We start from the raw sequence: 52,094 nt of genomic DNA on the forward strand, positions 1-52,094 counted from the left end.
GCTGGGTCTCATCCCGTTGATCTGCCGGTGTGAAGTTGGCGTTGATCCAGTCTTCGGTCAGCAAGGGCAGGGGGCTTGCCAGATCACGGCGGATGATGCGGGCGGCGCCCAGATGTTTGACGATACGGTCGGACAGATCTCGGGTTGCAGACCCCGCGCGGCGGGCCGAGGCGTCGATATGCAGGATGGTATTGGGCATTTCACTTGGTCCTTGTAGATAGGGATTTCTCGTCTGGCCCCAATATGGATATTGCGTACATGAACAAAACTCGGATACATCAACAGTTGATGTTGGAAATTGCACAGTGGTGGTGATGCCGTGGACAATTGGGACGAAGTAAGAACCGCCTATCAGGTAGCCCGCATGGGTACCGTCAGCGGCGCGGCCGAGGTGCTGGGCGTGCACCATGCGACGGTGATCCGACATATTGATGCGATTGAGGCGCGGTTGGGCACCAAGCTGTTCCAGCGTCACGCGCGTGGCTACACCCCGACCGAGGCCGGAGAAGACCTGTTGCGCGTGGCACAGGCGACCGAAGACCAGTTCAACCAACTGGTCGGGCGGATGAAGGGGCGTGGCGATGACGTCTCGGGTGAATTGGTCGTGACATCTCTGTCGTCATTGGCGCCCCTCGTAGTGCCGGTGCTCAGCGAGTTCCAACGCCTGCATCCGGGTCTGATCGTGCGCTACCTGACCGGAGATCGCCTGTTCCGTCTGGAATACGGTGAAGCTCATGTGGCTATTCGCGCGGGTTCGGCCCCGGATCAACCGGACAATGTGGTGCAACCGTTCATCACGCAAGAGATCGGCCTGTTCGCCAGCAAGGATTATGTGGATCGCCATGGGACACCCTCGAGCGTCGAGGATTTCAGCAACCATCAATTCGTCAGTACCGACGACGAAAACAGCCGCGCGCCGTTTTCCCGGTGGTTGCGCGCGACAGTACCTGCAGAGAACATCACCTTTCGCTGTACCAACAACTTCTGCATCCGCGAGGCGGTTTTGTCCGGTGCCGGGATCGGCTTCATGGCCCGCTGGGAAGCGGCCCGTGACCCCAATCTGATCGAAGTGGTCGACCCGCTTTCGGAATGGTTCGGGAACCTGTGGCTGGTCACTCATGTGGACCTGCACCGCACAACCAAGGTTCAGAGTTTTCTGACATATTTGAAAGAGCAATCCAAAGGCTGGCTGGAGTGAGCCCTCAGGCACAGGGCCATCTGGCCATGCTTGTGTTTTCAACCTTGGTGGCGGGTAGCTTTTCACTGGGCGCGCTGATCGCCAATCAGATCGCACCCGAGGCGATCACGGCGGCGCGGTTTCTGATCGCCTCCGTCGTGATTGGTGTTGCGGCAATGATGACCACTGGCTTGCCGCGTAGTGCAGCACAGTCTCCGTGGCGCTATCTGGTGCTGGGCGGGTTGTTTGCCACTTACTTTGTCCTGATGTTCTACGGTCTAAAGACAGCGCCCCCGGTCAGTGCCGCAGCCGTGTTCACGCTGACCCCGGTGATGTCGGCCATGGCAGGGTGGGTGTTATTGCGGCAGGTCACGACGCCCCGGATGGCCTTGGCCCTTACGGTGGGCGCGATGGGTGCGCTTTGGGTTATTTTCCGGGCGGATTGGCAGGCTTTCACCGCATTCCAGATCGGAGGCGGCGAGATTATCTATTTCTGGGGTTGCGCGGCGCATGCGGTTTACACGCCGATGGTGCGCAAGTTGAACCGGGGCGAACCGGCGGTGGTGTTCACCTTTGGCACTCTCGTGGCGGGCTGCGTTTTGCTGACGCTCTATGGTTGGTCTGACATTCGGGCGACCGATTGGACCAACCTGCCGCTGATCGTCTGGCTTGGTCTGCTTTATGTCTCGATATTTGCCACCGCGGCCAGCTTTGTCCTGGTCCAGTTCGCTACATTGCGGCTGCCCTCGGCCAAAGTGATGGCTTATACTTATCTAACGCCCAGCTGGGTGATACTGTGGGAAATCGCGCTGGGTCAGCAGCCGCCTCCGCTGCTGGTTGTTGTTGGGGCAATCCTGACCATCGTCGCGCTTGTGCTGCTGCTGAAAACCGAAGAACAGCGCCGCATAGCGAACCCGGTGTCCGAATGAAGCTTGCTTTCCCGCAAAATTATGCCGGCGTCGGACACAGGTGGCACGCAGGCACAAGATGACGAAATCAGCATTTTTCTTGATCGCGGTGGCAGGATTGGCTGCCTGTACTCCGCCCGGACCCGGCACCAGGGATTCAGAGGCCGATCTGCGCGGCAGTTGCGAGGCGCTTGTCTCGGCTGAAACCGGGGTGAGACCCGAAGGCGTTTCTGCGGTTTCAACCCAGAACGATCCTACAGGCTCCGTAACGACGGTGTCCGTGGTCGGCGCCCAGGCACCGTGGCTCTGTCGGGCGGACCCGTTCGGAGTTATTACCGGCGTGGAATACAGTCAGGAAGGGTAGGCCGAATCAGGTGCTCCGCCCTGCCGTTGAGGCAGATCAAGGCCGATACATGCGAATATCCTTATGCTTTGGGCTGAGGAGGAATTCGCTATGTATACTCACATCATGTTCCCTGTTGACCTGCATCTTCCGCCAGAGGTCCGCAAAGCTGCCGATGTTGCAGCTGAGGTTGCCAAATGGCAGGGCGCCAAGATTACAGTTGTCAGCGTAACGGGAACTCAGCCTGGTGATCCGGTTCAGACGGACGCAAAGATCAACGAAGACCTGCGCGCTTTCGCTGACCAGCTTGCCAAGAACAGTGGAACGGAAGTCGCATGTCGAAATATCCATTCCGTCGATGTCGCGGCTGAGGTCGATGGTGATTTGGCTCGCGCTGCCGAGGAAATCGGTGCCGACCTGATTGTCGCGGGCACCCATGCGCCGCGGATCACGGACTATATCTTTTCAAGTCATGCCGGATATCTGGCCAATCACGCCAAGGTTTCAGTCTTTGTGGTGCGTTAGGTCCTGCTAGGGCTCTTCGACTGCGGGCAGCTCGGTTTCCAGAAACCGCTCGAATGCATCCAGATTGACCGGTTCGAACTGCCCGAACCCTTGCATCCAGACAGACGCCGCACGCAGGGCGTCGGGTTCCAGCTTGCACCATTTCACCCGTCCGCGCTTTTCCTGACTGATCAGCCCTGCCTTGGTCAGGATGACCAGATGTTTTGAGATCGCCGCAAGCGACATCTCGAACGGTTCAGCCACATCGGTGACGGCCATGTCATCCTCAAGCAGCATCGCCAGAATGGCGCGGCGCGTGGGGTCGGCAAGGGCCGCGAATACGGTGTCGAGATCTTTGGACATGCCTCCGCTGAACCACAGTGCCCGGGTTTGGTCAACCATTTGGTTGAATATGCGGATTCAATGCATTTGAACGGGACAGAAAGGGTCAGGCGGTTTTGACTTGCGCGGCGCCAGATGAAAAATCAATTTAAAACAATACGCTAAGCTGCGGCAATTGGGGCGCTCAACGTCGTTGACTCTGCGCCCTTCGCCCCTTAGCACCGTGCCCAAGACTGAGCGAGGAAAACGCCCGTGACCGACGACGACCAAAAGCAGCGTATGGCGCAGCTGGAGGCCAAGATCGAGGCGGCGAAAAAGGCGAAAGAGCCCAAACCTCGCGCGGACGCTGACGTCTCGGGCGGCGAGCTTGCCTGGCGGATGGTCATCGAAATGGTATCCGGTCTGGGGATCGGATTTGGCATCGGATACGGGCTGGACAGCCTGCTCGGGACAATCCCGATCTTTCTGGTGCTGTTCACATTGCTGGGCCTTGTCGCGGGCGTGAAGGTTATGCTCCGCAGCGCGAAAGAGGTCCAAGAGAAACAAACGGCTGCAAACGCGGCCGAGAAGGACGAGAGGGACTGAACGTGGCAAGCGAGACCACCGCAGCAGAAGGCAGCAGCCTGGTATTCCACCCGATGGACCAGTTCATCGTTAAGCCGCTGTTTGGCGACGGAGCGGTCGGCATGTTCACGGTCACCAACGTGACCCTGTGGCTGTTCTTGGCAGTATTGGCTGTCGCTGCTCTGCTGGTTCTGCCCACGTCCAAGCGCGCGATTGTGCCTAGCCGGATGCAGTCGATCGCGGAACTGACCTACGGCTTCATTTACAAGATGCTGGAAGACATCTGCGGCAAGGAAGGCGTCAAGTTCTTCCCCTATGTCATGACCCTGTTCATGTTCATCGTCAGCGCAAACTTCCTGGGCCTGATCCCGACCTCATTCACCACCACGTCGCACTTCGCGGTCACCATTCCGCTGGCGCTGGCTGTGTTCCTGACCGTGACCATTCTGGGTTTCGTCAAGAACGGTGCTGCATTCCTGGGCCTGTTCTGGGTCTCCAGCGCGCCGCTGGCGCTGCGCCCGATCCTGGCGATCATCGAGCTGATCTCGTACTTCGTACGTCCGGTCAGCCACTCCATTCGTCTTGCTGGTAACGTCATGGCTGGCCACGCGGTTATCAAGGTTTTCGCAGGCTTCGCCGCGGTCGCCGTGATCTCGCCCGTGTCCGTTCTGGCAATCACCGCAATGTATGGCCTCGAGGTCTTGGTGGCCTTTATCCAGGCCTACGTATTCACCATTCTGACCTGTGTATATCTGAAAGATGCGCTGCATCCTTCGCACTAAGGTCCGATACCCCAACATCGAAACTTCCAATTCGTAAGGAGATACATCATGGAAGGCGATCTCGCACACATCGGCGCAGGCCTGGCAGCAATCGGTTCCGGCGCAGCCGCAATCGGGGTGGGCAACGTTGCAGGCAACTTCCTGGCCGGCGCTCTGCGCAACCCTTCGGCGGCTGCTTCGCAGACCGCGACCCTGTTCATCGGTATCGCATTCGCAGAAGCCCTGGGGATCTTCGCATTCCTGGTCTCGCTGCTGCTGATGTTCGCCGTCTAATCTGCGGAACCTGATCCTTACGCGCAGGTGGGTCCAAGCCATAGCGGCCCACCTGTTGTAAAGACAACGTTCCGACGGAGGACATCATGGCGACTGAACCCATTAGCGAAGAAGTAGTAGGCGCGTGCGTCGACTCGCATGGCTCTGCCATCGGGATGCCGCAGCTCTGCTTCGATTGGTTCCCCAACCAGATTTTCTGGCTGGTCATCACGCTGGTCGTCATCTTTCTGGTCCTGTCCCGCGTGGCTCTGCCTCGCATCGCGGCAATCCTGGCTGAGCGTCAGGGGACCATTACAAATGACCTGGCTGCGGCCGAAGATCTGAAGGCCAAGGCGGTCGAGGCCGAAGAGGCCTATAACAAAGCGCTGGCCGATGCCCGTTCTGAGGCACAGCGTATCGCAGCGGAAGCCCGCGCCGAAATCCAGTCTGGTCTGGATGACGCGATTGCCAAAGCGGACGCGGAAATCGCTGCAAAGGCGGCTGAATCGGAAAAGGCAATTGCCGACATCCGTGCCGGTGCGCTGGAAAGCATTCAAGTGGTTGCCAAGGATACGGCGGCTGAACTGGTCACCGCACTGGGCGGCGAGGCGGATGCCAAAGCCATCAACAGTGCCGTAGACGCGCAGACGAAAGGATAAGTGACATGCGGAACACTCTTGCCCTTATCCTGACCGTTGGTGCCGCCAGCCCGGCATTTGCCGCAAGCGGCCCGTTCTTCTCGCTTGGCAACACTGACTTTGTGGTCCTTCTGGGCTTCATCGTTTTCATCGCGGTCCTGTTCTATTTCAAGGTACCGGGCCTGATCGGTGGTGCGCTGGACAACCGCGCCGCGGGCATCAAGTCCGAACTGGAGGAAGCTCGCGCCCTGCACGAAGAAGCGCGCAGCCTGCTGGCCTCGTACGAGCGCAAGCAGCGCGAAGTGCAGACGCAGGCGGATGCCATCGTGGCGGCTGCGAAAGACGACGCCGCTCTGGCTGCGGAACAGGCCAAGGCCGATCTGGAAAAATCCATCGCACGTCGTCTGGCCGCTGCGCAGGACCAGATCGCATCGGCGGAAGCGTCGGCTGTGAAGGAAGTCCGCGATCAGGCCATCACCGTTGCTGTTTCTGCAGCAAACGCGGTTCTGGCCAAGCAGATGACGGCAACACAGGCGAACAAGCTGATCGACGCGGCGATTGCCGATGTAGGCGAAAAGCTGCACTAAGCTTTGCCCAGTACGAACTTTGTGCGACCCGGTAGTTTTCTGCCGGGTTTGCCATTTTTGGAACAGCCTTCTGGTCCGGAGCGACACTCGGGTTGCGCCGCCATAGCAAAGCTGGCCTTAGTCTGCGCGCGCCGACCTGTCGCTGCCAGAGAAAAACACGACTACAGCCAGCACTGTTATCCCGATCTCAACCAAAAACGTCCAGTGGTTGAGAAATGAGAGAATCCAATGCGAGTGCGTGGCCTCAACAGTTACGATTGGGTGGGAGAAGTCCGAAAGCGGCCATAGCCAGGTGATTTCACCGACGATGGAATCCAGCGCCATATGGACCAGCCCACCGGCCCCAAAATAGGCCACGACACGCCCCGCCTGCGGCCGGCGCTATCCGGTGACAAACCCCAACAATACGACACCCGCCCACAAAACCGGGCGATGCGTGAGGTATGCGTGGTGGTGATGTGCCTGGTCGTCGACCAGATAGAACCATAGCATGTCCAGATCCGGTGCGATCGCGCCGAGCATCGCAGCGGTGAAGACCGTTTTCCCGACATTTGGCGTGGTCGCCCGAAAGACCAGATAGGCCCCTGGTAAATGCCCGATGAACATCAGGTCTGACCTGTCTCGTGTTGCAGCCGTTGCTGCGCGATGGCTTCGTTGCGCTGGGCTTTCTGGTGGTCGTCCATGCATCTCTGGACAAAGCTGAGATGCCTATGAACCGCATCGCGTGCGCCCTGAGGGTCTCGGGTTTGCAGGGCGGTGTTGATGGCTCGGTGCTGGTCCAGAATAGCCCCGCGCGTGGTTTGCTGTTGGAACATGATCTGGCGGTTGTAGAACACGCCCTGTTGCAGCAACTCGTACATCGATCGCATCATGTGCAGCATCACCACGTTATGGCTCGCTTCGATGATGGCCATGTGGAACTGGGCGTCCAACTGCGCCTCATCTTCGGAGGCGTTGCGCTCATGGGCGGCTTGCATCTTGTCAAAGATCGCCTGCACGACTTTCAGATCGCTGTCCGATCCCAGTCGCGCGGCGCGTTCGGCGGCGAGGCCCTCAAGATCCTTGCGGAACGAGAGGTAATCGAACACCGCCTCTTCATGGCTGCCGAACAACCGGACCAGCGCCGGGGAAAAGGCCGAGCCCAGAACCTCGGCCACGTAGATGCCAGAACCTGCCTTGGCGGTCAGCAGACCCTGATCCTGCAGGTCCGAGATTGCCTCGCGCAGCGAAGGCCGGGAAACGCCCAACCGGTCCGCCAGTTCACGTTCTGCCGGAAGCCGTTCACCCGGGCGCAGGATACCTCGCAGGATCAGCATCTCGATCTGTTTGACCACCGCGATGGACAGTTTTGCGGGCTGGATTTTCTGAAAAGGCATGGGCGTTCCGAAATTGGTCAAATCATATGACCACGTATTCCGATTGGGTTCAAGAACGCCCGTTTATTACAATAGGTCAGAACTATTGACATTAAGAGCGCGACGCCTAATCTGCCTGTCGTCAAAGCGGAGGAGATTGATGTCGACGAAAGACCTGTTTGCCACGCGGGCGTCGCGGATGAAGGCGTCCGAAATTCGCGAGTTGCTCAAGCTGCTGGACCAGCCGGGGATCATTTCCTTTGCCGGTGGTATTCCCGATCCAGCGCTGTTCCCTGCGGATGGCTTTGCCTTGGCATTCCAGAACGCGTTGGGATCCGAGAGCCAGGCGCAGGCGTTGCAATACTCCCTCAGTGAAGGGTATGTGCCGCTGCGCGAATGGCTGGTCGATCACATGCGTCAGATCGGTATCGATTGCGGACTGGACAACATCCTGATCACCTCGGGCTCGCAGCAGGCGCTGGACTATCTGGGCAAGCTCTACCTGTCGCCGGGTGATACCGCACTGGTCGGATGGCCCACCTATCTGGGGGCATTGGCGGCGTTCAACGCCTACGAGCCGCGTTTTGATCGGCTCAGCATCAACGGCAATCGCGGCGCTGCAGAATACAGGGCGGCAGCGGGTGAGGGAGTGGTGAAGTTCGCTTATCTCTCGCCGGACTTCGCCAACCCGACCGGAGAGACCGTGGATCTTCGTGGACGCGAAACCTTGCTGGACCTGGCCGAAGACCTGAACTGTGCCGTCATCGAAGACGGCGCTTATCAGGCCCTGCGCTATGACGGAGAGGCGATCCCGCCAGTTCTGGCGCTGGAACTGGCGCGCAAGGACTCTATTAAAAACTGTCGGACGGTCTATTGCGGTAGTTTCTCGAAGACCTTGTCTCCGGGATTGCGGGTCGGGTGGGTCGTGGCGGCCAAGCAAGTGATCTCGCAACTTGTGCTGATGAAACAGGCCGCCGATCTGCATTCAGCGACGATCAATCAGATGGCCATCAACGACGTGGCACGGGCCTGCTTTGACACCCATATCCCGATGCTGCGCCGCGTTTACGGTGCGCGTCGTGACGCAATGTTGGCTGCGTTGCGGGAACACATGCCGGACGGGGTTGAGTGGACCAAACCCGACGGCGGTATGTTCATCTGGGTGACGCTCCCTAAGGGCACGGTTGGATCCGAACTGCTGGCGCGGGCGCTGGAAACGGTCAAAGTGGCATTTGTCCCCGGTCAAGCGTTTTTTCCGGACGGGTCCGGTGCCAATACGATCCGGCTGAGTTTTTCGAACTCGGATGAGGAAACAGTCCGCGAGGGTGTTCGCCGCTTGGGCGAAGTGCTGCGCGCATGAACCGGGAAAGGTTCTGTTAACTGTATTGCGGCATAGCTGGTGGTATGATCCGGTATCTTCCCCTCCTCGTGCTGGCCGCTTGTTCGGCCGGCACGCCTTACTTTCGCGACGTGCCTGCCACCCGGATCGCGGTGAATGGCAGTATCTTCGATGTGCGTGTGCGCGGAGAGCTGGCCGAGGCAGTTCGGGTCAACACCCAATACGCGCCGCGTCTTGGGCCGATCCGTGACCGGGCCGGGTTGGCCATGGCGCAGGTCTCGGGCTGTCCGATTCTGGATGTATTGGGTGATGCGGCGGTGACCGTTGGCGTGCTGGGATGCGACCGTGAGGCAGGGGAACGGTTGCTGCTGACGGCTGTGTCGACCCCCAATTACGAATGCATCGATTACGGTATCTATGAAAACATCGGCAGCGGGAGCGGCTATCAAGTTTTTGAGTGCACGCCCTACTGAGATACGCGTATTTCTGCGTATTTTGGCAAGATATTGTGGATAAGTCGACCTGATATCCCACATCCTGCGCATCTCCGTTGACTCACCCCCAATCGGTTGCGCACACTTCCAGTTATAGGAATCACAGGACCCATTGCCTTTGCGCTTTAGCAAACTCAAACTCACCGGCTTTAAAAGCTTTGTAGATCCGACCGATCTGATTATCGCGGATGGGTTGACTGGTGTGGTGGGTCCGAACGGCTGCGGCAAGTCAAACCTTCTGGAAGCGTTGCGTTGGGTGATGGGCGAAAACCGCCCTAAGTCCATGCGCGGTGGCGCGATGGAGGATGTGATTTTCGCTGGGGCGGCGACGCGCCCCGCCCGAAACTTTGCCGAGGTTGTCCTGACCATGGACAACTCGGAACGGCTGGCGCCGTCTGGGTTCAACGACGCGGATCAGTTGGAAATCGTGCGTCGCATCACGCGGGATGTCGGCAGTGCCTATAAGACCAACGGCAAGGATGTACGGGCGCGCGATGTGCAGATGCTGTTTGCGGATGCTTCGACTGGTGCGCATTCGCCCGCGTTGGTGGGGCAGAACCGCATTGCCGAACTGATCAACGCCAAGCCCCGCGCCCGTCGCCGCATTCTGGAAGAGGCTGCCGGGATCTCGGGCCTGTATCAGCGCCGTCACGAGGCCGAGCTGAAGTTGAAGGGTACCGAGGCCAACCTGACCCGCGTGGATGACGTGCTGGAACAGCTGGGCACCCAACTGGCGCAACTCGCGCGTCAGGCTCGGCAGGCCGCGCGTTATCGCGAGATTGGCGAGCAGTTGCGCCAAGCTGAAGGCATGCTGCTCTATCGCCGTTGGAAAGAGGCTGACATGGCCCGCCAGCAGGCCGAGGAAAAACTACGCGATCGGATCACCGAGGCCTCGCGCGCCGAGGCCGAGGCCCGCGCTGCCGCCACAAATCGTGCCGAGATCGAAGAGACCCTGCCGCCGCTGCGCGAGGAAGAGGCCATTGCCGCTGCTGTTCTGCAACGCCAACAGGTGCAGCGCGATCAACTGTCGGATCAGGAAACCCGCGCCCGCCAGACGATTGAAACGCTGACCAACCGTATCCAGCAATTGGCCCATGATATCGAACGCGAGACCGGCCTGAACCGTGACGCAGGTCAGATGATCGAGCGTTTGGAGTGGGAAGCCCGTGAGCTGGCCAAGGCTGCGGAGGGACACGAAGACAAGGTCGCCGAGGCTGCCGAGATCGCCCACGAGGCGGCTGCGGTGTTGCAGAACCGGGAAGATCACCTGTCGCAGGAAACCGAGGACATGGCGCGGCTGGTTGCCCGCCACCAGTCGGCGCAGCGTTTGGTAGAAGACAGCCGCAAGACGCTGGCCCGGTCCGAGGGTGAAGAAGAAAAGGCGCGCGCGGCGGTGGAGGAAGCTCGTACCGCTCTGACCCGCGCCAGCGAAGCGTTCGAGTCGGCGCAAGAGGGTGAGGAAGAGGCCCGCGAAGCCGCCGAAGCCGCCGAAGAGGCGCTGGCTGCAGCCGACGAGTTGCGCAACGACACACAGGCGCGTGAGGCCGAAGCCCGCGCGCAACGTTCCGAGGCCGAGGGTGAACTGGGTGCGATCCGGGCCGAGACCACCGCTTTGGCCAAGTTGGTCGAACGCGACACGGCTGAGGGCGGGCAGGTGCTTGACCTGCTGCGTGTGGAACCTGGTTACGAGAAGGCTTTGGGCGCGGCATTGGCTGATGATTTGCGCGCGCCCCTGGTCGAAGGGGATGGTCCCTCCGGCTGGGTGCAGGTTGCGGGTTACGATGCTGACCAGACTTTGCCGGATGGGGTTGAACCGCTGGCGCTGCATGTTTCTGGCCCGGATCGGCTGAGCCGCCGGATCGCGCAGATCGGATTGGTTGATGCGGATCAGGGCGCGCGTTTGCAGACCTCGTTGAAACCGGGTCAGCGGTTGGTGTCGCGCTCGGGTGACCTGTGGCGCTGGGACGGGTTTCGCGCTTGGGCCGAGGATGCACCCAGTGCGGCGGCTCTGCGTTTGGAACAACTCAACAAGCTGGAAGCGCTGAAACAGGAACTTGCCAGGACCGAGGCGCAGGCCGATGGTGCTCGCGCCGCGCATGAGGCGTTGTCGCAGCGACTGGCGGACGTGACAGAAGCTGACCGTCGCGCACGAGAAGCCCGCCGCGCCGCCGATCAGCGCATGGCCGAAACCGCGCGTCAGCTCAGCCGGGCCGAAGCGGACCGCAATCTGGCTCAGGGCAAGCTGGAGACCCTGACCCTTGCCGTCGACCGCCACAAGGAAGACGCCATGTCCGCTCGCGCGCAATTGCGCGAGGCCGAGGGCGCGCTGGCCGGTCTGGGTAACCTCGACAGCGCCCGTGCTCAGGTTGAGGATATCAAACAGACGGTCGAGGCGGCGCGGATCACCATGCTGACCCATCGCTCATCCCATGACGAGCTGCGCCGCGAGGGCGAGGCCCGCACGCGCCGCACACAGGAAGTGACCAAGGACCTCAGCGGCTGGAAGCACCGTCTGGAGACGGCCGAAAAACGAATCTCAGAATTGGCGGAACGCAAGGAGGGCTCGGAAGAGGAGCTGTCCGATGCCATGGCCGCCCCCTCTGAGATCGCCGAGGCGCGGGAAGAACTGAACGAGTTGATCGAAGCCGCGGAAGCCCGTCGTGCCGAGGCCGGCGACAAGCTGGCCAAAGCCGAGACTCAGCAGCGTGAAGCCGTGATAGCGGAGCGAGATGCAGAACGTCTGGCTTCGGAAGCGCGTGAGTCCCGTGCTGCGGCTGAGGCGCGATGCGAAGCGGCCAAGGAAAGCGTGACGGCTGCTGCAGAACGGATTGCCGAGGATCAGCAACTGACGCCGAACCAGTTGCTGAACCAGCTGGATGCAAACCCCGACCAGATGCCCGCGGCCGATGCCTTGGAGGCCGAAGTTAACCGCCACAAGCGTCAGCGCGATGCGATGGGGGCTGTAAACCTGCGGGCCGAAGAGGACAGTAAGGAAGTTCAGGAAGAGTTTGACACGCTGAATACCGAAAAGGCGGACCTGGAAGAGGCGATCAAGGCCCTACGCAGCGGTATTTCCAGCCTTAACCGGGAAGGGCGCGAACGTCTGCTGACCGCGTTCGAACAGGTGAACTCGAACTTTGCCATGCTGTTCAAGCACCTGTTCGGCGGTGGTGAGGCCAATCTAGTAATGGTTGAAAGTGACGACCCGCTGGACGCGGGCCTTGAAATCATGTGCCAGCCGCCGGGCAAGAAACTCTCGACCCTCAGCCTGTTGTCGGGCGGGGAACAGACCCTGACCGCTACCGCGCTGATCTTTGGCGTCTTCCTTGCCAATCCCGCCCCGATTTGCGTTCTGGACGAGGTCGATGCGCCTTTGGACGATGCCAACGTGACCAGGTTCTGCGACCTGCTGGACGAGATGTGCCGCCAGACCGACACGCGGTTCCTGATCATCACCCACCACGCAGTGACGATGGCGCGGATGGACCGGCTGTTCGGCGTGACCATGCAGGAACAGGGCGTCAGCCAACTGGTCTCGGTCGACCTGAAGAAGGCCGAGCAGATGGTGGCCTGACAGTTCACTGCAACGTTATGACCATCTGGTGGCACCACAGGGTAAGCTGGCCGCATGACCCGATATCTGATCCTTGCCCTGCTGACAGCCAGCCCGACCATCGCCGCCGAGTGGCCCACCAAGCCCGGAGATGTGCCCCTGTCCCCCGAGGAACTAAGCGCCTTGGCGGGCCAGACGTTCACCTTCTACGATGACGGACAGGCCGCTTTTTCGGCCGGAGGCTCCTATTCCTATACCTACGCTAGCGGAGACGCGGCCTTTGGCACTTACTCCATCGCTGAGGACGGCAGCGTCTGTATCGCCTATCGCAACGGGTTTAGCCGGTGTGACCTGTATGTGCGCAGCGGCGAGCGGTTGATCCTGATCGATGAGAAAGGAGATCGCTACCCAGTACGTTCGGAGTGAGGCGGACGATCTCTGCAACCTGCTGTCCAACCTGCTCGGCCGGTCAGGTCAACCACTCCCCCGGCACTGCGATCTCTGGTCGTACGGCGTGATGCGCCACATCCAGAGGGTGCGGCAGCTTTGAAATCGGTCGTTTTTCTTTAATGCGATCATTGCGGATAAACGTGGCTTCGACGACGCGGGGGAATTCAACGCCTTCGATCGTCACCGATCCAGACGCATTGTTGGTATGCAGATGGGTGCAGGTGAATTTTGCCCCAATTGCCGTGTACAGCGGTTTCGCTTTTTCAAAAAAGTTCGGTTTGGTCAGGATGGATGGAATCCGGTGAAGCTCGATCACAATGATCCGGAACCGATCAATGCAAGCCTCGGGAACGCTTTCAAAGACCGGGTACTCGGCCGCTTCGATATCCATTTGAAGCATCAGATCCCCGGTTTCCGGAGCGTGCTGCACCATCCAGTCCGCAAGTGAAATCACATCGCCTTCAGTTTGTGCACCCAAATACTGCTTTGAGAAAATCGCACCGGGAATTTGTTCCGCAGGCCCATCCACCGAAGCGTCGGCCATGATCGACGGAATACCCCATTTGGCCAGATCAAGCTCAAAGCTCGACTGTTGCGAAACGCCGGGTGAAAAACACGCCTTGATACCAGCAAGATCATTGGGAACCAGATAGCCCCCGTCGCCGAAAGCCCCAATCCGGATCAAGGGATGCCCCACATCATAAGGGCGCAAAACATCAGCGAGCAATTTCCGGCGGTCATCAATTGTCATGAATAGGTCTCAGTGCTTCGCATGTGCTTGGATCATCCTAGAGAATTGTCGATTTCTCCGCAAACGATTGATGGCTCGAATGACCAAATCCCGAACTTACGGATCAACAGAGTCTCTGATGACCTCCGGAGAACACGGCTGGATCTCAAAGACGCCCAAGTAGGTCCGCTGTAGGCCAGGCATCCGCCGGAAGCCCTAACCGCGCCTGCTCCGCCTGAACGGCTGCCCGGGTGCCAGCCCCCAGAATGCCGTCGATCTTGCCAACATCATGGCCACGTGCCTGCAGTTTACTCTGCAACTGCTTCATCTGCGCACCAGACAGGCTTGGTGTCGCGTTGCCCGCGTCGTAGACTTGCGCACCCTCAAGCCGAGTACCGAAATAGGCAGCGGTCAGGACGTAGACAAAGCTCTGGTTCCATTCGAAATAGACGTCGAAATTGGGGTAGGCCAGAAAGGCGGGTCCGTTGTGCCCCTGCGGTAGGATCAGCGAGGCGGGCAGATTGGCCAGCGATCCGCTGCGCGCCTTGACCCCCATTGCCTGCCATTCAGAGATCGAGCGCGGTTTGCCGGGGCCGGACAGCGACCAGTCCATCTGCGCGGGCACCGTGACCTCTTGCAACCAGGGCTGACCCGGTTGCCAGCCCAGATGCGACAGCATCTTGGCGCCCGACATCAGGGCATCCGGGGCCGAGGTTTTCAGCGAGACCTTACCATCGCCATCCCCGTCCACACCGTTTTCGATAATGTCACGCGGCAGCATCTGTACCATGCCGATCTCTCCGGCCCAGGCGCCAGTGGTGCGGGCGGGGTCGAAATTGCCCTGTTGGTACAGCTCAATTGCGGCGAACACCTGGGGGCGGAACAATTCAGGACGGCGACAGTCATGGGCCAGCGTCACCAGCGCGTTGCGGGTGTTGAAATTGCCCTGAAACGCGCCGTAATCGGTCTCGAACGCCCAGAAGGCCAGAAGCACCCCGCGCGAGACGCCATATTCCGCCTCGATCCGGTCGAACACAGCGTCGTATTTGCGTGACATGGCCTGACCGCGTTCAATCCGGTTTTGCGAGATCAGGTGGCGGGAAAAGTCAATGAACGGTTTCTGGAACACGCCCTGCGCGCGATCGGCTTTCAATACCGCGCCGTCCTGCTGCACGCCTTTGAAAAATGCGTTGACGGTGGATTTGTTGAAACCTTGTTGAACGGCCTCGCCCTTCAAACCCTTGATGAAGGAATTGAAACCGCCACCGCATTCGGCCAGAGCAGGCGAGGCGAGCAGGGCGGCGGCAACAAGGCCAGTGAGAATGCGCATGGTGGCTCCGTCAGAAAATAAAGTTGAGCCCAACCCACACCGACATGAGGCCAAGCGCAAGCCCCCAGACCTTCCACAGCATGTTACATGCGCGGAAAACCTCCGGCGCGCCGATTTCGCGCGGAGCATTGCCGTTAACCCAGGCCAGATCGCGGACCTGCCCGTCATAGCTGCGCGGGCCGGCGAGGGCGACGTTCAGGGCGCGCGCCATCGCGGCCTCGGGCCAACCGGCATTGGGTGAGATGTGGCGGCGCGCATCCGTCACCATCTCGGGCCAGCGCGTCCGTTGGTCGGACAGCGCCACGATCATCAAGCAGGTCAAACGGGCAGGGATCAGGTTCAGCACGTCATCCAGACGGGCAGCGGCCCAGCCGAAGTCGCGGTATTTTTCGGTGCGGTAGCCAATCATGCTGTCGGCGGTATTGACCGCCTTGTAGATCAGCAGGCCCGGCAAACCGGCGACCAGAAACCAGAATGCGGGCGCAATGATCCCGTCACTGAGGTTTTCCGCAGCGCTTTCAATTGCTGACCGGGCCACCTGCGCCTCGGTCATGTCGCGCGTGTCGCGCGAAACGATCGTCGCGACCTTTGCGCGACCTTCGGAAAGCGACGTTTGCAGCCCGTCTCCCACGTCGCGCACATGGGTCACCAGCGATTTCTGGGCCAGCAGGATGGCGCAAATGACAATCTCGACTACCGGACCCAGCAGGGCCAGCAATTGCCCCAAGACCAGCGAGCCGCAAAGCAGCAAGGCCACCACGGCAACCCCTTTCAACCGCCGTTGTGCCCCGTGATTCAGGCGCTCGTCCAACCAGCCGATAATGTTTCCCATCATCACTGCCGGGTGTTTCACCCGTGACCACAACCACTCCGGCTCACCCAGGGCGGCGTCCATACACATGGCGCAGACCAGCAGGAAGGCCGTGCTCACAACGCGGCCTCCAATCTGCTCCAACCGTCCGCAGGGGGCAGGCCAAGCCGCAGGTAGGTTTTGGAATACGGAAAGACGCGGCTCCAGATATGGGAGAGGGCAAGGCGGTCCTGCCAGTCGGTGGCGCTGTCAACTTCATACAGACGGAACAGGGTGGTGCCGCCCACAAGGGCTGCACCTCTGGCGGTCATCAGATCGTCCAGCCGGGTGGTCTCGGTGGTCAACCGTTGGCGTGTGGCGTTGGCCCATTCAATGTCCTGCAAAGCGCGCGTTCCGATCCGCAGGGCGGGTCCAGAGACGGCCCACGGGCCGGTCAAATCGTTCAGCCGGGCGATCAGGTCGGGCTGGCCGATGGCGAAACCCAGCCGCAACCCGGCCAAGCCCCAGAATTTGCCGAAACTCTTCAGTACGACTACGCCGGGCCGCGTGGCCAGGTGGATCAACGATGCCTCGGGGCAGACATCGCAAAAGCTTTCGTCGATCACGGTCAAAGGGGCGCTTGCGTCCGCCTCGGTCCAGGCCCGCCCGTCAGGGTTGTTCGGATGCACGATGACGCGGGCCTGGGCCGGGCCGTCGGATCGCACAGACCATCCCTGCGCGGTGAAGGCGGCGGCGTGTTCGTTGTAGGTGGGTGTCGTGATCTGAACCCGGCCTTGTGGCGCCAGCGCAGGAATGCGTGCAATCACGGCCGAGGCACCGGGTGCAGGCAGAATCGCGGCACCCTCTGGGACGAACCAGAATTGGCGCGCGGCCTCTGTCAGACGTTCAAACGCGCCGTGATCGGGCAATTCGGCCCAGTCCGAGGGGGTCAGGCCTGAAACCTCGTATGGGTGAGGGTTTATTCCGGTGGACAAGTCCATCCAATCCGCGCGGGTTCCACCATAGTGGGCGATGGCCCCATCCAGCCCTCCGCCATGGTCACGCGCGGAGCGTGGGTTCAAATTATCGGTATCGCTTGCCATGGATTTCTCGCCGGAATCGCTAGTTTCGGCCTGCTTCAAGCGGATTTTTGCCATTTACACAAGCAAATCCGCCCTTTCAGTGCTGCCAACCGGCGTCGTTAACACTTTGTTAAGGAATAAGCGTGATCACGATTTACGGGGGACGGCACCAGACACTCTATCATGTGCCGAGGTTGTTGCGAATGAATGTTTTGATAGTTGAGAGTAATCCCGATCTTGGTCGGGTGTGGAAAAGGCATCTTGAACGGCACGGCGCCGAAGTAACGCTGGTGCCGGGGCAAGAGGCAGCGATTCTTGCGCTCTACGGTCAGAACTTCGATATCATTGTGCTGGACTTGGTGCTGGAAACCGGCAGTGCGTTGGCAGTGGCCGATTTCGCCAGCTACCGCCGACCCGAGGCGCGGGTGATCTTTGTCACCAACACCACTTTTTTCTCGGACGGGTCGATTTTTGCCCACAGCCCCAACGCTTGCGCCTATGTGCAAAGCGCGACGCCGCCAGAGGATCTGGCGGCGATGGTCGAACACTACGCGGCAGGTCGCTGATCCCGTCCATGAGGCTCCAGATAGTCCAGAACGGGGTTCACCGGGATGATCCGGTGCGGGTTAATCGTGTCGTGGCTGAAGTGGTAGTGGCGCACGATATGGGCCATGTTCACTGTGTCGGCGACGCCCGGCCACTGATACAGTTCGCGAGTATAGGCCCATAGATTCGGGTAATCAGCCAGCCGACGACGGTTGCATTTGAAATGCAGGTGGTAGACCGGGTCAAACCGGATCAGGGTGGTGAACAGGCGCCAGTCGGCCTCGGTCACGCGGTCACCCATCAGGTAGCGGTTCCGGGACAGGCGGTCGTCGAGCCAGTCCAGCGTGTCGAACAGCGGGGCTACGGCCGCGTCATAAGCCTGTTGGGTAGTGGCAAAGCCTGCCTTGTAGACGCCGTTATTGACGTCGGAATAGACGCGCGCGTTGATTTCTTCGATTTCATCCCGTATCGCTTCGGGCCAGTAGTCGTCAGTATTGCCAGTGATGCCGTCAAAGGCCGCATTGAACATTCGGATGATTTCCGAGCTTTCGTTGGAAACGATGGTCTCTTGCAGCTTGTCCCACAGGATTGGAACGGTGACACGACCCGTATAGCTGGGGTCGGCCTTGGTATAAATCTGGTGCGCGAAATCGAAATCATAGAGCGTATCGCCCGTCGCGCCGTGGTCATCTGTTTCGAATGTCCAGCCCTTGTCCAGCATGTCCGGATGCACAACTGAAACCGAGATCAGGTCGCTCAGCCCCTTCAACTCGCGGAATATCAACGTGCGGTGCGCCCAAGGGCAGGCGTGGCTGACATAGAGGTGATAGCGATCGGGTTCTGCCTTGAAACCACCTTTGCCGGATGGGCCTGCGCTGCCATCCGCAGTCAGCCAGTTGCGAAACTGCGCGGCGCTGCGTTTGAACGCGCCGCCGGTAGATTTGGTGTCATACCATGTGTCGTGCCATTTGCCGTCAACCAACAGGCCCATTGCGCATCCTCCGCTTTTCGATTTCAGCTAAGATAGGGCTTTGTGCGGGGCCATCCCACGTCAGAAGCCGCGCATTGGGTCTGCGTGGACGCACAACCCTGATTGAGATTTCCGCGCAACAGGTTGAATTTGTACCTCGCTATGTGACCGCCTTCACTGGATTTTTACAGTCAATGCCGCACAATGGAGTCCGTTTTCCGGGGGGAACTTATTATGACAACCTATGTTTCTAAGGAGATGAGTGCCGAATTGGATGCGGCGCGAATCGCAGGATTGAAGAAAACCAGCCGCCTTCGTGTGGAATTTGGCGACAATACCTTCAAAATTCTCAGATTGTGGAAAGATGGCTTCACGGTTGAGGCCGAAACCACGCCGCAATTGCGCGGGCTAGTCGATATTTACGATGGTGCGCGTCACCTGTACCAATGCCTGATCATCGCAGATGACGAGGAAGCGGGCGAGATGCGTTATGAATTCAAGCGCAGCACTGCCGCGGCCGACAAGGCTCCGCTGGATTTCTACCGCGCGCCGGACGCACCGATTGCGTTGTTGGGGTACGAGGACTAGGGGCGGATTTCCACAACGGTGCCGGTGGGCGTCATGCTCCAAAGCCGCGTCATTTCGGTATTCGACAGGGCGATGCAGCCCGCAGTCCAATCACCGGGCAGGGTCAGGCCAGTGACGCCGTTCGGCTGCCCGTGGATGAAAATGTCTCCGCCCGGATCAATGCCCTGGTTTTGCGCGCGGTCGATATCTTCTGGCAACGGATAGTTGATCCCGAGTGGTAGGTGGAAAGCGCTCTGCGGGTTGCGTCGGTCGATCCGAAAGATTCCAATCGGGGTCTTGCCGTCACCTTCTTGCTGTTTGTCGCCGTCGGGCTCAAACCCCAGTGCGATATCCGCCTGCATGACAATCGCACCGTTCAATGATGCGATCAGTTTGCGGTCGGATTTTTCGATCAGGATATAGTCGATTTGCGTGGCCTCGGGGGCCATTGGCGGCGTGGGTGGACGTGGCCCGAACCGATGCCAACCAATCCATACCGCGCCCATCAGGCAGATCAACAGGACGATACGCGCTACCCGCCGCATGACCTTATTGCAAATCGGCAAACGCGTTTTTCAGGCGGGCGCAGGCCTCTTCCACCCGCGCGCGCTGCGTGGCTAGGTTGAACCGTTCAAAGGTTTCCCCACCGGTACCGAAACCGGGGCCGGAGGAGGAGGCGATCCTGGCGTCTTCGCGCAGGCGGCGGACGAACTCGTCGTGATCCATGCCGGTGCCCGAGAAATCGACCCAGGCCAGATAGGTCGCCTGCAGGGGCATCGACCACAGGCCGGGGATGTCGGCGATGGTCGCGTCGAACAGTTTGCGGTTACTGTCCAGATGGGCGATCTGCTCATCGACCCAAGCCGCACCTTCTGGGGAATAGGCGGCGGTGATCATGGCGACACCCAGCGCACTGGGGGCATAGTCCAGCGTGTGCAGCCGATAGCGCATGGCCGCGCGCAGCTCGGGGTCGGGGATGATCATGTTGCCAGTGCGCTGACCCGCGATATTGAACGTTTTGGACGCCGCCGTCAGCGTCACCGTCCATGGTCTTGCATCGGGTGCGGCCACATCCATCGGCACAAATTTGTGGCCGGGGTAGACCAGATCGTGGTGAATCTCGTCCGAGACCAGGACCAACCCGTTCCGCTCGGCAAACGCGGCTACGGCGCGCAGTTCGTCCGACGCCCAGACGCGCCCCGAGGGGTTCTGCGGCGAGCACCACAGCAGCATCTTTTCCGACCCGTCCAGCCGCGACTGTGCGTCTTCCAGATCGACGCCATAGCTGTCGCCTTCACGGACCAGTGGACACTCCACCAAGCGGCGGCCGGATTTGTTCACCTTGTAGGCGAACTCGTGGTAGACAGGCGTGAAGATCACCACCCCGTCACCCGGTTTGGTCCAAACGTCCAGACACAGTGCAATTGCATTGCCCAGCCCCTGCGAAGTCAGCGCCCAGTCGGTGTCGATCTCCCAGTCGTGGCGGTTCTTCATCCACCACTGGACCGAGGCCAGATAGTCTGGATGTGTCCAGGAATAGCCAAAGATACCGTGATCGGCCGCTTCGCGAACCGCTTTGATCACACAGGGTGCGGTGGCATAGTCGGAATCGGCCGTCCACATGGCCAAGCCGTCCTGTAGCGGCACGCCGTACAGGTCTTCCATCTTGTCCCATTTGGAACTGTTCGTTCCCCGGCGGTCGATCAGGTCGTTGAAAGTCATGTCTGCTCCGTCTGTTGGGGGGAAAGCTAGCCACAATTCCAGCGGGCGCAAGGGGGGCGTTGCGGCGGGGGGCGGGATGGCCTACATCAACCCCATGAAACGCAATATCCTGATCCATCCCGACCCCCGTCTGAAAAAGGTCTGCGCCCCTGTTGCCGACCTGTCGGACGAGCTGCGTAAACTGGCCGACGACATGCTTGAGACTATGTATGACGCCCCCGGTATCGGGCTGGCGGCGCCGCAAGTTGGCGTGCTGGACCGTCTAATCGTGATGGACTGTATCAAGGAAGAAGGTGAGGCGCCGCGCCCGCTGATCATGTTCAACCCCGAGGTCATTGCGGCCTCGGAGGAAACCAACGTCTATGAGGAAGGCTGCCTGTCCATCCCCGAGCAATTCGCAGAAGTAACCCGGCCCAAAGTGGTCGACGTGACCTGGATGGATCGCGATGGCAATTTGCAGCAGGAAACCTTTGATGGGCTTTGGGCGACCTGCGTGCAGCATGAGATCGACCACCTGAACGGTAAGCTGTTCATTGACTATCTCAAGCCGTTGAAGCGCCAGATGATCACGCGCAAGATGCAGAAACTGAAACGCGAACAGGCTCGCGCATGACCGTGCGCACCTGCCTGCCGTGGCCGGACAATCGTCTGCGGACCAAGGCCGAGGAAGTGGCCGAGATCACCGATGAAATCCGCGCCATCTGGGATGACATGATCGACACGATGGAAGCGATGCCCGGTGTTGGCCTCGCAGGCCCGCAGATCGGGGTGATGCTGCGGCTGGCGGTTGTGGATGGTTCGACCGAGCGTGGCAAGGCGGTGCGATTGGCGAACCCCGAAATCCTGCACAGCTCGATTGAGTTGCGCGAGCATGAAGAGGCCAGCCCGAACCTGCCCGGCGTGTCGGCCACTGTGAAACGCCCCCGCGCGGTGACGGTTAAATTCCTGAACGAACAGGGCATGATCGACCGCCGCGATTTCGTGGGGATCGAGGCCACCAGCGTGCAGCATCAGATCGACCATTTGAACGGCCGGATGTATTTCGACCGGCTCAGCAAGGTCAAACGTGACATGCTGCTGCGTAAAGCCAGGAAACAGGGGTGAACATGCGCGTTGTCTTCATGGGAACACCCGAGTTTTCGGTTCCGGTGCTGGACGCGCTGTTTGAGGCCGGGCATGAGATCGCCGCCGTCTATTGCCAGCCTCCGCGCCCGGCGGGGCGGGGGAAGAAAGATCGCCCGACACCGGTTCACGCACGGGCCGAGGCGTTGGGTCTGACCGTACACCACCCTGTCTCGCTGAAATCCCCCGAAGAACAGGCAGCTTTTGCCGATCTGAACGCTGATGTGGCGGTGGTTGTGGCTTACGGGCTGTTGCTGCCGCAACCCATTCTGGATGCGCCCGCTCATGGCTGCCTGAATATCCATGCCAGCCTGTTGCCGCGCTGGCGCGGGGCCGCGCCGATCCATCGCGCAATCATGGCGGGCGACGCGCAAACCGGTATCTGCATCATGCAGATGGAGGCCGGGCTGGACACCGGCCCCGTTCTGCTGCGGCAGGCCACCGATATCGGGTCACAGGAAACCACGGCGCAACTGCATGACCGACTTGCGCCCATGGGGGCCCGTCTGATCGTCGAGGCTCTGGGCCGTCTACCCGAACTGACACCCGAGCCGCAGCCCGAGGACGGCGTGACCTATGCTGCGAAAATCGACAAGGCCGAGGCGCGGGTGGACTGGTCCCGCCCGGCGGTTGAAGTTGATCGCCAGATCCGCGGCCTGTCACCTTTTCCCGGTGCCTGGACCGAGATTGCGGACGACCGAGTCAAGCTGCTGGCCTCAACATTGGCCGACGGGCAGGGCGCGCCCGGAGAGGTTCTGAACGGCACGCTCCGCGTGGCGTGTGGCGAAGGGGCGATTGACCTGTTGCGCCTGCAAAGGGCAGGAAAGGGTGCACAGGATACGGAATCCTTCCTGCGGGGCTGGCCGGTCGCGGCCGGAACCCGCCTGAATTCGGAGTAAGCCAGATGTTCATGGTCCTGATGGGCACCGTCGTGATTGCCGGTATTGTGGGCTACTTGTCCGAAAAAACCGGGTTCACGCATAACGGTTATCTGCCCTCGATCATCATTTGCGTGGGCGGTGCCTTCCTGTTTTATTTCGTGCGCATCATGTTCGGGATCAGCTTTGGCCCGCCGGGCCTGAATGCTGTGATCTCATCAATCGGCGCGCTGATCATCGTGCCGACGCATTGGAGGAAATAACGTGCCTGTTATCGCCCTGATCGTTATCGGTGCTGCTGCCGGGTTTCTGGCCACCCGGTTGATGCGGATCGAGTCGGATATTCCCACGACCATGCTGATCGGCATCGTAGGTGCTTTGGTCGGCGGGTTCCTGTTGCGTGCGCTGATCACCGTGGCAGGCTGGCTGTCAGGCTTTGTTGGTGCCGTTCTGGGCGCGTTGCTGGTGATATGGATCTGGCAGACGTACTTGCGCCGCTAACTTCTTACCAACGGGCGGATTCCCGACCAGTTCGCCGAAACACCCGACCCGAAAGAAATGCCATGCCGTATGATCTGAACCCCGGTGACGTCGCCCTGATGGGCGTGCCACTGGATCTGCACTCATCTTTTCTGCAGGGGCCAGCCTTTGCGCCGGGCCGCATTCGCGAGGCGCTGCATTCCGGTGCGGCCAACCTGACCGCCGAGGATGGCACCGATCTTGGCTGGACCGACCGGTTCAAGGACACAGGCGATCTGGATGTGTTTGAAATGGCGGGGCAAGAACCGATCGACCGGATAGAATCGGGTGCGGCTGCCCGCATCACAACCGGCGCGCGGCTATTGTCGCTGGGCGGCGATCATTCGGTGGCCTATCCACTGATCAAGGCCCATGCCGAGCGGTACGAGGCGTTGAACATCCTGCATATCGACTCGCACCCGGACCTCTATGACAGTCAGCAGATCGGCCCGCTGGGCCATGGCTGCCCCTTCGCGCGAGTGATGGAGACCTGCCAGATCAACCGACTGGTTCAGGTTGGTATCCGCACGATGAACAAGCATCAGCAGGAGCAGGCGGACAAGTTCGGGGTCGAGGTGATCGATATGCAGAACTGGCGCCCCGATCTTGAGATTAGCTTTGATGGTCCGGTCTATCTGTCGCTGGATCTGGACGCTCTGGATCCCGCCTTTGCACCGGGCGTGTCGCATCACGAACCCGGCGGGCTCAGCACCCGAGAGGTGATCAACCTGATCCACCGGTTCAAAGGCCAATTGGTTGGTGCAGATATTGTCGAGTTGAACCCGCACCGCGATCCCTACGGGATGACGGCGATGGTGGCGGCGAAGTTTGTCAAGGAAATCGGAGCGCGGCTGCTGTCGCGCTGAGCTTAGCGTTCGTCGCAGATAGCGGGCGATCCAAGGCGCGGGGCTCTGCCCGTGGTCAGATCGTATCGATCAGCCTCGGCGGCGGTCATCCAGTGCATCCCATCGGCGGGCGCGGAGTCTAACGTGTACCAGTAGAACGCGTCGTCAACGCCGATATCCTCGTAATAGTCGAGATAACGGTCATGCTCAGGGTCATCTTCGGGGATTTCGGTGGCGACGATGTTCCAGCCGCCCCAGCTGTGGACGCCAACACAGGCCCCGGGTTCCAGAACGCGCCGGTTGCCCGCCAGAAACAGGTCTGTCCCGCCCGAGGCGATCATTCCGTCCGAGGGCACAACCGTATCAAAACCCAGTTCGCGCACAGCACGAGAGAAGACGACGTTGGCATCGTCATCCACTGACCCTTCGATGTATTGCAGGACAAGGGTTTTGATCTGCGGGTTCTGTCGAGTGACCTCCTCAAACGCGGAAAGTGTTGTGTGGTCGATTGTGCCGACAACCACAATCTCATTCCTTAGCGCCTCAAATCGGACCGGTTCGTATTGATCCGCACATGCGGTCAGAAGCACGAAACCTGTTGCGGTGAAAATCAACGGCTTTTTCATTCTCGGGATCGACCTTTCTCAGTTACGAGGCGGGCGGCTTTTGTAGACGGGTAGTTGCCAGCCAAACAGCAGTGACCCGGCCCGCAAAGCCCAGCAAATCAGCGCACAGGCGGCAAGGGTGACAAGCTCTTCAAACCCAAGACGGTTTGCCAACACGGCAGTCAGCGCCCCTGCAAATGCGCAGGAGACATACAGCTCGCCCTGTTTCAGAACCAGAGGCACCTCGTTACAGACCACGTCGCGCATCAACCCGCCCAGACAACCGGTGGAAATGCCCATCAACACGACAATCACGCCAGACTGGTCCAGCGCAAGCGCGGCACCGGTACCGGCGGCCACCGCGATGGACAGGGCGAAACTGTCCAGCCAGACCAGCCAGTTGTATCGGCTTTCGACCAGATGGGCAGTAAAGAACACCAGAACTGCGGCAGCGACGGCGATGAGGATATAGTCGGGTTGCCCGACCCAGAAAACCGGATGCCGGTTCAGCAGCAGGTCACGCACCGTGCCGCCGCCTACCGCCGTCAGGCAGGCAATGAAGGCAAACCCCACCAGATCCAGCTGCGCCCGGCTGGCCACCAGCGCACCAGTCAGGCCAAAAACCAGAACCGAGGCATAGTCCAGCAGGGCCAGCCCGCTCACGTCTGCGCCTTTTTCGGCTTGAACGGGGCCATGCCCGCGCGGGCCAGCTCATCCGCCTTTTCGTTTTCGGGGTGGCCTGCGTGGCCCTTGACCCATTCCCAGGTCACATCATGGCGGGTCTGCGCCTCATCCAACCGCTGCCAAAGATCGACATTCTTGACCGGTTTCTTGTTTGAAGTTTTCCAGCCGTTTCGTTTCCACCCGAAGATCCAGCCCGTGACGCCGTTTTTCACATAGGCGCTGTCAGTGACGACGGTGATTTTCGAGGCGCGCTCCAGCGTTTCCAGCGCGCTGATCGCGGCCAGCAATTCCATGCGGTTGTTGGTGGTCTCGGCCTCACCGCCCTTCAGTTCGCGCTCTTTCAGGACTTTGTCGCCATCGACCGCGCGCAGCAGCACGCCCCAGCCGCCGGGGCCGGGATTGCCGGAACAGGCGCCGTCGGTATAGGCAAACAGCTCAGGCATGGGCCAGCACCAGAATGAACCCGTCATAGGACCCGGCCAGACCCGTGCCCATGCCGGTGGTGATCCGGTCGATGGTAAAACCAGCCTGCTCCAGAGCTTCTTCGATCTCGGTCTGCGAGAAATAAGTGTAGTAGCGATCCAGATCGTCGCGATGTTCACCCGTGCCCAGTTTCAGGCCGAGAAAAAAGATACCCTGGGGTTTCAGTGCCCGGTGGATAGCCGCCAGATGGCGGGCAAAATCCGCGCGCGGGGCGTGCAGCAGGGAAAAGCTGGCATAGATGCCGTCATACTCGGCCTCTTCGGTCACATCGTCAAACGTGCCCAGATGCGCATCGACGCCGTTTTCGCGAGCGTGCTCGACAAAGGCTGGGGTCGCGTCCAGTGCCCGCACCGTCAGGCCCTCGCGCATGAAAAAACCGCTGTCCGCCCCGGGGCCTGCGCCGAGATCCAGAATGTAGCCAGAACCTACCGCCTCGGCAAAGGCCATGCGGGCTTCGATCTGTTCCGGGGGCAGCGGGATCTGAAGATAGTCGGCCACGCGGGTCGTATAGGCGTTGATCGTTCTTTCGTCGGTCACAGGTAAACTCCTACTGCAAGGCAGGCCAGTACGATGGCGGTCAGCGTCACGCGCAGTCGCAACCACCAGGTTGGGGTCAGGCGCCAATAGGCAAAGAGGGCGTCCAGAACCAGCACTCCGGCAAACCCGTAGATCAGGTTGGTGCCAGTGCTGACCGGGCCGCCGCCGGTTTTGAAGAATGCCCACAGCGCAGGCAAAACCGACAGCAGATAGCAGGTCGCCGCCTTGCTGCCCGAGGTCTTGGTGGCGAACCCCCACAGGACCCCCGACATGAAGCTGAGGATCACCGAACCGTAGAACAGCTGCACATACGGCCCCACAAAGCGCGATCCAAGCGTCTGTGTTCCCCAGGCGTGCAGATCATCGTTCAGATAGGTCAGTGCGCCCCAGATGAACGGGATCAGCCCAGCCAGCCCCAGAAATAGCGGGGCCCTTGGAATGCCCCTCATGCGGGTTGCCTCAGAACGCGAGGGACCTTGAACTCGACGTTCTCGACGGCGGTTTCGACCATTTCGACGGTCACGTCGAAATGATCCCGGAATGCGTCGATCACTTCATTGACCAGAACTTCGGGGGCCGATGCGCCCGCGGTGATGGCCACGGACGAGATACCCTGAAGCGCGCGCCAGTCGATATCGGTCGCGCGTTGCACCAGTTGCGTATAGGTGCACCCGGCGCGCGAGGCGACTTCGACCAAACGGCGTGAGTTCGACGAGTTTGGAGCGCCGACCACCAGCAGAGCATCCGATTTTGGGGCCACGGCTTTCACGGCCTCTTGCCGGTTGGTGGTGGCGTAGCAGATGTCTTCCTTGTGGGGGCCGACGATGGCCGGGAAACGCGTTTCGAGCGCGGCAACGATATCCTTGGTGTCGTCCACCGAAAGGGTGGTCTGGGTGACATAGGCCAGCTTGTCCGGATTGCGCACCTGTACGGTGGCCACATCTTCGACAGTTTCGACCAGCAGAACCTCACCATCTGGCAATTGCCCCATGGTGCCGACCGTTTCAGGGTGGCCCTTGTGGCCAATCATGATCATCTGCAAACCGGCATCGGCGTGGCGTTGGGCTTCGACATGCACTTTGGAGACCAGAGGGCAGGTAGCGTCGACATAGATCATCTCGCGTTGGGCGGCCGTGGCGGGTACGGATTTCGGTACGCCATGGGCGGAAAAGATCACAGGCCGGTCATCGGGGCATTCGTCCAGCTCCTCGACAAACACGGCACCCTGCGCGCGCAGCCCGTCAACGACGAATTTGTTGTGCACGATCTCGTGGCGCACATAGACAGGAGCGCCCCATTTCTGCAGCGCCATTTCGACGATCTTGATGGCCCGGTCCACACCGGCGCAAAAGCCGCGCGGGGCGGCAAGGTAAAGGGTCAGAGGGGGCTTGGTCATGTAGCGGTCTCCATAGGCCACAGGTAAGTCTTTTCCCGGCCCTGGTCCAGACGCCAACTTGTCATTTGCCTGACATGAATCGGTGCTAGCCATAAGGCGTTTTCAGCACCTGTTCTTAGTTAAAAAGGCACGGTCAGGTTTTCATACCCTGACCGCGCCTGTTTCTTTAACCCCGGTTTGGTGAGTGGCCGGGGTTTTACTGCCCACCGGCAGCCGCAACGCTGCGCGGCTCCATCGGCATTTCACGGGGAGGCCGCCCGATCACGTCGCGCAGGTCTTCCAGTTCGATGAAGTTGTCAGCCTGACGGCGCAGCTCGTCCGAGATCATCGGCGGCTGGCTGCGAATGGTCGAGACGACCGACACACGCACGCCTTGACGTTGCAGGCTGGCAATCAGCGGGCGGAAATCCCCATCGCCCGAGAACAGCACGATATGATCGACGCGTGGCGCCAGTTCCATGGCATCGACAGTCAGTTCGATGTCCATGTTTCCCTTGACTTTCCGACGCCCCATGCTGTCGGTGTATTCTTTTGCCGGTTTTGTCACCATGGTGAAGCCGTTGTAATGCAGCCAGTCAACCAGAGGACGGATCGGCGAATACTCGTCGTTTTCGAGCAGCGCAGTGTAATAGAAAGCACGAAGCATCTTGCCGCGGCGCATGAACTCTTGGCGCAGCAACTTGTAGTCGATGTCAAACCCCAGTGCTTTTGCGGCCGCATAAAGATTCGAGCCGTCGATGAACAGCGCTAGCCGTTCGTCTTTATAAAACATAAATAGTTCCTTCCGGTACAAACCAGCGACACCGAGTGTTAGGTGAGTGAGCTAGAATAAATGCGGCACGCTGATACACCTATAATTAGGGCATTTGATGTGTATCGCAAGCACGCAATTCGCCGGATATAGGGAGTCTTATGAGCAATTTTTCAACTGAAGCGGTGATTGCACTGGGTGGAAATCTCAGTTTGAGAGAATTAGAACCCAACGTGACACTTAAAAAGGGAATTGACGCGATCTCGCGTCATGGTGTGGTGATTCGCACTGTCAGCCGCTTTTTTGAGACCCCGTGTTTTCCGCCTGGCGCTGGGCCGGATTACGTGAACGCCGCCGCCCTGATCGAGACCGACAAGACCCCGAGCGAACTGTTGCAGGTGCTGCATGAGGTCGAACATGAATTCGGCCGCGAGCGGGTGCAGCGTTGGGGGATGCGCACGCTGGATTTGGATCTGGTCTGCTACGGCGATTTGATTCTGCCGGATCGCACCGTGTTTGACCGGTGGCATGCGCTGCCGCCCGAGGCGCAGACGCAGCAAACTCCGGATCAGCTAATCCTGCCGCATCCGCGCTTGCAGGATCGCGCCTTCGTGTTGGTTCCTATGGCGGATGTGGCCCCTGACTGGCGTCACCCGGTACTGGGGCTGACCGTCACCGAGATGCTGGCAGAGCTGCCTGCCGAGGATATTGCGGCGGTGACGCCCCTTTGAATGATGCATTTGCGGCATTTCTTGCTTGTCAAGGCAGGGATTCGCGCTTAGATAAACGTCTTCCTGACATGGATTCAGTAACGGAGAGCGCCCCATGGCCCGCGTGACGGTTGAAGATTGCGTAGACAAGGTTCCGAACCGGTTTGAACTGGTGATGCTTGCCGCCCATCGTGCGCGCGAGATTTCCGCCGGTGCGTCGATCACCGTCGACCGTGACAACGACAAGAACCCTGTCGTGTCGCTGCGCGAGATCGCCGATGAAACCCAGAGCGCCGATGAGCTTCGCGAGCGCCTGATCGAGGCGAACCAGACTCAGATCGAGGTGGACGAGCCCGAAGAAGATCAGATGGCTCTGCTGATGGGTGCGGAAACGGACAAACCGGCCGATGACGACATGTCGGAGGAGAAGCTGCTGCGCGCTCTGATGGAGGCTCAAGGCCAGGGGTAATTCCCAAACACGAAGGTGCGGACCGGATGATTTCTGCTGACGACCTGATTGCGCTGGTCCGCAACTACAACCCCAAGACAAATGCTGACCGCATCGCCCGAGCCTATGCGTTCGGGCAGCAAATGCACGAGGGCCAGTTTCGCCATTCCGGCGAGCCCTATTTTTCGCACCCCGTTGCCGTTGCCGCCATCCTGACCGAACAGCGTTTGGATGATGCGACCATAATTACGGCGCTGCTGCACGACACAATCGAGGACACCAAGGCCAATTACAGCAAGGTGTCCGAGTTGTTCGGCGATGAGGTCGCCAAACTGGTCGATGGCGTCACCAAGCTGACCAATCTGCAGCTCTCCAGCCGCGAAACCAAGCAGGCCGAGAACTTCCGAAAGCTGTTCATGGCCATGTCCAAGGACTTGCGGGTCATTTTGGTCAAACTGGCTGACCGTCTGCACAACATGCGTACGATCAAGGCGATGCGCCCCGAAAAGCAGATCGTCAAAGCGCGCGAGACGATGGATATCTACGCGCCGCTTGCGGGCCGGATGGGGATGCAGTGGATGCGTGAGGAGTTGGAAGACCTCGCCTTTCGTGTTCTGAACCCCGAAGGTCGCCAATCGATAATCCGTCGCTTTATCACTCTGCAGCGCGAAACGGGCGACGTGATCCACCGGATCACCGGTGACATGCGCCACGAATTGGAAAAAGCGGGTATCGATGCCGAAGTGTTTGGCCGCGCCAAGAAACCCTATTCGATCTGGCGCAAGATGCAGGAAAAGGATCAGGGCTTCTCGCGCCTGTCCGATATCTACGGTTTCCGTATCATTACCCAGACCGAGGAAGACTGCTATCGCACCCTTGGCGCGATCCACCAGCGCTGGCGCGCGGTGCCGGGGCGGTTCAAGGATTACATCAGTCAGCCAAAATCCAACGGGTATCGCTCGATCCACACAACGGTTTCTGGCCGTGACGGTAAACGGGTCGAGGTCCAAATCCGCACCCGCCAGATGCATGACGTGGCGGAAACCGGGGTTGCGGCGCATTGGTCCTATCGCGATGGCGTGCGCTCAGAAAACCCTTTTGCGGTAGATCCGGCGAAGTGGATCGCCAATCTGACCGAACAGTTCGACAGCGAAGAGGATCACGAGGATTTCCTCGAAGCCGTCAAGCTCGAGATGTATTCAGACCAGGTGTTCTGCTTTACACCCAAAGGCGATGTGGTGAAGCTGCCACGTGGTGCGACACCGATTGATTTTGCCTATGCCATCCACACCCGGATCGGTCACGCCTGCGTGGGCGCCAAGGTCGATGGCATCCGCGTACCGCTCTGGACCCGGATCAAGAATGGGCAATCTGTGGACATCATCACCGCAGATGGCCAGACCCCTCAAGTCACGTGGCTTGAGATCGCGGTCACAGGCAAGGCTCGCACATCCATTCGCCGCGCCTTGCGCGAGGTCGACCGCGAACGGTTCATCAAGCTGGGCAAGGAACTGGCGCGTTCGGGTTTTGACCACGTGGGTCGCAAGGCCACGGACAAGGCGCTGGACACCGCCGCCAAACACCTGCGCCTGAAAGACCGGCACGAGCTGCTGGCCCGTCTCGGCAGTGCCGAGCTAACGGCACATGATGTGGTCAGCGCGGTCTATCCGGAACTGACGCAGGACGAGGGCGACGCAATCTCGCCGCGCCGCGCGGTAATTGGTCTGGAGCCGGGGCAAAAATTCGAACGTGCGCCGTGCTGTCAGCCTCTGCCGGGTGAACGCATCGTCGGTATCACCTATCGCGGCAGGGGCGTGGTCGTGCATGCCATCGATTGCGACCGCCTGTCCGAATTCGAAGGCGAACCTGACCGTTGGGTCGACCTGCACTGGCATTCGGGTACGCACCCGGCCGTCTATGGTGTGGCGCTGGATCTGACCATCGGCAACGACGCAGGGGTCTTGGGACGCATTTGCACATTGATCGGCGAGAAAAAGGCCAATATCTCGAACCTGGAATTCGTTGATCGCAAACCGGATTTTTATCGCCTGCTGATCAGTGTCGAACTGCGCGACCTTGAGCAACTGCACTCGCTGATGCTGATGCTTGAGGCTGAAAGCGATGTCGCCTCGGTCGAACGGCATCGTGATCGGGAAAAAACCGCGGTTGCGGCTGGTTGAGAAGGGGTGATCAGGAGTGGTTTTCAAGCGCCGAGACCGACGCTCGCCCATTCAGATCGCCTCGGAATTCGTCTATCCGCGCGGCGGGTGGACCCGGGCCTTTCACTACGTCAAACACCGCATAAGGCGCCTGCCGGATTCGCCTGAACGCATCGCGCGCGGTGTCGGTGCGGGCGTGTTCACCGCGTTCACGCCGTTTTATGGGTTCCACTTCGTTATCGCGGCTCTGATCAGTCGCCTGATCAACGGCAACCTTCTGGCTTCGCTCAGTGGTACATTCTTCGGCAACCCTCTGACCTATGTGCCCATCGGGGTCGTTTGTCTGCAGACCGGAAACTACCTGCTGGGCGACGATTTTGACGAAGGCGAAACCCACGGCCTGATGGATAGCTTTTTCAAGGCGCTGAGCGACCTTAAGAACAACTTCATGGCGATGTTCACGGACCGTGTTGCCGACTGGCGCGGTCTTGCCGTGTTTTATGACGAAGTGTTCTTTCCCTATCTGATCGGGGGTATCTTGCCAGGGCTTCTGGCAGGGTTCATCTGTTATTACCTCAGCCTGCCGGTGGTTCGGACCTACCAGCAGCGCCGCCGCGCCCGGATCAAGGCGAAATTCGATGAAATCAAACGGCTGGCCGAAACTGAGCTGGCTGCGCCGATTGCAACTCCTGTAGGCTCGGACCGGAGCACGGAAAAGGATACAAGCGATGACTGAAAACAACCTGCGCCTGGGTGTGAATATCGACCACGTGGCCACAGTGCGCAACGCCCGAGGCGGTGCTTATCCCGACCCGCTGCGCGCCGCCAAACTGGCCGAAGAAGCTGGAGCGGACGGAATTACCGCCCATCTGCGTGAGGACCGCCGTCATATCTCGGACGCTGATATTGATGGGCTGATGGAGGTTCTGTCGGTACCGCTGAACTTTGAAATGGCCGCTACGCCCGAGATGCAACAGATCGCCCTGCGTCATAAACCGCACGCCGTCTGCATTGTTCCCGAAAAGCGCGAGGAACGCACGACTGAAGGCGGGCTTGAGGTCGCACGCGAGGAAAACAAGTTGGCACACTATATCGCACCTCTGCGCAAGGCGGGGTGTCGTGTGTCCATTTTCATCGCCGCTGACCAGCGCCAGATTGAAGCCGCCAACCGTATCGGCGCTGAGGTGATCGAATTGCACACCGGTGCCTATTGCGATGCCCATGCCGAGGGTCGGATGGACGAGGCCGCCCGCGAGCTTGAAAGCCTGCGGGAAATGTCTGCCTTTGCCCACTCGCTGGGGCTTGAGGTCCACGCGGGCCACGGCCTGACTTATGACACGGTAAAGCCCGTTGCAGCCTTCCCCGAAGTGCGTGAGCTGAATATCGGTCACTTTCTAATCGGCGAGGCGATATTTCGCGGCCTCACTCCGGCAATAGCCGAGATGCGCCGCTTGATGGATGAGGCGCGGGCATAATGGCTCGAGAGATTCCGGCTCCCACGACAGAAACCACTGTAAGGCTTGACCACGTTACTTACGTGGGCCTCGTCTTTGCTGTTTTGGTGGCCTTTTCCATCGTCAGGCGCGTGTTGGAATTTGATTTGCCGTTCCCGCTCATGCCAATGAGCTTCGCACTCGTGGCGGCCGCGTTCTTATATGGGGTGTGGTCCGGTCGGAGTGGTAAGCACTGCGACCCGTCCTTCAAAAGCTGGGTCATTGCCAGAAAAATGGTTCTGACCGGCCTGTGCATCGTTCTGGGGCTTTTCCTGTTTCAGGTTTTAGCGTTGGGTCTTTGGACGCTGATGGCGGACGGAACAGGGCTGATACGATATGCCGTCCAGATCGTTGTTGTCGGTTTTGTCTCATTCGTTCTGTGCCGATTTGCCTTCATGCTCGGCGTCAAAAAGGGTTTTGCGAAGTATCTGAAGAAGAAACAAAGCACATGATTCTGGGTATCGGCACCGACCTTGCGAATATTGACCGCATTCAAGGCACACTCGACCGGTTTGGCGACCGATTTCGCAATCGCGTTTTCACCGACACCGAACAGGGCAAGGCCGAGCGTCGCGCCGACACGGCAGGGACCTATGCCAAACGCTGGGCCGCGAAAGAGGCTTGTTCCAAGGCGCTGGGCACCGGCCTGCGCATGGGCATCGCGTGGAAGGATATGGCTGTCACAAACCTGCGTACAGGCCAGCCGGTCATGCACGTCACCGGCTGGGCCGCCGAACGTCTGAAAGAGATGACACCCGAAGGGCATGAAGCGATCATCCACGTTACCTTGACTGATGATCATCCCTGGGCGCAGGCCTTCGTGGTGATCGAAGCGCGGCCGCTTCAAGATCAGGGCGCGCAGCCTTGACTTGCCCCCTTTGGCCCCGCATGTAGCACCCAACAACGCAAGAACCGGAGAGCAGTATGGCCGAGGACGTCAAAACCGGAAATCCCGTATGGGAGACGATTAAAACCATCGTCTACGCCCTGCTAATTGCAGGCGTTTTCCGCACTCTGTTCTTTCAGCCGTTCTGGATCCCCTCGGGGTCAATGAAACAGACCCTGCTGATCGGGGATTTCCTGTTCGTCAATAAGATGGCCTATGGGTATTCCTACGCGTCCTGCCCCAGTCTGATCATCCCCCGAATCGGCCTGAATATCGACGCCGAGGATATCTGTGGTTGGATGCAAGGCGACGAGAATTCCCGCTTTCTGGGCGGAGAGCCCGAGCGTGGTGATGTCATCGTTTTTCGCCACCCTGCTACCGGGCGCGACTATATCAAACGCCTGATTGGCTTGCCGGGTGACCGTATCCAGATCCGCGACGGCCAGATCATCCTGAACGGCACGCCGGTTCCGCAAAAACCCGATGGTGTTTTCACCGAAACCGCAGCGCCGCAAGGTCCGCAACGCCTGCGCCCGCGCTGTGAAAACGGACCGGTGGGCGTTGGCGGCGCTTGCGAAAAATCCAGGTCGATTGAAACCCTCCCTAACGGCGTCACTTATGATGTGCTGAACATCGGTAATCAGGCGTCCGACAATACCGGCATCTACACCGTGCCCGAAAGTCACTATTTCTTCATGGGGGACAATCGCGACAATTCCAGCGACAGTCGCCTGCCGCTTTCCGCTGGCGGAGTGGGTTATGTGCCCTATGAAAACTTGATCGGTCGGGCCGACCGGATCATGTTCTCGTCCGCAGGCCGGTCGATGCTGTTCTTCTGGACATGGCGCGGCGACCGGTTCTTCAAGGCGGTCAATTGAAGCTTTCAGCCGAAATAAAAGCGTTTCAGCAGCGTTTGGGGTATGAATTCGCCAATACCGAATTGCTTGTGCGCGCATTGACGCATGGATCCGTCTCCTCGGCCACCCGGCCCGACAACCAGCGGCTGGAGTTCCTGGGTGACCGGGTTCTGGGCCTGGTCATGGCCACCGCGCTGCTTGAGGCAGACAAGAAAGCGTCTGAAGGCCAGCTCGCCCCCCGTTTCAACGCTCTGGTCCGTAAAGAAGCCTGCGCCGACGTCGCCCGTCAAATTGATCTGGGCGCCGTATTGAAACTCGGTCGGTCCGAGATGCTGTCTGGCGGCCGTCGCAAACAGGCCCTGTTGGGTGACGCGATGGAGGCCGTCATCGCTGCCATCTACCGTGACGCTGGGTTTGAGGCCGCGCGGGATGTGATCCTTGCGCTCTGGGGCGATCGCATTCACATGGTCGAGGCGGACGCCCGCGATGCCAAGACCTCGCTTCAGGAATGGGCGCAGGCGCGGGGGCAGAAACCGCCAAGCTATGTCGAGATAAAACGCAGCGGGCCGGACCACGCACCCGTATTTACCATCGCCGCCCGCTTGCAGGACGGGACCGAGGCACAGGCAACCGCGGGATCAAAACGTCAGGCCGAACAGGCCGCGGCCAAGACCTTGCTTGAAAGCCTGTCGAAGTAACCGCCCCTGTTTGCCACGGGGTCTTTCTTCATCTGGCTACACATGCCTCGGGGGTGAGGTCGGGCGAAAACAGAGCTAGCGGGCCGGCCCCCTGCCGGTCGAATTGGCGCAGCCAATTCGAGACTCAGACCACCCGAATGAACCCGGTTAGCCCGGTTTTCTGATGCTCGATCACATGACAATGGAACGCCCAGTCCCCGGGATTATCTGCAACCAGAGCGATGTCCACGATTTCATCCTTCAGCAGCAACATTGTGTCTGTCGTCAGTGGCGGCAAGCTGCGCAGGTTTGACTTGATGGGCATAAACACCAGCCCGTGCAAATGGATCGGGTGTAGGTTCGGCGACTCGTTACGCAGACGCAGGACATAGCTTTTACCCATCTCAAGCGTCGCCAGCGGGCCAACCCCCTGCGCCGCGTCACCGGGCCATGGTTTCCGGTTGATCGACCAGAAGTTATAGCCTAGCGAGCCACAGAACCCGTTGGTTGGTTCACCACCCTCGGGCGTCCAGCCGAAGACGAATTCGTGCAGCTCAGCCTTGTTCAGATCGGGTTTGGCCACCGGGTTTACCGGCAAGGGGCGCAACTCGTTCAGATCGCGTGCCGCGGACGTGCCAATCGCGCGCAAACGGGTCATCGCCTGATGCTGTTGGCCTGGGAGTTTTACTATCAGGTCAACGGTCTGTCCCTCACCCGTTGGCATCTGAACCGCAAAGTCCACTCTTTGCCCGGGCCCAACCAGCAGAGGGGCTTCTGCGTTGGGCATCTGCACCGCAACTTCGACCGGGTGGCCGTCCCAGGCGAGGATCCGGGCCTCGGCGCCGTCCAGACGCATCTTGTAGATACGGGTCGTGTCCGTGTTGACCACCCGCAGCCGCACCAGACTGCCTGCCGCGTGATCATAGACCGGGCCGCTCAGCCAATTCACCGTTTGGACGTTGCCGAATGTACCGGCCCGCGCTGCTCCACGCGCTGTGTAGACCGGCAGGAAAGAGCCGTCATCATCCAGACGGAAATCGCGAAGGTTGACTACCTGCTCGCTGTCAAACCCAGGGTAATCGGCCTCGGCAATCACCATCACGCCGGTAAGACCATGGGCCATTTGCTCCATCGTCATGCAATGGGGGTGGTACCAATAGGTGCCCGCGTCCGGAGGCGTGAATTCATAGTTGAACACTTCACCCGGCCCGATCGGCATCTGGGTCAGATAGGGCACCCCGTCCATGCTGTTGGGAATGCGTAACCCGTGCCAGTGCATCGCCGTGTAATCGGGCAGGGAATTACGCACCGGCAAGCGCATCGCCTCACCCTGTTTGCCATAGAGAACCGGAGGTGGCGCGTCCGGCGACAGGCTGATCATGCCGGTGGTCACGTGATAACGCAGAACAAAGCTGGCGGGTTGCACAACCAGCTCCTGCGCGTCGGCTGCCAGTCCGAAGCCACCCAAGCCCAACGCACCGGTAGCGGCTCCGCTGCCGAAAAGAAACTCACGACGTTTCATTGTCGCCTCATAGAAGAAGGAATGCCTGGCTGGATCTGGCACGGCGTGATGTGGTCCTGTCACCATAACTGCATGACCGCAATGCGACAAATCCCTCTGGTCCAAAGGACCTTTCTGCTATAGGGGTGCGCACTTGCAAACAGGATCGCATAACACATGACCACACGCGCCGGATTTATCGCTCTGATCGGAGAGCCCAACGCAGGCAAATCCACCCTTCTGAACCGCATGGTCGGGGCCAAGGTCTCGATCGTGACGCACAAGGTGCAGACCACCCGCGCCCGCATTCGCGGCGTGGCGATGGAGGGCGATGCGCAGCTGGTCTTCGTGGACACCCCCGGCCTGTTCAAACCGCGCCGCCGACTGGACCGCGCCATGGTTGCCGCCGCCTGGGGTGGCGCCGCGGATGCCGATATCGTTGTGTTGATGGTCGAAGCGCATCGTGGCATCACCGAAGGGGTGGAACGCATCCTCGAAGGTCTGGACGAGATCGGACAGGGCCGCACCATCGCTTTGGCGATCAACAAGATCGACAAGATACCCTCCGAGAAGCTGCTCGCGCTGACCAGCGACCTGAACGGGCGCTATCCCTTTTCTGAAACCTTCATGATTTCCGCTGAAAAGGGTCATGGCGTTGACGATCTGCGCAAATGGCTCGCTTCGGAACTGCCCGAAGGTCCCTGGCTCTACCCCGAAGACCAGATCGCCGATCTCCCCCTGCGCATGATCGCGGCCGAGATGACGCGCGAGAAACTGACCCTGCGCCTGCATCAGGAACTGCCCTACCAACTGACCGTCGAGACCGAGAGCTGGGAAGAGCGCAAGGATGGCTCGGCCAAGATCGATCAGGTCATCTATGTCATGCGCGACGGCCACAAGGGCATCGTTCTGGGCAAACGCGGTGAGACGATCAAGGCCGTCAGCCAAGCGGCGCGGGCCGAGCTGGAAGAGTTCCTCGACCGCAAGATCCATCTGTTCCTGCAGGTCAAGGTCCGGCCCAACTGGCTGGAGGAATCCGAGCGCTATTCGGAAATGGGTCTGGATTTCAAAGACGGCAACGCATGAGCCGCCTGACGGCCGAATTCTGGGTCCATGCCTATCTGGCTCGGCTCCGCTTTCAGGAGATACCGGCCTTTGTCGTTACCCATGGCGACGACACGGCGGGTGCAGTAATGGTCAAGCTGAACACGCTGGACGGTCAGGCGGTAGCCTTCCAGCGCAGCTTTGACCTGATGAGCGGCGAGCGCAAATGGGTCGAACTGTCCTCCGGCCCCGAGGCCGATGTGGACACCGCCATCCAACGCCAGCGCAGCTTTGACCCCGACCTCTGGGTGATCGAGGTCGAGGACAGTCAAGGGCGGCATTTGCTTGGCGAAGAAGGGTTGGATTGACACTTCAAGAGGAGTCAAAACCCATTCAGTTTACTGGGCGCAAATGCGATCAACTCGCGTCAGCAAAATAGACAAAGCTCATCTTGTTGCCATCCAGATCGCGGGCATATGCGCCAAAAAAATCCGGGCCATACTGCGGGCGCGGGCCGGGATCGCCTTCGTTGACGCCGCCGTTGGCCAGCGCCGCCGCATGGACATCGCGCACCTCTTCTTCGCTCTGGCATAACAAACCGACCATGTTGCCGTTTCCGGGTGTTGCCGTTTTTTGATCGTGTGGCACAGAAACCCATACGCGCCCGCCGCCGCGTAGTTCATAGCAGACGGCGTATGGCATGTATTCAGCAATGACTTTGCCGCCAATTCCGGCCATGACCGCGTCGTAGAAGGTGCGGGCATTAGCGACATCGTTTGAACCGAGCATAACATAGTTCAGTGACATTTTTAGAATCCTGACATCTGGAACATAAGGAGAACATTAATGTGTGTCTTAGTCGCATGCAATGTGTTTCTGCCGTGTTGCATGAACGACCTTCAACCGCAAATGTGGTTGGCGTTCGGCAGATTGCCGTTAGTGTTTATGCACCTGAGCCAGTTTGTACCTTGCACGCGCAACTGCCTTAAGATTTTCTGCACACTGATCCACGGACTTAACGGAGCCAATTTTGGACTGGCGCGATCATGGCATACTTCTGACCTCCCGCCGCCACGGTGAAACGGCGGCGATTATCGAGGTCTTCACCGAAGGTCATGGGCGCCATGCCGGTGTTGTGCGCGGCGGAACCAGCCGCAAGATTGCGCCAATCCTGCAGCCCGGCGCGCAGCTGGATGTGTCGTGGCGCGCGCGGCTTGAAGAGCATATCGGGACGTTTCAGGTGGAACCCTTGCGGTCTCGGGCAGCAGCGGCGTTTTCGGGGCGGTTGGCGCTGGCCGGGCTAAATGCAGTGGTGTCGTTGTTGTCGTTCTGCTTGCCGGAACGGGAACCGCACCCGGCAATTTACAAGCAGACCGAGCAACTGATGGATCTGCTAGGTCAGGACGATATTTGGCCGCTGGCCTACCTGCGCTGGGAACTGGCGCTGCTTGAGGAGTTGGGCTTTGGTCTGGACCTGTCTGCCTGTGCGGTGACAGGGGCGACCGAGGATTTGGTCTATGTCTCACCCAAGACCGGCCGGGCCGTCAGCGTTCAAGGTGCGGGGGAGTGGGCGGAAAAGCTGTTGCCGCTACCGCCCTGCTTGCGTGGCGAAGGGGCCGCGCCGGACGCCGAAATTGCCGATGCCCTAAAGACAACCGGGTATTTTCTGGAACACAGGGTCGCGCCGTCGCTGGGCCACCATCCGCTGCCCGAAGCGCGGGCGCGGTTTGTGGATCAGTTCACTCGACGGCTGTGAACACCATCTCGTGCCCGTCCTCGTTGCTCAGGATCAGCACATCACCTGATACCTCGGATTGAGTCATGGCCATGAGGGCGGCGAAGTAGAATCCCTCGTCCTCAAGTCCGGAACAGGCGGCGCGGGTGGCGGCCAAATCCGCGATCTCGAACCAGGGATAGGGCGCGTTCAGTGTGCCGCTGTAGCTATTGCAGGGCGCGTTGCCTTCGATCCTGCCTTTCTCGGGAAAGCGCAGCAGGGCGCTGGCTTCGAATGGTTGACCGTCGATCTCTTGCAGCGCCCATGTCCGCTGCGCTGCGCCGTAGGCGGCAACCGTCTCATCCTTGTCGCATTGAAACAGGGCGAGCAGGGGCAGGGTCAGGATCAGGCGTGTCATAGGTCGGTCTTAGCGCAGCAGGGCGGTCGACGGAACCGCTAGTAGGGGAGTTCGCCGCTGATCAACTCCTCCCGTACGTCCAGACGAGGACGCCAGTTGTACCGGGTGTCCTCTCGCACCGGTGCCCATGTCAGCGCGCCACTTGCACGCCAAGGATCAAGGATGATCCCTTCATACATCGACTCCCCCTTGGCGCTAATCAGACCCGAGTGGTGGATGATCCGAAATTCTGTCGGCGGAGATGTGGCCCAGTGCACGTCCAGTGTACGGAAATTTGCTTGCCGCAGGCGCGTGGTCATGGCTTGCGCCCAGTCATTGCACAGACCCTTTTCGCGAAAGCCGTTGATGACTTTGGCGTTGTGAATGATGGCCGGGTCGGTGACGTTCCATTCGTGCTTCAACTGTTGCGAGTAGGTATAGGCGATTGTGGCGGCCTGTTGCGCCTCGGTCGGGTCGACTTTCGGGTCGAGGGATCGAATGGCCTGTGCAAGATCGTCGATATCGTTTTGTGTGGCGGTCGGCTGTGTCTTGGCGCAGCCGCCCAGAGCGAGGGCTGCAAGGACCGCCCAAAGTGCGAAAAGTCGTCTGGTCATTCCGGATGCCGTTCTTTTGAAGCGCAAGGTGCTGTAACCGGGTTGCCGTCAGAGATCAAAGGGGAAGTTCACGGGTCGGCGGATCACAACCGGCGCCTAACTGAAAAAGACCCGGCACAAAGGCCGGGCCAGTCGGGGAAACAGGAATGCCGAGAAAGGTCAGCCCAGCAAACGCCGCGCGATGACCTGTGCCTGAATTTCGGCAGCCCCTTCGAAAATGTTCAGAATGCGCGCATCGCACAGGACTCGGCTGATCTTGTATTCCAGCGCAAAACCGTTGCCGCCATGGATCTGCAGACCGTTATCCGCAGCCGCCCATGCCACCCGTGCGCCAAGCAATTTGGCCATTCCGGCCTCAAGGTCGCAACGCTGGCCATGATCCTTTTCCCAGGCCGAGAAATAGGTCAGCTGGCGCGCAATCATGATCTCAACCGCCATCATAGCCAGCTTGCCGGACACGCGAGGGAAGTTAATCAGCGATTTGCCAAACTGCTTACGATCCTGCGCGTACTGCATGGCGATATCCAGTGCGCTTTGCGCCACGCCGATAGCACGGGCTGCGGTCTGAATGCGGGCGCTCTCGAAGGTTTCCATAAGCTGTTTGAAGCCTTTGCCTTCTTCACCACCCAACAGGTTCTCGCCCTTGACCTTGAAACCGTCAAAGCCAAGCTCGTATTCCTTCATGCCGCGATAGCCCAGAACCTCGATCTCACCGCCGGTCATGCCCGGGGTGGGGAAGGGGTTCTCATCCGTGCCCGGTGTTTTTTCAGCGAGGAACATGGACAGGCCGCGGTGGTCGGTGCTGTCGGGGTTGGTGCGCGCGAGCAGGGTCATCACATGGGTGCGTGCCGCATGGGTAATCCATGTCTTGTTGCCAGTAATCTCATAATCCCCGTCCGCGTTCTTGACCGCGCGTGTGCGCAGGCTGCCAAGGTCTGAACCGGTGTTGGGTTCGGTGAACACGGCGGTCGGCAGAATTTCCGCGCTGGCCAGTTTCGGCAGCCAGTTGGCTTTCTGCTCGTCAGTACCGCCCGCGATGATCAGCTCAGCCGCAATCTCGGACCGGGTGCCCAGCGAGCCGACGCCGATATAACCGCGTGACAGCTCTTCTGAGACCACACACATCGAGGCTTTGGACAGGCCAAAGCCGCCGAATTCCTCAGGGATGGTCAGGCCGAATACACCCATCTCGGCCAGTTCCTCGATGATTTCGATCGGGATCAGTTCGTCCTTGAGGTGCCAGTCATGCGCGTTGGGCTCGACCTTTTCCTGCGCGTAACGGCGGAACTGGTCGCGGATCATTTCCAGTTCTTCATCCAGACCCGAGGCTCCGAACATGGTCGCGCCGGCCTGATCTTCCATCAGCGCGACCAGACGCGTACGGGCGGCCTGGGAGTTCGCCTGTGTCATCAGCGTCTGCACTTCGGTGCATTGGAAGCCGGACAGCGCGTCCCAGCCAAGGCCCATATCCTGCAGGCGCACAACCTCGCCCTGGTTCATCGGGATGCCGCCTGCGACCTGATGCAGGTATTCACCAAAGGCGATCTGGTGCAGCAGTTGCTCCATCTCACCCAACTTGCCGTCCGCCTGCAGCGCATCGGCCCAACGTTGCATCTGTTGCAGAGACTGGTTGTATGTCTCCAGCCAGGCCAGGCCATGCGCGGCGGTCTGGTTTGCCTCGATCAGCGCGCCAGAAACACGGCCATCTTGTGTGACCATCTCACGAACCGTTTCGCGGGCGCGCTCGAACACGGTTTCGACCGCGGGTAGGGCGGCACGGGTCAGCGTCAGAAGCTCGGGCAAAATCGCGGATGTTGGTATCTGGGTCATATCCTGTCCGTCATGGGCCATGAATCAGGTCCTTCTCTGGTGTCGTCCGGTCATATCATGCTGCACGTGCAGCGCAACAAAAATACGTGAAGTGCGGCTAAAAAGTTCGAAAATTGCTTTGACGATTTTGCAGTGCAGCACACGCCAAGAGTGATATCACGGGCGTATGACCCTGTTTTCGTTACTCACTCCGCAAGATCTGATGCTGGCTCTGGTCGTCGCCTTTGTGGCGGGGTGGGTCAAGGGCATAGTCGGTTTTGCGATGCCGATGGTTCTGGTGTCCGGACTTAGCATGTTCCTGCCGCCCGATCTGGCGATTGCCGGACTGATCCTGCCGACGCTGGTGACCAACAGCGTTCAGGCCCTGCGCGAGGGCGTGCCTGCCGCTGTCTCGGCAATCAAACAATTCCGGATATTTCTGATGGTCGGGCTTGTGTTCCTGCTGCTCGGCGCACAGTTGGTCAGCGCCGTGCCCGCCCGAACCTTTTTGCTTATGATCGGCATTCCGGTCACGTTCTTCGCGTTGATTCAGGTGCTGGGGGTAAAACTGTCCCTGGGTAAGCCGTCTGCACGGATTGAGGTTGGGATCGGCGCGGTTGCAGGGTTTGTCGGCGGGATGTCGGGCATCTGGGGGCCGCCGACTGTTGCCTATCTGACTGCGCTGAACACACCCAAAGCAATGCAGATGCGCGTGCAGGGCGTGATATACGGTTTAGGGGCGGTGGCGCTGATGCTGGCGCATCTGGGCTCAGGCATCCTGCGGGCCGAGACGGTGCCGTTTTCGGCAGTGCTGATCCTCCCGGCGTTAACTGGGATGTGGATCGGGTTGGGGTTGCAGTCACGCATCGATCAGGCGGTGTTTCGCAAGGTGACGCTGCTGGTTCTGCTGGTTGCAGGCATGAACCTTCTGCGGCGCGGACTGATCGGCTAGTTGTGGCGGTCGGCAAACCGAAAGGTGAAGTATAGACCCAGCATCAGGAAAAACAGGCCCGAGATATCGCCTATCAGAAAGGCGACGTATTCCACGCGCGCGCTGCCAAAGGCCAGGTTGGTCAAGCCTGAGACAAGGAAGGACGTTACGATCCCGACCCCCATGACGCAGGACCAGCAGGGATTGCGGTCTGGTCGGGGAAACAGATCCCACCCGACCCATTTGAACAGATAAAACACCGCTGGCACCGTTGTGACGGCAATGACGATTGCCATCAACCGGCTTGGTAGAAACACGTCACTGCCGCCGAGAAAGGCAAAGACCAGAAAGACGCCGGGCAGAAGGGCAAAGATCGCCCGCCATCCCAATAGCCACGCCGACAGAACCCGCACCCCGTGTGGAAGGAAAAGCAAACTGGCCCGACTTGGGTATTCCGGAAAGAACACATTCTGAAGCGGCATCAGAACCTGGAATGTAAGGTACGAAGCCACGATATATGCCAGCGAGGCACAGAATGTGTCCATCGCCCACCTGCGCACGTCGATCATCAGCTACCTGTGCGCAGGTTCAAGGCATCACTTGGGGGCATGAACGATATACCGGCCCCGGTTGGCGCTGCCGCTTTGCGACAGGTAACCTTTCTGCACCAAGGATTTCAACGCACGAAAGAACGTCGGGCGCGAGACGCTTTGAACAAGAGTGTGCTCGATCAGTCCGAAGGTACGCACCTCTTCGTCGGATTTGGAAAGCTCTTCGGCGGCGTAGTAAATATCGCGCTCAACCGGAGACAGTTGCTCCAGCCCCAGTGTCCGCTCCATGCTTTGCATCAGCTTGCGCAATTCGGTCAGTTTCGAGATTTCAGTCATATTCTACCCATCGTTTTAAGCGCCATTAGCCGCAGTTCCGCGACACCGTTTGACAAGCTGAGTTGAGTGATTTCAGCGCGTCTCACCTTGACACTTTTCCCCTTTGTAATACAGTACGTATTTGATTAGGTTGCTCAAATTGCTGATGTGATCGTCTGCTCGAGCCACCCCAAGGTTTTTTCAAGTTAGGTCCGGTGCAGAATTGCGCCGGGCTTTTTCGTCATAATGACGTCATCAATTACCCCATGAAACGTTCTCGGGCAACGCATTTGCAACCGTGTTGTGCATAATGCAACCTGGGGGAGATTTCTTCGTGACAGGGTATCAAAAGTAAAGGGGGCGAAACCGCCCCCCTTTTCTTGTTAGCCGATTGCGACGGCTTTGATATCTTCGTCGATGAAGGGCAGATACTGTTCGAAGTTCTCGGCGAACATCTGCACCAGCTTCTCCGCCTGTTTGTCGAACGCGGCCTGATCGTCCCAGGTGCGGCGCGGGTCCAGCAGAACCTCGGCCACGCCGGGCACCGATACAGGCACGTCAAAGCCGAAATTGGCGTCCTTGCGGAATTCGGCGTCGCGCAGCGACCCGTCCAGCGCTGCGGTCAGCAGGGCGCGGGTTGCCTTAATCGGCATCCGCGAGCCAACGCCATAGGCGCCACCGGTCCATCCGGTGTTCACCAGCCAGCATGTCGCGCCGTGCTGGGCGATTTTGTCGCGTAACAGGTTGCCATACGCCTCGGGCCGACGCGGCATGAACGGCGCGCCGAAACAGGTCGAAAAGGTGGGCTGTGGCTCGGTGATGCCACGCTCGGTTCCGGCGACCTTCGAAGTGAAGCCCGACAGGAAGTGGTACATCGCCTGTGCCGGTGTCAGCCGTGCGATCGGAGGCAGAACACCAAATGCATCACAGGTCAGCATGATGATGTTCTTGGGGTGACCTCCAAGAGCGCTGCTTGAGGCGTTTGAGATGTACTCCAGCGGATAGGCGCAGCGCATGTTCGCGGTCAGGGAGTCATCGTCGAAATCCAATTCCTTGGTTTCGGGATCGAAAACCATGTTCTCGATCACTGTGCCGAACTTGCTGGTGGTCGCGTAGATTTCCGGCTCAGCCTCGGCGTTCAGGTTGATCGTCTTGGCGTAGCAGCCGCCTTCGAAGTTGAAGGTACCGCGATCCGACCAGCCATGTTCGTCGTCGCCGATCAGGATGCGCGAGGGATCGGCCGACAAGGTGGTCTTACCGGTGCCCGAAAGACCAAAGAACACCGCGGTGTCGACCGGGTTGCCAACGGCGTGGTTGGCCGAGCAGTGCATCGGCATCACGCCTTTTTCCGGCAGCATGTAGTTCAGCAGGGTAAAGACCGACTTCTTGTTTTCGCCAGCATACTCGGTGCCGCCGATCAGGATCATTTTGCGGTCGAAGTTCAGCGCAATCACAGTCTCACTGCGGCAGTTGTGCTTGGCCGGGTCGGCTTTGAAGCTGGGGCAGTTGATGATGGTGAAGTCTGCGGTAAACTCGTTCAGATCTTCACGATCCGGACGGCGCAGCAGGTGGCGGATGAACAGGTTGTGCCAGGCCAGTTCGGTGACCATACGCACGTTGATAGAATAAGCCGGATCGGCGCCGCCGACGAGGTCTTGCACAAAATAGTCGCGGCCTTTCATGTGTGCCAGCATATCTTCGTACAACGCGTCGAAGCCCCCGGGGCTCATCGCGGCGTTGTTTTCCCACCAGATAGTGTCGGCAACGCTGTCGGTTTTGACGACGTGTTTGTCCTTGGGAGAGCGGCCGGTGAACTTGCCGGTGGTGACCAGAAAGGCACCGCCATTGCCAAGTGTGCCTTCGCCGCGCTTCAGCGCCTCTTCGATCAGCGCCGGTTCCATGAAGTTGTAATAGACATTTCCCAGACCCTCGATGCCCTGATCTTCGAGGCGGAATTGCGGGTTAACCCGTCCAGATGTCATGTGTGTCTTCTCCTGTGGCGGCGCTGCGGCGGTTGGGCCACGTGCGCTCTTGGGGCAGTGTGCCGGGAAAGTCCGGCGGCTGGGCGCCTCTTATCACGGTCATTTGGGGCATGAACAGGTAGGTTTGGCGTAGTTAGCGCAACCAAGCAAAGGTTTAGCGCCATCACGATTCTTATGTCTAAAGACAAGGCGCTTTTCTGCGCGGATAAACGGCTTTTTTGCCGCAACTGTGTGACAAGAAACGAGCGATTCGCAGATACGGATTGATTCGCGGCCACAAAATCGACAAAGATGCCCTACTAATAAGCGAAATATTGCGTGAGTGAGCAGGAATAGGGGTAATCCCGATGTCAAAGATTGCACTAGTGGACGACGACAGAAATATCCTGACGTCTGTGTCCATGACACTTGAAGCCGAAGGATTCGAGGTCGAAACCTATAATGATGGGCAAGCGGCCCTGGATGCATTCAATAAAAAACTGCCCGATATGGCCGTGCTGGATATAAAGATGCCAAGGATGGACGGCATGGACCTGCTGCAACGGCTGCGGCAGAAAACCCAGATGCCAGTTATTTTTCTGACCTCGAAAGATGATGAGATCGACGAGGTGTTGGGTCTGCGCATGGGCGCAGATGACTATGTGAAAAAGCCGTTCTCGCAGCGTTTGCTGGTCGAACGCATTCGCGCGCTGCTGCGTCGACAAGAGGCGAATTCGGGCGATGTCACCAATTCCAATACTGGCGACACCAAGGTGATGGAGCGGGGCGATCTGCGAATGGACCCGTTGCGCCATGCGGTCAGCTGGAAGGGTGCGGAAGTCTCTCTGACTGTGACCGAGTTCCTGCTGCTTCAGGCGCTGGCGCAGCGCCCGGGTTTCGTGAAAAGTCGCGATCAGTTGATGGACGTTGCCTATGACGATCAGGTTTATGTGGATGACCGGACCATTGACAGCCATATCAAACGGCTGCGTAAAAAGATGCGGGCAGCAGATCCCGAGTTTTCGGCCATCGAAACGCTGTATGGCATCGGATACAGGTATAACGAAGAATAAGCGTAGCCGCTGAAAAAGGGTAACCGGATCTGGTGCGCGATACGGAACAAGCCATCGAAGTACGGGACGGTGATGTCGTTCTGGGGGATGATTGGGTCATCCCGCAGGATCCGGAGTCGGCCGAGCTGCGCGCCTCGCGTCGTCGGCGCAACCTGTTTTCGTTGCGCGGCTCTCCGCTGGCACGGAAGATTATCACTTTGAACCTGATCGCGCTGGTGATCCTTGTCACCGGGTTGCTGTATCTTGACGATTCCCGTGAGGAACAGGTTCAGCAGACCGCGCGCAACCTGATTGGGGATGCGCAACTGGTCAGCAACGTGTTCGAGGCCCAGCTGCGTCAGAATCAGGCCGCGGGTTCTTCGGAAACGGCGGCGCTGAACGTGAAAGACACGCTTGCGGGCCTCAGCCTTCCTGACGGAGGTGAGGTCTTTGTCTATGATAGTGGTGGCACTCTGATTGGCTGGACCCGGGGGGCATCGACCTTATCGCAAATGCCGGTTCTTCTCAGGGCTGAATCCGAGGTTCAGACCGGCAGCACACTGATCAGCGACGCGCTGAACGCAGTCTGGACCGGTTTGTCCCGGGTTTTTGCGGGCGGGGTCGACACTGATGCACCGACCCTTGCGCAAAGGGTGCAGGAAATCATTCCACAAGCGCTGCAGGGTCAGATGCAGGTGCAGGCCGTGCAGGACGACATGGGTAAAACCGTCATCGTTGGCGCGGCACCAATCCTGCTGGAGGCAGAGCCGGTTGGAGCAGTGGCCATGGCTGGCCCCGCCGGTGAGATTGACGCGCTGGCCCGGCGAGAACAGGAGCGCATTCTTCAGATGTTTATTGTAGCGCTGCTGGTGTCTATCGGGCTTAGCCTTGTACTGGCCTCGACCATCGCCAACCCTCTGGCCGATCTTGCAGCCGCTGCTGAAATGGGCAAGGACCGGGGCGCCGGGGTCAATCCGGGCCGTATTCGAATCCCCGACCTCAGCGCACGTCCGGACGAAATCGGACGCCTCAGCCGTGCGCTGCGCGGGATGGTGACGGCGCTTTACAATCGTATTGATGCAAACGAACAGTTCGCGGCCGATGTGGCACACGAGATCAAGAATCCGCTGGCTAGTCTGCAATCGGCGGTGGGTACTCTGCGCATGGTCAAGCGCGACGATCAGCGCGACAAGCTGCTGGGCGTAATCGAACATGACGTGCGGCGGCTGGACCGTCTGGTCAGTGATATCTCGAACGCGTCCCGTCTGGATGCCGAACTTGTCAAGGAAGAGGAACAGCCTTTCGATCTGCTCAAACTGTTGGGCAATATCAGCCAGTTTCTGGGTGAGGACGCCCGCGCCAAAGGTATCGACTATATCACCGACCTGCCGTCCAAGCCGATCACAATCAACGGGCTTGAAGCGCGCCTTGCGCAGGTTTTTGTCAACCTGATCACCAACGCAATTTCCTTCTGCGAAGAAAGCGACGCAATCCGGGTGTGGGTGCGGCGGCGTGAAAATCGCGTTCTGATCGTAGTCGAGGATACTGGTCCTGGCATTCCGGAACAGGCGTTGACCAAAATTTTCAAGCGGTTCTATTCGCAGCGCCCGGCCGAGCACTTCGGCAACAACTCGGGTCTTGGGCTGGCAATCTCGAAGCAGATTGTCGAGGCGCATGGCGGCGTGATCTGGGCCGAGAACATCCGCCCGACCGAAGCGGACATCACGTCGGATCCGCAAGGCGCGCGTTTCGTCGTGGGTCTGCCTGTGTAAGCGTATGCGCAGTCAGATCCTCGAGGGTATCCAGCATCAGGACACCGCCATACTCCACGCCACATGTGTTGCCGTCGAAGGGCGGGGCGCACTGATCTTGGGGCGATCGGGGGTGGGGAAATCAACCTTGGCACTGCAAATGCTGGGATTTGGGGCGTCGTTGGTTGGCGACGACCGGATAGACCTGCGTATGGTTGGTGAGGGGGTCATGGCTGATGCCGCCCCGAATCTGCGAGGGATGATTGAGGCGCGCGGCATTGGCTTGCTTCGCGCACAGGCTGCAGGGGCGGTGCCGGTCAGCTATGTAGTGGACCTTGATCAGAGCGAACCGGCACGTCTGCCGGAACCGGTAAAAATCGTGGTGCTGAGGCAAACTGTTCCCTTGCTTCGGGCGGCAGGCGTGCCCAATTTGGCCGCGGCACTTATGCAATTATTGAAGATGGGGCGCGTGGACCCGGAATGGCCCAGCACATGACAACGCAACGGCGCATCGTCCTGGTGACCGGCCCCTCGGGCGCGGGCCGCTCGACAGCAATACGTGTTCTTGAAGATCTGGGTTTTGAGGCCATCGACAACTTGCCGATGGGTCTTTTGATGCGCCTGCTGGAAGGCCCGCAAAGCGACCGTCCGATGGCGCTGGGCATCGACGCCCGCAACCGTGATTTCTCGACCACGGGTTTTATCGAACTGGCCGTCAAGTTGCGGCGAATGGAGCAGGTTGATCTGACGACGCTGTACCTGGATTGCAGCGACGACGTGCTGCTGCGGCGATTCTCGGAAACCCGCCGCCGCCACCCGGTTGCGTCAGATGCCAGCCCGGCAACCGGTGTGCGGCAGGAAAAAGAACTGCTGGCCCCGATCCGCGAAATCGCCGATATCCTGATCGACACCAGCCCGTTGAACGTCCATCAACTGCGCGAAGAGGTCGAGCGCTGGTTCGCCCCACAGGGCGGGCGGCATCTGGCGGTGGCTATCGAGTCTTTCTCGTACAAGCGCGGCCTGCCGCGGGGTTTGGACATGGTGTTCGACTGTCGGTTTCTGGCCAATCCCTACTGGCGACCTGAGTTGCGAGCAGAAGATGGTCGAAACCCGGATGTGGCGCGCTATGTTCAGTCGGATACAAACTACGCACCGTTTTTTGACCGGGTGGTTGACCTACTTAAACTCTTGTTGCCGACCTTCCGGGCCGAAGGCAAAGCGCACCTGTCCGTGGCCTTTGGATGTACCGGAGGGCAACACAGATCGGTGGCCATGGCCGAAGCAGTTGCAAAGGCACTTGCAGAGGAGGGGCAGCAAGTGGCAATTAGGCACCGCGAAATGGAACGTCGCTCGTTGAATGTGAGGCCGGATTGATCGGGATTGTACTCGTAGCACATGGTGGGCTGGCGCAGGAATACCTGGCCGCCATGCAGCATGTGGTCGGAAAACAACCCGGCCTCGTTGCCATATCGATCGAACCCGATCATGATCGCGAAGCCAAACAGGCCGAAATTTGTGCGGCCGCCGACAGCGTTGATGCCGGAGATGGCGTTGTTGTCGTGACAGATCTGTTCGGAGGCAGCCCGTCGAATTTGAGTCTGCGAGCCTGTGCGCCGCAGGATCGCCGAATTCTTTACGGTGCAAATCTGCCTATGTTGATTAAATTGGCCAAAACCCGCCACCTACCCATCGCGGATGCCGTGCGGCAGGCGATGGAGGCTGGACGCAAATACATCAATGCGCAAAATGTGACGTTGGAAGAAGACCGGATTGATTAAGAATGACCAATCGAAGCTTGAAAATCATTAATGAAAAAGGTCTGCACGCCCGCGCCTCGGCCAAGCTGGTTGAGGTGGTCGAGGGCTTTGACGCACAGGCCGAAGTGTCCAAGGACGGCTTTTCTGCATCGGGCGACAGTATTATGGGCCTTTTGATGTTGGCAGCCTCGCGCGGAACGACTATTGACGTCGAGACGTCCGGACCGGATGCTGAGGCGTTGGCTGATGCTTTGGAAACCCTGGTGAACGACAAGTTCGGGGAAGGGTTCTGATCCCATCGGCCGGGCTACGAAGAACGGGAAGACCAGGAATTGGCGGAAACGACGCACGAGACCAAGACAGGCCCGATTGTGGATGGGACAGCGGATCAGGGCGAAATCTACGACCGTAGAACCCTGACCTACGCGAACTCGTTCGATGATGCCTGGACGTCAACAGCCATTCGCGCCATCGAATGGTGTACGGGCAAGCTGACCATCCTGCGCATGGTCAACAAGTTTGAGAAAAAGAACGAATACTATCGCGGCCAGCGGTTCTGGGGCGGTGCGCTCGAGGTCATGGGCATCAACCTGACCACGCCGCAGGAGCAGTTTGCGCGTAT

The 52,094-nt window shown here is 59.5% G+C and carries 68 protein-coding genes (2 of these 68 running past the window's edge); 41 read left to right on the forward strand and 27 right to left on the reverse strand.

Going from position 1 to position 52,094, the window contains the following annotated elements:
• Nucleotides 1-199: the beginning of an FMN-dependent NADH-azoreductase gene (locus ACR0IM_RS18485; protein ID WP_480682803.1), read on the reverse strand. The gene continues 383 nt to the left of window position 1, outside the view; 199 of the gene's 582 nt are visible here — the first part of the coding sequence; its start codon is at nt 197-199; its stop codon lies beyond the left edge, outside the window.
• A 120-nt stretch (nt 200-319) separates the two neighbouring features.
• Between ACR0IM_RS18485 and ACR0IM_RS18490 the strand changes: the two genes are divergently transcribed.
• The 4 genes from ACR0IM_RS18490 (at nt 320) to ACR0IM_RS18505 (ending at nt 2,953) form a co-directional block, all read left to right on the forward strand.
• Nucleotides 320-1,198, forward strand: a complete 879-nt coding sequence (locus ACR0IM_RS18490; protein ID WP_480682804.1) for a LysR family transcriptional regulator — start codon at nt 320-322, stop codon at nt 1,196-1,198.
• Entirely contained in the window at nt 1,195-2,106 is a 912-nt protein-coding gene (locus ACR0IM_RS18495; RefSeq protein ID WP_480682805.1) for a DMT family transporter, read from the forward strand. Before ACR0IM_RS18490 ends, ACR0IM_RS18495 begins: the two co-directional genes overlap by 4 nt.
• A 58-nt stretch (nt 2,107-2,164) precedes the next feature.
• Nucleotides 2,165-2,449 carry a hypothetical protein gene (locus tag ACR0IM_RS18500; RefSeq protein WP_480682806.1) on the forward strand — a complete coding sequence of 95 codons (285 nt, stop codon included), beginning with the start codon at nt 2,165-2,167 and terminating at the stop codon, nt 2,447-2,449.
• Nucleotides 2,450-2,539: 90 nt separating this feature from the next.
• Entirely contained in the window at nt 2,540-2,953 is a 414-nt protein-coding gene (locus ACR0IM_RS18505) for a universal stress protein (RefSeq protein WP_480594527.1), read from the forward strand.
• 6 nt (nt 2,954-2,959) lie between these two features.
• Here ACR0IM_RS18505 and ACR0IM_RS18510 read toward each other — a convergent pair whose 3' ends face one another.
• The gene (locus ACR0IM_RS18510; RefSeq protein WP_480594528.1) at nt 2,960-3,295 is read right to left on the reverse strand and encodes an ArsR/SmtB family transcription factor; all 336 of its coding nucleotides are present in this window, start codon (nt 3,293-3,295) and stop codon (nt 2,960-2,962) included.
• Between the two features lie 231 nt (nt 3,296-3,526).
• Between ACR0IM_RS18510 and ACR0IM_RS18515 the strand changes: the two genes are divergently transcribed.
• From ACR0IM_RS18515 to ACR0IM_RS18535, 5 genes are all read left to right on the forward strand, one after another.
• Nucleotides 3,527-3,859 carry an AtpZ/AtpI family protein gene (locus ACR0IM_RS18515; RefSeq protein ID WP_480594529.1) on the forward strand — a complete coding sequence of 111 codons (333 nt, stop codon included), beginning with the start codon at nt 3,527-3,529 and terminating at the stop codon, nt 3,857-3,859.
• Nucleotides 3,860-3,861: 2 nt separating this feature from the next.
• Nucleotides 3,862-4,620, forward strand: a complete 759-nt coding sequence (locus ACR0IM_RS18520) for a F0F1 ATP synthase subunit A (RefSeq protein WP_480642861.1) — start codon at nt 3,862-3,864, stop codon at nt 4,618-4,620.
• A 48-nt stretch (nt 4,621-4,668) separates the two neighbouring features.
• Nucleotides 4,669-4,893, forward strand: coding sequence for a F0F1 ATP synthase subunit C (locus ACR0IM_RS18525; RefSeq protein WP_005981269.1), 225 nt, complete (start codon nt 4,669-4,671; stop codon nt 4,891-4,893).
• Nucleotides 4,894-4,979: 86 nt separating this feature from the next.
• Nucleotides 4,980-5,531, forward strand: a complete 552-nt coding sequence (locus ACR0IM_RS18530; protein WP_480682807.1) for a F0F1 ATP synthase subunit B' — start codon at nt 4,980-4,982, stop codon at nt 5,529-5,531.
• 5 nt (nt 5,532-5,536) lie between these two features.
• Entirely contained in the window at nt 5,537-6,097 is a 561-nt protein-coding gene (locus tag ACR0IM_RS18535) for a F0F1 ATP synthase subunit B (RefSeq protein WP_480594531.1), read from the forward strand.
• 117 nt (nt 6,098-6,214) lie between these two features.
• Here ACR0IM_RS18535 and ACR0IM_RS18540 read toward each other — a convergent pair whose 3' ends face one another.
• The 3 genes from ACR0IM_RS18540 to ACR0IM_RS18550 are packed head-to-tail and all read right to left on the reverse strand — an operon-like array spanning nt 6,215 to nt 7,473.
• Nucleotides 6,215-6,454 (reverse strand): hypothetical protein, encoded by a 240-nt coding sequence (locus tag ACR0IM_RS18540; RefSeq protein WP_480682808.1) that lies wholly within the window; start codon nt 6,452-6,454, stop codon nt 6,215-6,217.
• Between the two features lie 24 nt (nt 6,455-6,478).
• Nucleotides 6,479-6,703 (reverse strand): hypothetical protein, encoded by a 225-nt coding sequence (locus ACR0IM_RS18545; RefSeq protein WP_480682809.1) that lies wholly within the window; start codon nt 6,701-6,703, stop codon nt 6,479-6,481.
• A complete protein-coding gene (locus tag ACR0IM_RS18550; protein ID WP_480682810.1) occupies nt 6,703-7,473 on the reverse strand; it encodes an FCD domain-containing protein in 771 nt (256 codons plus the stop codon). The genes ACR0IM_RS18545 and ACR0IM_RS18550 overlap by 1 nt, the downstream gene beginning before the upstream one ends.
• Before the next feature lie 139 nt (nt 7,474-7,612).
• Here ACR0IM_RS18550 and ACR0IM_RS18555 point away from each other — a divergent pair, with 139 nt between their 5' ends.
• The 4 genes from ACR0IM_RS18555 (at nt 7,613) to ACR0IM_RS18570 (ending at nt 13,264) form a co-directional block, all read left to right on the forward strand.
• Complete coding sequence (locus ACR0IM_RS18555; protein WP_480682811.1) at nt 7,613-8,812, forward strand: aminotransferase-like domain-containing protein; 1,200 nt, start codon at nt 7,613-7,615, stop codon at nt 8,810-8,812.
• A 44-nt stretch (nt 8,813-8,856) separates the two neighbouring features.
• On the forward strand, nt 8,857-9,264 hold the full coding sequence (locus tag ACR0IM_RS18560; RefSeq protein WP_480642868.1) for a hypothetical protein: 408 nt from the start codon (nt 8,857-8,859) through the stop codon (nt 9,262-9,264).
• Between the two features lie 139 nt (nt 9,265-9,403).
• Nucleotides 9,404-12,859: a chromosome segregation SMC family protein gene (locus tag ACR0IM_RS18565; protein WP_480682812.1), complete on the forward strand. Its 3,456-nt coding sequence runs from the start codon at nt 9,404-9,406 to the stop codon at nt 12,857-12,859.
• A gap of 54 nt (nt 12,860-12,913) precedes the next feature.
• Nucleotides 12,914-13,264, forward strand: coding sequence for a hypothetical protein (locus ACR0IM_RS18570; RefSeq protein ID WP_480594537.1), 351 nt, complete (start codon nt 12,914-12,916; stop codon nt 13,262-13,264).
• A gap of 43 nt (nt 13,265-13,307) precedes the next feature.
• On the opposite strand, the gene ACR0IM_RS18575 is transcribed toward ACR0IM_RS18570, so the two are convergent.
• From ACR0IM_RS18575 to ACR0IM_RS18590, 4 genes are all read right to left on the reverse strand, one after another.
• Nucleotides 13,308-14,039 (reverse strand): hypothetical protein, encoded by a 732-nt coding sequence (locus ACR0IM_RS18575; RefSeq protein WP_480594538.1) that lies wholly within the window; start codon nt 14,037-14,039, stop codon nt 13,308-13,310.
• A gap of 145 nt (nt 14,040-14,184) precedes the next feature.
• Entirely contained in the window at nt 14,185-15,348 is a 1,164-nt protein-coding gene (locus ACR0IM_RS18580) for a lytic murein transglycosylase (protein ID WP_480682813.1), read from the reverse strand.
• 10 nt (nt 15,349-15,358) lie between these two features.
• Nucleotides 15,359-16,279, reverse strand: a complete 921-nt coding sequence (gene cbiB / locus ACR0IM_RS18585; RefSeq protein ID WP_480682814.1) for an adenosylcobinamide-phosphate synthase CbiB — start codon at nt 16,277-16,279, stop codon at nt 15,359-15,361.
• Nucleotides 16,276-17,241, reverse strand: a complete 966-nt coding sequence (locus ACR0IM_RS18590; RefSeq protein WP_480682833.1) for a threonine-phosphate decarboxylase — start codon at nt 17,239-17,241, stop codon at nt 16,276-16,278. The genes cbiB and ACR0IM_RS18590 overlap by 4 nt, the downstream gene beginning before the upstream one ends.
• Nucleotides 17,242-17,423: 182 nt before the next feature.
• Between ACR0IM_RS18590 and ACR0IM_RS18595 the strand changes: the two genes are divergently transcribed.
• Nucleotides 17,424-17,786: a response regulator transcription factor gene (locus ACR0IM_RS18595; protein ID WP_480594541.1), complete on the forward strand. Its 363-nt coding sequence runs from the start codon at nt 17,424-17,426 to the stop codon at nt 17,784-17,786.
• Here ACR0IM_RS18595 and ACR0IM_RS18600 read toward each other — a convergent pair.
• Nucleotides 17,768-18,757, reverse strand: coding sequence for a glutathione S-transferase family protein (locus tag ACR0IM_RS18600; RefSeq protein ID WP_480682815.1), 990 nt, complete (start codon nt 18,755-18,757; stop codon nt 17,768-17,770). The two genes, ACR0IM_RS18595 and ACR0IM_RS18600, sit on opposite strands and share 19 nt — an antisense overlap.
• A gap of 213 nt (nt 18,758-18,970) precedes the next feature.
• Here ACR0IM_RS18600 and ACR0IM_RS18605 point away from each other — a divergent pair, with 213 nt between their 5' ends.
• A complete protein-coding gene (locus ACR0IM_RS18605) occupies nt 18,971-19,324 on the forward strand; it encodes a hypothetical protein (RefSeq protein ID WP_170447995.1) in 354 nt (117 codons plus the stop codon).
• Here the strand turns inward: ACR0IM_RS18605 and ACR0IM_RS18610 are convergent.
• Together ACR0IM_RS18610 and ACR0IM_RS18615 are read right to left on the reverse strand one after the other, a co-directional pair.
• Nucleotides 19,321-19,848 carry a L,D-transpeptidase family protein gene (locus ACR0IM_RS18610; protein WP_480682816.1) on the reverse strand — a complete coding sequence of 176 codons (528 nt, stop codon included), beginning with the start codon at nt 19,846-19,848 and terminating at the stop codon, nt 19,321-19,323. The two genes, ACR0IM_RS18605 and ACR0IM_RS18610, sit on opposite strands and share 4 nt — an antisense overlap.
• A gap of 4 nt (nt 19,849-19,852) precedes the next feature.
• Nucleotides 19,853-21,025, reverse strand: coding sequence for a MalY/PatB family protein (locus ACR0IM_RS18615; RefSeq protein ID WP_480682817.1), 1,173 nt, complete (start codon nt 21,023-21,025; stop codon nt 19,853-19,855).
• Nucleotides 21,026-21,119: 94 nt separating this feature from the next.
• Between ACR0IM_RS18615 and def (ACR0IM_RS18620) the strand changes: the two genes are divergently transcribed.
• The 6 genes from def (ACR0IM_RS18620) (at nt 21,120) to speB (ending at nt 24,410) form a co-directional block, all read left to right on the forward strand.
• Nucleotides 21,120-21,638 (forward strand): peptide deformylase, encoded by a 519-nt coding sequence (gene def, locus ACR0IM_RS18620; protein ID WP_480594593.1) that lies wholly within the window; start codon nt 21,120-21,122, stop codon nt 21,636-21,638.
• Nucleotides 21,635-22,129, forward strand: a complete 495-nt coding sequence (def, locus tag ACR0IM_RS18625; protein ID WP_480594546.1) for a peptide deformylase — start codon at nt 21,635-21,637, stop codon at nt 22,127-22,129. The genes def (ACR0IM_RS18620) and def (ACR0IM_RS18625) overlap by 4 nt, the downstream gene beginning before the upstream one ends.
• Before the next feature lie 2 nt (nt 22,130-22,131).
• Nucleotides 22,132-23,046, forward strand: coding sequence for a methionyl-tRNA formyltransferase (gene fmt, locus ACR0IM_RS18630; RefSeq protein ID WP_480682834.1), 915 nt, complete (start codon nt 22,132-22,134; stop codon nt 23,044-23,046).
• A 5-nt stretch (nt 23,047-23,051) separates the two neighbouring features.
• Nucleotides 23,052-23,288 (forward strand): hypothetical protein, encoded by a 237-nt coding sequence (locus ACR0IM_RS18635; protein ID WP_170328331.1) that lies wholly within the window; start codon nt 23,052-23,054, stop codon nt 23,286-23,288.
• A gap of 1 nt (nt 23,289) precedes the next feature.
• Nucleotides 23,290-23,526, forward strand: coding sequence for a GlsB/YeaQ/YmgE family stress response membrane protein (locus tag ACR0IM_RS18640; RefSeq protein ID WP_480642878.1), 237 nt, complete (start codon nt 23,290-23,292; stop codon nt 23,524-23,526).
• 62 nt (nt 23,527-23,588) lie between these two features.
• Nucleotides 23,589-24,410, forward strand: coding sequence for an agmatinase (speB, locus tag ACR0IM_RS18645; protein WP_480642880.1), 822 nt, complete (start codon nt 23,589-23,591; stop codon nt 24,408-24,410).
• A gap of 2 nt (nt 24,411-24,412) precedes the next feature.
• On the opposite strand, the gene ACR0IM_RS18650 is transcribed toward speB, so the two are convergent.
• The 7 genes from ACR0IM_RS18650 to ACR0IM_RS18680 form a co-directional block, all read right to left on the reverse strand.
• Complete coding sequence (locus ACR0IM_RS18650) at nt 24,413-25,015, reverse strand: COG3904 family protein (protein ID WP_480642881.1); 603 nt, start codon at nt 25,013-25,015, stop codon at nt 24,413-24,415.
• A gap of 18 nt (nt 25,016-25,033) precedes the next feature.
• Nucleotides 25,034-25,657, reverse strand: coding sequence for a trimeric intracellular cation channel family protein (locus ACR0IM_RS18655; RefSeq protein WP_480682819.1), 624 nt, complete (start codon nt 25,655-25,657; stop codon nt 25,034-25,036).
• Nucleotides 25,654-26,121, reverse strand: a complete 468-nt coding sequence (gene rnhA, locus ACR0IM_RS18660) for a ribonuclease HI (RefSeq protein ID WP_480642884.1) — start codon at nt 26,119-26,121, stop codon at nt 25,654-25,656. Before rnhA ends, ACR0IM_RS18655 begins: the two co-directional genes overlap by 4 nt.
• Nucleotides 26,114-26,698 (reverse strand): class I SAM-dependent DNA methyltransferase, encoded by a 585-nt coding sequence (locus tag ACR0IM_RS18665; RefSeq protein WP_480594552.1) that lies wholly within the window; start codon nt 26,696-26,698, stop codon nt 26,114-26,116. The genes rnhA and ACR0IM_RS18665 overlap by 8 nt, the downstream gene beginning before the upstream one ends.
• Nucleotides 26,695-27,147 (reverse strand): DUF3429 domain-containing protein, encoded by a 453-nt coding sequence (locus ACR0IM_RS18670; RefSeq protein WP_480682820.1) that lies wholly within the window; start codon nt 27,145-27,147, stop codon nt 26,695-26,697. The genes ACR0IM_RS18665 and ACR0IM_RS18670 overlap by 4 nt, the downstream gene beginning before the upstream one ends.
• Complete coding sequence (ispH, locus tag ACR0IM_RS18675) at nt 27,144-28,094, reverse strand: 4-hydroxy-3-methylbut-2-enyl diphosphate reductase (RefSeq protein WP_480682821.1); 951 nt, start codon at nt 28,092-28,094, stop codon at nt 27,144-27,146. Before ispH ends, ACR0IM_RS18670 begins: the two co-directional genes overlap by 4 nt.
• A gap of 196 nt (nt 28,095-28,290) precedes the next feature.
• Entirely contained in the window at nt 28,291-28,866 is a 576-nt protein-coding gene (locus ACR0IM_RS18680; RefSeq protein WP_058283597.1) for a LabA-like NYN domain-containing protein, read from the reverse strand.
• Nucleotides 28,867-29,006: 140 nt separating this feature from the next.
• Here ACR0IM_RS18680 and folK point away from each other — a divergent pair, with 140 nt between their 5' ends.
• The 9 genes from folK to rnc all read left to right on the forward strand — a co-directional run bounded on the left by folK (nt 29,007) and on the right by rnc (nt 36,096).
• Nucleotides 29,007-29,576, forward strand: coding sequence for a 2-amino-4-hydroxy-6-hydroxymethyldihydropteridine diphosphokinase (folK, locus tag ACR0IM_RS18685; protein WP_480594556.1), 570 nt, complete (start codon nt 29,007-29,009; stop codon nt 29,574-29,576).
• Nucleotides 29,577-29,670: 94 nt separating this feature from the next.
• On the forward strand, nt 29,671-30,024 hold the full coding sequence (gene rpoZ / locus ACR0IM_RS18690) for a DNA-directed RNA polymerase subunit omega (protein ID WP_480594557.1): 354 nt from the start codon (nt 29,671-29,673) through the stop codon (nt 30,022-30,024).
• 26 nt (nt 30,025-30,050) lie between these two features.
• Complete coding sequence (locus tag ACR0IM_RS18695) at nt 30,051-32,183, forward strand: RelA/SpoT family protein (protein ID WP_480594558.1); 2,133 nt, start codon at nt 30,051-30,053, stop codon at nt 32,181-32,183.
• A gap of 16 nt (nt 32,184-32,199) precedes the next feature.
• Entirely contained in the window at nt 32,200-32,898 is a 699-nt protein-coding gene (locus ACR0IM_RS18700) for a DUF2062 domain-containing protein (protein WP_480682822.1), read from the forward strand.
• Entirely contained in the window at nt 32,891-33,637 is a 747-nt protein-coding gene (locus ACR0IM_RS18705) for a pyridoxine 5'-phosphate synthase (protein WP_480682823.1), read from the forward strand. The genes ACR0IM_RS18700 and ACR0IM_RS18705 overlap by 8 nt, the downstream gene beginning before the upstream one ends.
• Entirely contained in the window at nt 33,637-34,107 is a 471-nt protein-coding gene (locus tag ACR0IM_RS18710; protein ID WP_480642891.1) for a hypothetical protein, read from the forward strand. The genes ACR0IM_RS18705 and ACR0IM_RS18710 overlap by 1 nt, the downstream gene beginning before the upstream one ends.
• Nucleotides 34,104-34,523: a holo-ACP synthase gene (acpS, locus tag ACR0IM_RS18715; RefSeq protein ID WP_480594562.1), complete on the forward strand. Its 420-nt coding sequence runs from the start codon at nt 34,104-34,106 to the stop codon at nt 34,521-34,523. The genes ACR0IM_RS18710 and acpS overlap by 4 nt, the downstream gene beginning before the upstream one ends.
• A gap of 56 nt (nt 34,524-34,579) precedes the next feature.
• Entirely contained in the window at nt 34,580-35,419 is an 840-nt protein-coding gene (lepB, locus tag ACR0IM_RS18720; RefSeq protein WP_480594563.1) for a signal peptidase I, read from the forward strand.
• On the forward strand, nt 35,416-36,096 hold the full coding sequence (gene rnc / locus ACR0IM_RS18725; protein ID WP_480642892.1) for a ribonuclease III: 681 nt from the start codon (nt 35,416-35,418) through the stop codon (nt 36,094-36,096). Before lepB ends, rnc begins: the two co-directional genes overlap by 4 nt.
• Nucleotides 36,097-36,220: 124 nt before the next feature.
• Here the strand turns inward: rnc and ACR0IM_RS18730 are convergent, their stop codons facing one another.
• Nucleotides 36,221-37,597, reverse strand: a complete 1,377-nt coding sequence (locus tag ACR0IM_RS18730; RefSeq protein ID WP_480682824.1) for a multicopper oxidase family protein — start codon at nt 37,595-37,597, stop codon at nt 36,221-36,223.
• Between the two features lie 156 nt (nt 37,598-37,753).
• Here ACR0IM_RS18730 and era point away from each other — a divergent pair, with 156 nt between their 5' ends.
• Entirely contained in the window at nt 37,754-38,662 is a 909-nt protein-coding gene (gene era, locus ACR0IM_RS18735; protein WP_480642894.1) for a GTPase Era, read from the forward strand.
• Nucleotides 38,659-38,988, forward strand: a complete 330-nt coding sequence (locus ACR0IM_RS18740) for a DUF1491 family protein (protein ID WP_480594567.1) — start codon at nt 38,659-38,661, stop codon at nt 38,986-38,988. The genes era and ACR0IM_RS18740 overlap by 4 nt, the downstream gene beginning before the upstream one ends.
• A gap of 49 nt (nt 38,989-39,037) precedes the next feature.
• Here ACR0IM_RS18740 and ACR0IM_RS18745 read toward each other — a convergent pair whose 3' ends face one another.
• Nucleotides 39,038-39,427, reverse strand: coding sequence for a VOC family protein (locus ACR0IM_RS18745; protein ID WP_480682825.1), 390 nt, complete (start codon nt 39,425-39,427; stop codon nt 39,038-39,040).
• A gap of 223 nt (nt 39,428-39,650) precedes the next feature.
• Here ACR0IM_RS18745 and recO point away from each other — a divergent pair, with 223 nt between their 5' ends.
• Nucleotides 39,651-40,376, forward strand: coding sequence for a DNA repair protein RecO (recO, locus tag ACR0IM_RS18750; RefSeq protein ID WP_480682826.1), 726 nt, complete (start codon nt 39,651-39,653; stop codon nt 40,374-40,376).
• On the opposite strand, the gene ACR0IM_RS18755 is transcribed toward recO, so the two are convergent.
• The 3 genes from ACR0IM_RS18755 to ACR0IM_RS18765 form a co-directional block, all read right to left on the reverse strand.
• Complete coding sequence (locus ACR0IM_RS18755) at nt 40,360-40,752, reverse strand: META domain-containing protein (RefSeq protein WP_480594570.1); 393 nt, start codon at nt 40,750-40,752, stop codon at nt 40,360-40,362. The two genes, recO and ACR0IM_RS18755, sit on opposite strands and share 17 nt — an antisense overlap.
• Nucleotides 40,753-40,790: 38 nt before the next feature.
• Nucleotides 40,791-41,345, reverse strand: a complete 555-nt coding sequence (locus tag ACR0IM_RS18760; protein WP_480682827.1) for a hypothetical protein — start codon at nt 41,343-41,345, stop codon at nt 40,791-40,793.
• A gap of 159 nt (nt 41,346-41,504) precedes the next feature.
• Nucleotides 41,505-43,196 carry an acyl-CoA dehydrogenase family protein gene (locus ACR0IM_RS18765; RefSeq protein WP_480682828.1) on the reverse strand — a complete coding sequence of 564 codons (1,692 nt, stop codon included), beginning with the start codon at nt 43,194-43,196 and terminating at the stop codon, nt 41,505-41,507.
• A 145-nt stretch (nt 43,197-43,341) separates the two neighbouring features.
• On the opposite strand from ACR0IM_RS18765, the gene ACR0IM_RS18770 reads away from it, so the two are divergent.
• Nucleotides 43,342-44,106, forward strand: coding sequence for a sulfite exporter TauE/SafE family protein (locus ACR0IM_RS18770; RefSeq protein ID WP_480642900.1), 765 nt, complete (start codon nt 43,342-43,344; stop codon nt 44,104-44,106).
• Here the strand turns inward: ACR0IM_RS18770 and ACR0IM_RS18775 are convergent.
• The 3 genes from ACR0IM_RS18775 to ACR0IM_RS18785 form a co-directional block, all read right to left on the reverse strand.
• Complete coding sequence (locus ACR0IM_RS18775) at nt 44,103-44,654, reverse strand: hypothetical protein (RefSeq protein WP_480642901.1); 552 nt, start codon at nt 44,652-44,654, stop codon at nt 44,103-44,105. The genes ACR0IM_RS18770 and ACR0IM_RS18775 overlap by 4 nt on opposite strands.
• A 27-nt stretch (nt 44,655-44,681) precedes the next feature.
• Nucleotides 44,682-44,972 (reverse strand): hypothetical protein, encoded by a 291-nt coding sequence (locus ACR0IM_RS18780; protein WP_170328304.1) that lies wholly within the window; start codon nt 44,970-44,972, stop codon nt 44,682-44,684.
• A 362-nt stretch (nt 44,973-45,334) separates the two neighbouring features.
• Nucleotides 45,335-46,933 carry a phosphoenolpyruvate carboxykinase gene (locus ACR0IM_RS18785; protein WP_480594577.1) on the reverse strand — a complete coding sequence of 533 codons (1,599 nt, stop codon included), beginning with the start codon at nt 46,931-46,933 and terminating at the stop codon, nt 45,335-45,337.
• Between the two features lie 347 nt (nt 46,934-47,280).
• Here ACR0IM_RS18785 and ACR0IM_RS18790 point away from each other — a divergent pair, with 347 nt between their 5' ends.
• The 7 genes in view from ACR0IM_RS18790 to ACR0IM_RS18820 are tightly spaced (at most 39 nt apart) and all read left to right on the forward strand, a layout consistent with a single transcriptional unit that may run on beyond the window.
• Entirely contained in the window at nt 47,281-47,985 is a 705-nt protein-coding gene (locus ACR0IM_RS18790; protein WP_480594578.1) for a response regulator transcription factor, read from the forward strand.
• A gap of 32 nt (nt 47,986-48,017) precedes the next feature.
• Nucleotides 48,018-49,736, forward strand: coding sequence for an ATP-binding protein (locus ACR0IM_RS18795; protein WP_480594579.1), 1,719 nt, complete (start codon nt 48,018-48,020; stop codon nt 49,734-49,736).
• A 4-nt stretch (nt 49,737-49,740) separates the two neighbouring features.
• Nucleotides 49,741-50,211 (forward strand): HPr kinase/phosphorylase, encoded by a 471-nt coding sequence (locus ACR0IM_RS18800; protein ID WP_480682829.1) that lies wholly within the window; start codon nt 49,741-49,743, stop codon nt 50,209-50,211.
• Entirely contained in the window at nt 50,208-51,089 is an 882-nt protein-coding gene (gene rapZ / locus ACR0IM_RS18805; RefSeq protein WP_480682830.1) for an RNase adapter RapZ, read from the forward strand. The genes ACR0IM_RS18800 and rapZ overlap by 4 nt, the downstream gene beginning before the upstream one ends.
• Nucleotides 51,086-51,493 (forward strand): PTS sugar transporter subunit IIA, encoded by a 408-nt coding sequence (locus ACR0IM_RS18810; protein ID WP_480594582.1) that lies wholly within the window; start codon nt 51,086-51,088, stop codon nt 51,491-51,493. The genes rapZ and ACR0IM_RS18810 overlap by 4 nt, the downstream gene beginning before the upstream one ends.
• A 2-nt stretch (nt 51,494-51,495) precedes the next feature.
• A complete protein-coding gene (locus ACR0IM_RS18815; protein WP_170328297.1) occupies nt 51,496-51,765 on the forward strand; it encodes an HPr family phosphocarrier protein in 270 nt (89 codons plus the stop codon).
• Nucleotides 51,766-51,804: 39 nt separating this feature from the next.
• On the forward strand, nt 51,805-52,094 hold the 5' end (the start) of the coding sequence (locus ACR0IM_RS18820) for a lysophospholipid acyltransferase family protein (protein ID WP_480594583.1). 610 nt of this gene lie beyond the right edge of the window; 290 of the gene's 900 nt are visible here — the first part of the coding sequence; the start codon lies at nt 51,805-51,807; its stop codon lies beyond the right edge, outside the window.

The sequence above is a fragment of the Ruegeria sp. BF6 genome (assembly GCF_056538665.1).

Excerpts from the sequence above, each read along its gene's own strand:
- ACR0IM_RS18500 (WP_480682806.1), top strand. The coding sequence starts at position 2,165 with ATGACGAAATCAGCATTTTTCTTGATCGCGGTGGCAGGATTGGCTGCC.
- ACR0IM_RS18505 (WP_480594527.1), top strand. The coding sequence starts at position 2,540 with ATGTATACTCACATCATGTTCCCTGTTGACCTGCATCTTCCGCCAGAG.
- ACR0IM_RS18510 (WP_480594528.1), bottom strand. The coding sequence starts at position 3,295 with ATGTCCAAAGATCTCGACACCGTATTCGCGGCCCTTGCCGACCCCACG.
- ACR0IM_RS18525 (WP_005981269.1), top strand. The coding sequence starts at position 4,669 with ATGGAAGGCGATCTCGCACACATCGGCGCAGGCCTGGCAGCAATCGGT.
- ACR0IM_RS18530 (WP_480682807.1), top strand. The coding sequence starts at position 4,980 with ATGGCGACTGAACCCATTAGCGAAGAAGTAGTAGGCGCGTGCGTCGAC.
- ACR0IM_RS18535 (WP_480594531.1), top strand. The coding sequence starts at position 5,537 with ATGCGGAACACTCTTGCCCTTATCCTGACCGTTGGTGCCGCCAGCCCG.
- ACR0IM_RS18545 (WP_480682809.1), bottom strand. The coding sequence starts at position 6,703 with ATGTTCATCGGGCATTTACCAGGGGCCTATCTGGTCTTTCGGGCGACC.
- ACR0IM_RS18550 (WP_480682810.1), bottom strand. The coding sequence starts at position 7,473 with ATGCCTTTTCAGAAAATCCAGCCCGCAAAACTGTCCATCGCGGTGGTC.
- ACR0IM_RS18555 (WP_480682811.1), top strand. The coding sequence starts at position 7,613 with ATGTCGACGAAAGACCTGTTTGCCACGCGGGCGTCGCGGATGAAGGCG.
- ACR0IM_RS18560 (WP_480642868.1), top strand. The coding sequence starts at position 8,857 with ATGATCCGGTATCTTCCCCTCCTCGTGCTGGCCGCTTGTTCGGCCGGC.
- ACR0IM_RS18570 (WP_480594537.1), top strand. The coding sequence starts at position 12,914 with ATGACCCGATATCTGATCCTTGCCCTGCTGACAGCCAGCCCGACCATC.
- ACR0IM_RS18575 (WP_480594538.1), bottom strand. The coding sequence starts at position 14,039 with ATGACAATTGATGACCGCCGGAAATTGCTCGCTGATGTTTTGCGCCCT.
- ACR0IM_RS18580 (WP_480682813.1), bottom strand. The coding sequence starts at position 15,348 with ATGCGCATTCTCACTGGCCTTGTTGCCGCCGCCCTGCTCGCCTCGCCT.
- ACR0IM_RS18590 (WP_480682833.1), bottom strand. The coding sequence starts at position 17,241 with ATGGCAAGCGATACCGATAATTTGAACCCACGCTCCGCGCGTGACCAT.
- ACR0IM_RS18595 (WP_480594541.1), top strand. The coding sequence starts at position 17,424 with ATGAATGTTTTGATAGTTGAGAGTAATCCCGATCTTGGTCGGGTGTGG.
- ACR0IM_RS18600 (WP_480682815.1), bottom strand. The coding sequence starts at position 18,757 with ATGGGCCTGTTGGTTGACGGCAAATGGCACGACACATGGTATGACACC.
- ACR0IM_RS18605 (WP_170447995.1), top strand. The coding sequence starts at position 18,971 with ATGACAACCTATGTTTCTAAGGAGATGAGTGCCGAATTGGATGCGGCG.
- ACR0IM_RS18610 (WP_480682816.1), bottom strand. The coding sequence starts at position 19,848 with ATGCGGCGGGTAGCGCGTATCGTCCTGTTGATCTGCCTGATGGGCGCG.
- ACR0IM_RS18615 (WP_480682817.1), bottom strand. The coding sequence starts at position 21,025 with ATGACTTTCAACGACCTGATCGACCGCCGGGGAACGAACAGTTCCAAA.
- def (WP_480594593.1), top strand. The coding sequence starts at position 21,120 with ATGAAACGCAATATCCTGATCCATCCCGACCCCCGTCTGAAAAAGGTC.
- def (WP_480594546.1), top strand. The coding sequence starts at position 21,635 with ATGACCGTGCGCACCTGCCTGCCGTGGCCGGACAATCGTCTGCGGACC.
- fmt (WP_480682834.1), top strand. The coding sequence starts at position 22,132 with ATGCGCGTTGTCTTCATGGGAACACCCGAGTTTTCGGTTCCGGTGCTG.
- ACR0IM_RS18635 (WP_170328331.1), top strand. The coding sequence starts at position 23,052 with ATGTTCATGGTCCTGATGGGCACCGTCGTGATTGCCGGTATTGTGGGC.
- speB (WP_480642880.1), top strand. The coding sequence starts at position 23,589 with ATGCCGTATGATCTGAACCCCGGTGACGTCGCCCTGATGGGCGTGCCA.
- ACR0IM_RS18650 (WP_480642881.1), bottom strand. The coding sequence starts at position 25,015 with ATGAAAAAGCCGTTGATTTTCACCGCAACAGGTTTCGTGCTTCTGACC.
- rnhA (WP_480642884.1), bottom strand. The coding sequence starts at position 26,121 with ATGCCTGAGCTGTTTGCCTATACCGACGGCGCCTGTTCCGGCAATCCC.
- ACR0IM_RS18670 (WP_480682820.1), bottom strand. The coding sequence starts at position 27,147 with ATGAGGGGCATTCCAAGGGCCCCGCTATTTCTGGGGCTGGCTGGGCTG.
- ispH (WP_480682821.1), bottom strand. The coding sequence starts at position 28,094 with ATGACCAAGCCCCCTCTGACCCTTTACCTTGCCGCCCCGCGCGGCTTT.
- ACR0IM_RS18680 (WP_058283597.1), bottom strand. The coding sequence starts at position 28,866 with ATGTTTTATAAAGACGAACGGCTAGCGCTGTTCATCGACGGCTCGAAT.
- folK (WP_480594556.1), top strand. The coding sequence starts at position 29,007 with ATGAGCAATTTTTCAACTGAAGCGGTGATTGCACTGGGTGGAAATCTC.
- rpoZ (WP_480594557.1), top strand. The coding sequence starts at position 29,671 with ATGGCCCGCGTGACGGTTGAAGATTGCGTAGACAAGGTTCCGAACCGG.
- ACR0IM_RS18695 (WP_480594558.1), top strand. The coding sequence starts at position 30,051 with ATGATTTCTGCTGACGACCTGATTGCGCTGGTCCGCAACTACAACCCC.
- ACR0IM_RS18705 (WP_480682823.1), top strand. The coding sequence starts at position 32,891 with ATGACTGAAAACAACCTGCGCCTGGGTGTGAATATCGACCACGTGGCC.
- ACR0IM_RS18710 (WP_480642891.1), top strand. The coding sequence starts at position 33,637 with ATGGCTCGAGAGATTCCGGCTCCCACGACAGAAACCACTGTAAGGCTT.
- acpS (WP_480594562.1), top strand. The coding sequence starts at position 34,104 with ATGATTCTGGGTATCGGCACCGACCTTGCGAATATTGACCGCATTCAA.
- lepB (WP_480594563.1), top strand. The coding sequence starts at position 34,580 with ATGGCCGAGGACGTCAAAACCGGAAATCCCGTATGGGAGACGATTAAA.
- ACR0IM_RS18730 (WP_480682824.1), bottom strand. The coding sequence starts at position 37,597 with ATGAAACGTCGTGAGTTTCTTTTCGGCAGCGGAGCCGCTACCGGTGCG.
- era (WP_480642894.1), top strand. The coding sequence starts at position 37,754 with ATGACCACACGCGCCGGATTTATCGCTCTGATCGGAGAGCCCAACGCA.
- ACR0IM_RS18740 (WP_480594567.1), top strand. The coding sequence starts at position 38,659 with ATGAGCCGCCTGACGGCCGAATTCTGGGTCCATGCCTATCTGGCTCGG.
- ACR0IM_RS18745 (WP_480682825.1), bottom strand. The coding sequence starts at position 39,427 with ATGTCACTGAACTATGTTATGCTCGGTTCAAACGATGTCGCTAATGCC.
- ACR0IM_RS18755 (WP_480594570.1), bottom strand. The coding sequence starts at position 40,752 with ATGACACGCCTGATCCTGACCCTGCCCCTGCTCGCCCTGTTTCAATGC.
- ACR0IM_RS18760 (WP_480682827.1), bottom strand. The coding sequence starts at position 41,345 with ATGACCAGACGACTTTTCGCACTTTGGGCGGTCCTTGCAGCCCTCGCT.
- ACR0IM_RS18765 (WP_480682828.1), bottom strand. The coding sequence starts at position 43,196 with ATGGCCCATGACGGACAGGATATGACCCAGATACCAACATCCGCGATT.
- ACR0IM_RS18770 (WP_480642900.1), top strand. The coding sequence starts at position 43,342 with ATGACCCTGTTTTCGTTACTCACTCCGCAAGATCTGATGCTGGCTCTG.
- ACR0IM_RS18775 (WP_480642901.1), bottom strand. The coding sequence starts at position 44,654 with ATGATCGACGTGCGCAGGTGGGCGATGGACACATTCTGTGCCTCGCTG.
- ACR0IM_RS18780 (WP_170328304.1), bottom strand. The coding sequence starts at position 44,972 with ATGACTGAAATCTCGAAACTGACCGAATTGCGCAAGCTGATGCAAAGC.
- ACR0IM_RS18785 (WP_480594577.1), bottom strand. The coding sequence starts at position 46,933 with ATGACATCTGGACGGGTTAACCCGCAATTCCGCCTCGAAGATCAGGGC.
- ACR0IM_RS18790 (WP_480594578.1), top strand. The coding sequence starts at position 47,281 with ATGTCAAAGATTGCACTAGTGGACGACGACAGAAATATCCTGACGTCT.
- ACR0IM_RS18800 (WP_480682829.1), top strand. The coding sequence starts at position 49,741 with ATGCGCAGTCAGATCCTCGAGGGTATCCAGCATCAGGACACCGCCATA.
- rapZ (WP_480682830.1), top strand. The coding sequence starts at position 50,208 with ATGACAACGCAACGGCGCATCGTCCTGGTGACCGGCCCCTCGGGCGCG.
- ACR0IM_RS18815 (WP_170328297.1), top strand. The coding sequence starts at position 51,496 with ATGACCAATCGAAGCTTGAAAATCATTAATGAAAAAGGTCTGCACGCC.